This window comes from Pseudomonas sp. B21-056, assembly GCF_026016325.1.
Taxonomy (GTDB): Bacteria; Pseudomonadota; Gammaproteobacteria; order Pseudomonadales; family Pseudomonadaceae; genus Aquipseudomonas.
Genome location: NZ_CP087203.1, coordinates 6285242 through 6342912, shown reverse-complemented (window position 1 = coordinate 6342912; position 57671 = coordinate 6285242). Strand labels below are relative to the sequence as shown.

52 protein-coding genes and 1 pseudogene (2 of these 53 running past the window's edge) are annotated in these 57671 nt (G+C 61.9%); 25 read left to right on the top strand and 28 right to left on the bottom strand.

What is annotated here, in order from left to right; translation table 11 throughout:
• Positions 1-17, top strand: partial view of a DUF3299 domain-containing protein gene (locus LOY67_RS27885; RefSeq protein WP_144929008.1) — the 3' portion only. 520 nt of this gene lie to the left of the window's left edge; the window shows 17 of its 537 coding nt (coding positions 521-537); the start codon falls outside the window, past its left edge; the stop codon is at positions 15-17.
• A gap of 135 nt (positions 18-152) precedes the next feature.
• On the opposite strand, the gene LOY67_RS27880 is transcribed toward LOY67_RS27885, so the two are convergent.
• Positions 153-1052, bottom strand: coding sequence for a D-hexose-6-phosphate mutarotase (locus tag LOY67_RS27880; RefSeq protein ID WP_265065317.1), 900 nt, complete (start codon positions 1050-1052; stop codon positions 153-155).
• A 57-nt stretch (positions 1053-1109) separates the two neighbouring features.
• Positions 1110-1514 carry an acyl-CoA thioesterase gene (locus LOY67_RS27875; RefSeq protein WP_024777863.1) on the bottom strand — a complete coding sequence of 135 codons (405 nt, stop codon included), beginning with the start codon at positions 1512-1514 and terminating at the stop codon, positions 1110-1112.
• A 383-nt stretch (positions 1515-1897) separates the two neighbouring features.
• On the opposite strand from LOY67_RS27875, the gene LOY67_RS27870 reads away from it, so the two are divergent.
• The 10 genes from LOY67_RS27870 to LOY67_RS27825 all read left to right on the top strand — a co-directional run bounded on the left by LOY67_RS27870 (position 1898) and on the right by LOY67_RS27825 (position 14031).
• The gene (locus tag LOY67_RS27870; RefSeq protein ID WP_265065316.1) at positions 1898-3196 is read left to right on the top strand and encodes an MFS transporter; all 1299 of its coding nucleotides are present in this window, start codon (positions 1898-1900) and stop codon (positions 3194-3196) included.
• A 263-nt stretch (positions 3197-3459) separates the two neighbouring features.
• Positions 3460-4458 (top strand): phosphate ABC transporter substrate-binding protein PstS, encoded by a 999-nt coding sequence (locus LOY67_RS27865; protein ID WP_265065315.1) that lies wholly within the window; start codon positions 3460-3462, stop codon positions 4456-4458.
• A 471-nt stretch (positions 4459-4929) separates the two neighbouring features.
• The gene (locus tag LOY67_RS27860; protein ID WP_265067839.1) at positions 4930-6963 is read left to right on the top strand and encodes an ABC transporter permease subunit; all 2034 of its coding nucleotides are present in this window, start codon (positions 4930-4932) and stop codon (positions 6961-6963) included.
• 15 nt (positions 6964-6978) lie between these two features.
• The gene (gene pstA / locus LOY67_RS27855; RefSeq protein ID WP_265065314.1) at positions 6979-8649 is read left to right on the top strand and encodes a phosphate ABC transporter permease PstA; all 1671 of its coding nucleotides are present in this window, start codon (positions 6979-6981) and stop codon (positions 8647-8649) included.
• Positions 8650-8777: 128 nt separating this feature from the next.
• The gene (pstB, locus tag LOY67_RS27850; RefSeq protein WP_265065313.1) at positions 8778-9611 is read left to right on the top strand and encodes a phosphate ABC transporter ATP-binding protein PstB; all 834 of its coding nucleotides are present in this window, start codon (positions 8778-8780) and stop codon (positions 9609-9611) included.
• Between the two features lie 108 nt (positions 9612-9719).
• Entirely contained in the window at positions 9720-10481 is a 762-nt protein-coding gene (gene phoU / locus LOY67_RS27845; protein ID WP_265065312.1) for a phosphate signaling complex protein PhoU, read from the top strand.
• A 168-nt stretch (positions 10482-10649) separates the two neighbouring features.
• A complete protein-coding gene (locus LOY67_RS27840) occupies positions 10650-11603 on the top strand; it encodes a response regulator (RefSeq protein ID WP_265065311.1) in 954 nt (317 codons plus the stop codon).
• A 72-nt stretch (positions 11604-11675) separates the two neighbouring features.
• Positions 11676-12395: an IS4 family transposase gene (locus LOY67_RS27835; RefSeq protein ID WP_265065085.1), complete on the top strand. Its 720-nt coding sequence runs from the start codon at positions 11676-11678 to the stop codon at positions 12393-12395.
• A gap of 59 nt (positions 12396-12454) precedes the next feature.
• Complete coding sequence (locus tag LOY67_RS27830; RefSeq protein WP_265065086.1) at positions 12455-12907, top strand: transposase; 453 nt, start codon at positions 12455-12457, stop codon at positions 12905-12907.
• Between the two features lie 227 nt (positions 12908-13134).
• On the top strand, positions 13135-14031 hold the full coding sequence (locus tag LOY67_RS27825) for a M23 family metallopeptidase (protein WP_265065310.1): 897 nt from the start codon (positions 13135-13137) through the stop codon (positions 14029-14031).
• A gap of 83 nt (positions 14032-14114) precedes the next feature.
• On the opposite strand, the gene LOY67_RS27820 is transcribed toward LOY67_RS27825, so the two are convergent.
• The 3 genes from LOY67_RS27820 to phoB all read right to left on the bottom strand — a co-directional run bounded on the left by LOY67_RS27820 (position 14115) and on the right by phoB (position 17637).
• The gene (locus LOY67_RS27820) at positions 14115-15455 is read right to left on the bottom strand and encodes a hemolysin family protein (RefSeq protein ID WP_265065309.1); all 1341 of its coding nucleotides are present in this window, start codon (positions 15453-15455) and stop codon (positions 14115-14117) included.
• 124 nt (positions 15456-15579) lie between these two features.
• Entirely contained in the window at positions 15580-16866 is a 1287-nt protein-coding gene (gene phoR, locus LOY67_RS27815; RefSeq protein ID WP_265067838.1) for a phosphate regulon sensor histidine kinase PhoR, read from the bottom strand.
• Positions 16867-16947: 81 nt separating this feature from the next.
• Positions 16948-17637, bottom strand: coding sequence for a phosphate regulon transcriptional regulator PhoB (gene phoB, locus LOY67_RS27810; RefSeq protein ID WP_003177195.1), 690 nt, complete (start codon positions 17635-17637; stop codon positions 16948-16950).
• Positions 17638-17789: 152 nt separating this feature from the next.
• On the opposite strand from phoB, the gene LOY67_RS27805 reads away from it, so the two are divergent.
• Positions 17790-18173, top strand: coding sequence for a hypothetical protein (locus LOY67_RS27805; RefSeq protein WP_265065308.1), 384 nt, complete (start codon positions 17790-17792; stop codon positions 18171-18173).
• A gap of 178 nt (positions 18174-18351) precedes the next feature.
• Here the strand turns inward: LOY67_RS27805 and ubiA are convergent, their stop codons facing one another.
• Together ubiA and LOY67_RS27795 are read right to left on the bottom strand one after the other, a co-directional pair.
• A complete protein-coding gene (gene ubiA / locus LOY67_RS27800) occupies positions 18352-19242 on the bottom strand; it encodes a 4-hydroxybenzoate octaprenyltransferase (RefSeq protein ID WP_265065307.1) in 891 nt (296 codons plus the stop codon).
• The gene (locus LOY67_RS27795; protein ID WP_265065306.1) at positions 19242-19805 is read right to left on the bottom strand and encodes a chorismate--pyruvate lyase family protein; all 564 of its coding nucleotides are present in this window, start codon (positions 19803-19805) and stop codon (positions 19242-19244) included. The genes ubiA and LOY67_RS27795 overlap by 1 nt, the downstream gene beginning before the upstream one ends.
• Before the next feature lie 197 nt (positions 19806-20002).
• Between LOY67_RS27795 and LOY67_RS27790 the strand changes: the two genes are divergently transcribed.
• The 3 genes from LOY67_RS27790 to LOY67_RS27780 all read left to right on the top strand — a co-directional run bounded on the left by LOY67_RS27790 (position 20003) and on the right by LOY67_RS27780 (position 21820).
• Positions 20003-20170, top strand: coding sequence for a rubredoxin (locus LOY67_RS27790; protein ID WP_265065305.1), 168 nt, complete (start codon positions 20003-20005; stop codon positions 20168-20170).
• A 33-nt stretch (positions 20171-20203) separates the two neighbouring features.
• Entirely contained in the window at positions 20204-21352 is a 1149-nt protein-coding gene (locus LOY67_RS27785; RefSeq protein WP_265065304.1) for an NAD(P)/FAD-dependent oxidoreductase, read from the top strand.
• 192 nt (positions 21353-21544) lie between these two features.
• Positions 21545-21820, top strand: a complete 276-nt coding sequence (locus LOY67_RS27780) for an HU family DNA-binding protein (protein WP_024777879.1) — start codon at positions 21545-21547, stop codon at positions 21818-21820.
• Between the two features lie 260 nt (positions 21821-22080).
• Here LOY67_RS27780 and LOY67_RS27775 read toward each other — a convergent pair whose 3' ends face one another.
• Entirely contained in the window at positions 22081-22458 is a 378-nt protein-coding gene (locus LOY67_RS27775) for a hypothetical protein (protein WP_265065303.1), read from the bottom strand.
• Positions 22459-22583: 125 nt separating this feature from the next.
• On the opposite strand from LOY67_RS27775, the pseudogene LOY67_RS27770 reads away from it, so the two are divergent.
• Positions 22584-22853, top strand: a pseudogene (locus tag LOY67_RS27770) (SAM-dependent methyltransferase); the annotation flags it as partial.
• Here LOY67_RS27770 and LOY67_RS27765 read toward each other — a convergent pair.
• From LOY67_RS27765 to LOY67_RS27755, 3 genes are all read right to left on the bottom strand, one after another.
• Entirely contained in the window at positions 22850-23119 is a 270-nt protein-coding gene (locus LOY67_RS27765) for a hypothetical protein (protein ID WP_265065302.1), read from the bottom strand. The pseudogene LOY67_RS27770 and the gene LOY67_RS27765 sit on opposite strands and share 4 nt — an antisense overlap.
• A gap of 173 nt (positions 23120-23292) precedes the next feature.
• Positions 23293-23625, bottom strand: coding sequence for a barstar family protein (locus LOY67_RS27760; RefSeq protein ID WP_265065301.1), 333 nt, complete (start codon positions 23623-23625; stop codon positions 23293-23295).
• Positions 23625-27980, bottom strand: coding sequence for an RHS repeat-associated core domain-containing protein (locus LOY67_RS27755; protein ID WP_265065300.1), 4356 nt, complete (start codon positions 27978-27980; stop codon positions 23625-23627). Before LOY67_RS27755 ends, LOY67_RS27760 begins: the two co-directional genes overlap by 1 nt.
• A gap of 228 nt (positions 27981-28208) precedes the next feature.
• On the opposite strand from LOY67_RS27755, the gene LOY67_RS27750 reads away from it, so the two are divergent.
• The 4 genes from LOY67_RS27750 to LOY67_RS27735 are packed head-to-tail and all read left to right on the top strand — an operon-like array spanning position 28209 to position 32047.
• Entirely contained in the window at positions 28209-28643 is a 435-nt protein-coding gene (locus LOY67_RS27750) for a DcrB-related protein (RefSeq protein WP_265065299.1), read from the top strand.
• Positions 28644-28670: 27 nt separating this feature from the next.
• The gene (locus tag LOY67_RS27745; RefSeq protein WP_265065298.1) at positions 28671-29966 is read left to right on the top strand and encodes a PAAR domain-containing protein; all 1296 of its coding nucleotides are present in this window, start codon (positions 28671-28673) and stop codon (positions 29964-29966) included.
• Complete coding sequence (locus tag LOY67_RS27740) at positions 29963-30496, top strand: hypothetical protein (protein ID WP_265065297.1); 534 nt, start codon at positions 29963-29965, stop codon at positions 30494-30496. The genes LOY67_RS27745 and LOY67_RS27740 overlap by 4 nt, the downstream gene beginning before the upstream one ends.
• Before the next feature lie 36 nt (positions 30497-30532).
• A complete protein-coding gene (locus LOY67_RS27735; protein ID WP_265065296.1) occupies positions 30533-32047 on the top strand; it encodes a hypothetical protein in 1515 nt (504 codons plus the stop codon).
• A gap of 221 nt (positions 32048-32268) precedes the next feature.
• Here the strand turns inward: LOY67_RS27735 and LOY67_RS27730 are convergent, their stop codons facing one another.
• The 17 genes from LOY67_RS27730 to tssA form a co-directional block, all read right to left on the bottom strand.
• Positions 32269-32742: an SMI1/KNR4 family protein gene (locus LOY67_RS27730; protein ID WP_265065295.1), complete on the bottom strand. Its 474-nt coding sequence runs from the start codon at positions 32740-32742 to the stop codon at positions 32269-32271.
• A gap of 68 nt (positions 32743-32810) precedes the next feature.
• Positions 32811-33131 carry a competence protein ComJ gene (gene comJ, locus LOY67_RS27725; RefSeq protein WP_265065294.1) on the bottom strand — a complete coding sequence of 107 codons (321 nt, stop codon included), beginning with the start codon at positions 33129-33131 and terminating at the stop codon, positions 32811-32813.
• Positions 33128-33316, bottom strand: coding sequence for a competence protein ComJ (gene comJ / locus LOY67_RS27720; RefSeq protein ID WP_265065293.1), 189 nt, complete (start codon positions 33314-33316; stop codon positions 33128-33130). The genes comJ (LOY67_RS27725) and comJ (LOY67_RS27720) overlap by 4 nt, the downstream gene beginning before the upstream one ends.
• Positions 33317-33334: 18 nt before the next feature.
• Positions 33335-33961 (bottom strand): hypothetical protein, encoded by a 627-nt coding sequence (locus tag LOY67_RS27715; RefSeq protein WP_265065292.1) that lies wholly within the window; start codon positions 33959-33961, stop codon positions 33335-33337.
• 5 nt (positions 33962-33966) lie between these two features.
• Positions 33967-38361 (bottom strand): RHS repeat-associated core domain-containing protein, encoded by a 4395-nt coding sequence (locus tag LOY67_RS27710; RefSeq protein ID WP_265065291.1) that lies wholly within the window; start codon positions 38359-38361, stop codon positions 33967-33969.
• 12 nt (positions 38362-38373) lie between these two features.
• Positions 38374-38808 carry a DUF1795 domain-containing protein gene (locus LOY67_RS27705; RefSeq protein WP_265065290.1) on the bottom strand — a complete coding sequence of 145 codons (435 nt, stop codon included), beginning with the start codon at positions 38806-38808 and terminating at the stop codon, positions 38374-38376.
• 18 nt (positions 38809-38826) lie between these two features.
• Positions 38827-40758 carry a type VI secretion system tip protein VgrG gene (locus tag LOY67_RS27700; RefSeq protein WP_265065289.1) on the bottom strand — a complete coding sequence of 644 codons (1932 nt, stop codon included), beginning with the start codon at positions 40756-40758 and terminating at the stop codon, positions 38827-38829.
• Between the two features lie 158 nt (positions 40759-40916).
• Positions 40917-43607 (bottom strand): type VI secretion system ATPase TssH, encoded by a 2691-nt coding sequence (gene tssH, locus LOY67_RS27695; protein ID WP_265065288.1) that lies wholly within the window; start codon positions 43605-43607, stop codon positions 40917-40919.
• The gene (gene tssG, locus LOY67_RS27690; protein WP_265065287.1) at positions 43600-44652 is read right to left on the bottom strand and encodes a type VI secretion system baseplate subunit TssG; all 1053 of its coding nucleotides are present in this window, start codon (positions 44650-44652) and stop codon (positions 43600-43602) included. Before tssG ends, tssH begins: the two co-directional genes overlap by 8 nt.
• The gene (gene tssF / locus LOY67_RS27685; RefSeq protein WP_265065286.1) at positions 44616-46475 is read right to left on the bottom strand and encodes a type VI secretion system baseplate subunit TssF; all 1860 of its coding nucleotides are present in this window, start codon (positions 46473-46475) and stop codon (positions 44616-44618) included. The genes tssG and tssF overlap by 37 nt, the downstream gene beginning before the upstream one ends.
• Entirely contained in the window at positions 46472-46984 is a 513-nt protein-coding gene (gene tssE, locus LOY67_RS27680; protein WP_265065285.1) for a type VI secretion system baseplate subunit TssE, read from the bottom strand. Before tssE ends, tssF begins: the two co-directional genes overlap by 4 nt.
• Positions 46978-47424, bottom strand: coding sequence for a hypothetical protein (locus LOY67_RS27675; RefSeq protein ID WP_265065284.1), 447 nt, complete (start codon positions 47422-47424; stop codon positions 46978-46980). Before LOY67_RS27675 ends, tssE begins: the two co-directional genes overlap by 7 nt.
• On the bottom strand, positions 47421-47861 hold the full coding sequence (locus LOY67_RS27670; RefSeq protein ID WP_265065283.1) for a type VI secretion system amidase effector protein Tae4: 441 nt from the start codon (positions 47859-47861) through the stop codon (positions 47421-47423). Before LOY67_RS27670 ends, LOY67_RS27675 begins: the two co-directional genes overlap by 4 nt.
• A gap of 81 nt (positions 47862-47942) precedes the next feature.
• Complete coding sequence (locus LOY67_RS27665; protein ID WP_053150341.1) at positions 47943-48431, bottom strand: Hcp family type VI secretion system effector; 489 nt, start codon at positions 48429-48431, stop codon at positions 47943-47945.
• A gap of 160 nt (positions 48432-48591) precedes the next feature.
• On the bottom strand, positions 48592-50088 hold the full coding sequence (gene tssC, locus LOY67_RS27660; protein WP_265065282.1) for a type VI secretion system contractile sheath large subunit: 1497 nt from the start codon (positions 50086-50088) through the stop codon (positions 48592-48594).
• A gap of 2 nt (positions 50089-50090) precedes the next feature.
• A complete protein-coding gene (tssB, locus tag LOY67_RS27655) occupies positions 50091-50597 on the bottom strand; it encodes a type VI secretion system contractile sheath small subunit (protein ID WP_003177230.1) in 507 nt (168 codons plus the stop codon).
• Between the two features lie 81 nt (positions 50598-50678).
• Entirely contained in the window at positions 50679-51716 is a 1038-nt protein-coding gene (gene tssA, locus LOY67_RS27650; protein WP_265065281.1) for a type VI secretion system protein TssA, read from the bottom strand.
• A 418-nt stretch (positions 51717-52134) separates the two neighbouring features.
• Between tssA and tagH the strand changes: the two genes are divergently transcribed.
• From tagH to tssM, 5 genes are all read left to right on the top strand, one after another.
• A complete protein-coding gene (gene tagH / locus LOY67_RS27645) occupies positions 52135-53670 on the top strand; it encodes a type VI secretion system-associated FHA domain protein TagH (RefSeq protein ID WP_265065280.1) in 1536 nt (511 codons plus the stop codon).
• A gap of 63 nt (positions 53671-53733) precedes the next feature.
• Positions 53734-54240, top strand: a complete 507-nt coding sequence (tssJ, locus tag LOY67_RS27640; RefSeq protein WP_144929075.1) for a type VI secretion system lipoprotein TssJ — start codon at positions 53734-53736, stop codon at positions 54238-54240.
• Positions 54241-54255: 15 nt separating this feature from the next.
• Positions 54256-55590, top strand: a complete 1335-nt coding sequence (gene tssK, locus LOY67_RS27635) for a type VI secretion system baseplate subunit TssK (protein WP_265065279.1) — start codon at positions 54256-54258, stop codon at positions 55588-55590.
• Positions 55591-55596: 6 nt separating this feature from the next.
• On the top strand, positions 55597-56901 hold the full coding sequence (locus LOY67_RS27630) for a DotU family type VI secretion system protein (RefSeq protein ID WP_265065278.1): 1305 nt from the start codon (positions 55597-55599) through the stop codon (positions 56899-56901).
• Positions 56898-57671, top strand: partial view of a type VI secretion system membrane subunit TssM gene (gene tssM, locus LOY67_RS27625; RefSeq protein ID WP_265065277.1) — the 5' portion only. Its footprint extends 2727 nt past the window's final position; 774 of the gene's 3501 nt are visible here — the first part of the coding sequence; the start codon lies at positions 56898-56900; the stop codon falls past the right edge of the window. The genes LOY67_RS27630 and tssM overlap by 4 nt, the downstream gene beginning before the upstream one ends.

Genomic DNA, 57671 nt, shown 5'->3' with positions numbered 1-57671 from the left:
AGGAGGCGGATCTGTAACCGCCGGGTCGACCCGACGCAAATCCCCTGTGGGGGCGAGCCTGCTCGCGATAGCGGACTTTCAGCCACCATTATCTTGGCTGATACACCGCTATCGCGAGCGGGCTCGCTCCCACAATGGTTTTGTAGTGTGGCTTAGAGCGGTTTGCTACCGATGCTCACGCCCAGGGTATGACTGGCTTGCGGCAGCAGCGTGACGACATCATCCATCACATTCGCCGTCTCGATGCACAGCATGCGCTGCCAGCCATCGTCGGCCATGTCGCTGAAGGCCTTGGCGCGTTCGGTCCAGGGGTTCCAGATCACCGCCGAGCGCGAGCCGCTGCTGGTCAACTCGATCCGCCGTTCCCAATGGGGGTCGACGATGCTCAGCGTCGCCGGGGTGTTGAGATAGATACGGTCGGTCTCGCCGGCAAAGTGCAGGTCGCCGGCCTGGGTGGCGGTTTTCCAGTCGTCCAGGGTTTCGATGTAGTTCAGGCCTGCCACCCCTTCGACATGCACGTTGCGCACATCGCTCACGGCGAAATAGCTGTGCAGCGCCTGGCTGAGGCTGACGGTTTCGCTGCCGCGGTTATGGCTGGTGAGGCTGATGTGCAGTTGCGCGTCCATCACGATGGTCAGTGTCAGATCGACCTGATGAGGCCAGCCCGCCAGACCGTTTTCGGGGTAGGGCAGCACGAACTCGATCTTCAGGCCTTCGCCCTCGGCTTCGATGCCTTTCAACTCCCAATCCATCGCCCGCACCAGGCCGTGGGCGGTGGCCGGCTCGTTGCTCACGCGCATGGCCTGGACGCTGTCGGGGTTGCGGGTCAGGTTGCCGAACCATGGCCAGCACACCGGCACACCGGCGCGGATGCTCTTGCCGGCCTTGAAGGTCGCCTGGTCGTTGAGCCAGATCAGCGGCGGCTGGCCGTCCACCTGATAGCTGAGGATATGCGCGCCTTGCTGGGCCACCAGCAACTCGGCTTGGCCGTGGCGGATACGCCAGCCATTGAGTTCATCCAGTTTGACGGCTTCGACATTGGGCGTGGGCATACTGCAAACCTCGTTCAGGAACAGGAACCGCAATGGACCGCAAAACGGCCGTCGCGTTTAACGAGCGCGCGGCGGAACCGAACGGGTGCGGCCACTGCCGTCGATGGCGACGAACACGAACACCGCCTCGGTCACCTTGCGCCATTCACTGGACAGCGGGTCGTCGCTCCAGACCTCGACCATCATCTGGATCGAGCTGCGGCCGATTTCCAGGGTCTGGGTGTAGAACGACAACTGTGCACCCACGGCCACCGGCACCAGGAACGCCATGCGATCGATCGCCACGGTCGCCACGCGCCCGCCGGCTACCCGGCTGGCCATTGCCGTGCCGGCCAGGTCCATCTGGGACACCAGCCAGCCGCCGAAGATATCGCCGAAACCGTTGGTGTCGCGGGGAAGCGCTGTGATTTGCAGGGCCAGGTCGCCTTGCGGGATTGGATCTTCTTGTTCGAGCTCTATCATGCCGGGGGTGCCTCTGACCCGTAACTCTGTCTTGTACTTCAGGTGAATAGCCGTCTTTGTAAAAAACGATTCAGCCCGAACACGTAGCGTTCGTCACGTTTTTCGTAAAGGCGCACTAATAGGGAGACTCTGCGAAACCGGCTGGTCTTGGTATTTTTCCTACGACCCGGCACCACCAACGGCGTTTTCGCACAGCAACCCCTTACAGAGTGTCGCAAGCTAGCGAGTATATCGGGCGATAGCCGTCGAGACGACCACCCGGTTCTGATTTCGACCGAGAATGACGCGCCTTCCTGTGCTTTTTCGAACAATTTGCTATCGTGCCGAACCGCTCCAGCCCCGATCCCGGGTTGCAGAACCGACTAATAAGAGAAGCCTTCGCCATGACCACTGCGCCTTCGAGCACGGCAGCCCCTGCGCAACCCGCCCGTCCGCTGACCCGCAACGATTACAAGACCCTGTCGCTGTCTGCCTTGGGCGGCGCCCTGGAGTTCTACGATTTCATCATTTTCGTGTTCTTCGCCACCGTGGTCGGCAAATTGTTCTTCCCCGCCGACATGCCCGAGTGGCTGCGCCTGATGCAGACGTTCGGCATCTTTGCCGCCGGCTACCTCGCCCGGCCGCTGGGCGGGATCGTCATGGCCCACTTCGGCGACCTGCTGGGGCGCAAGAAAATGTTCACCCTGAGCATTTTCATGATGGCCGTGCCGACCCTGATCATGGGCCTGTTGCCCACCTACGCGCAGATCGGCATGTGGGCGCCGATCCTGCTGTTGCTGATGCGGGTGATCCAGGGCGCGGCCATTGGCGGTGAAGTGCCGGGGGCCTGGGTATTCGTCTCCGAACACGTGCCGGGCCGCCACATCGGTTACGCCTGTGGCACCCTCACCTCCGGCCTGACGGCGGGGATCCTGCTGGGTTCGCTGGTGGCCACCGCCATCAATAGCATTTACACACCCGTGGAGGTGGCAGATTACGCCTGGCGTATTCCGTTCCTGTTGGGCGGCGTGTTCGGCCTTTTTTCGGTGTACCTGCGCCAGTGGCTCCACGAAACCCCGGTGTTCGCCGAACTGCAATTGCGCAAGGCCCTGGCCGAGGAAGTGCCGTTGCGGGCGGTGCTGCGTGATCATCGCGGCGCCATCGCCATTTCGATGCTGCTGACCTGGTTGTTGTCCGCGGCCATCGTGGTGCTGATCCTGATGACCCCGACCGTGTTGCAGACGGTCCACCACTTCGCGCCGACCACTGCGTTGCAGGCCAACAGCGTGGCAATCGTGATGCTGAGCATCGGCTGCATCCTGGCCGGCGCCCTGGCGGATCGCTTCGGCGCGGGACGGGTCTTTGTGTTCGGCTGCGCCGCACTGCTGGCCAGCTCCTGGACCTTCTACCACAGCCTGGCCGAGCACCCGGACTGGCTGTTCCCGATGTACGCCCTGACCGGCCTGCTGGTAGGCACCATCGGCGCGGTCCCGTATGTCATGGTCAAGGCCTTCCCGCCGGTGGTGCGTTTCAGCGGCCTGTCGTTTTCCTACAACGTTGCCTACGCCATTTTCGGTGGCCTGACGCCGATGATCGTAAGCCTGCTGCTCAAGGAGAGTCCGATGGGGCCGGCTTATTATGTGGCGGTGTTGTGTGGGGTCGGGATGGTGGTGGGTGGTTATCTGTGGAGGAAAGGGCGCTGATCAAAAGGATGAGTGGAGACTTTTGTGGCGAGGGGATTTATCCCCGCTGGGCTGCGAAGCAGCCCTTAAACCTGGCACCTCATTGTGTCTGACTGATCGAGTTGTCTGCTTCGCAGCCCAACGGGGATAAATCCCCTCGCCACAACATCTTGTAAAACTCAATGCTGGCCTTTCATCCAATTGTCATATTTCAGCCATAGAGTGTTCACACGGCTTACCGATACTTGGCCGACTTAACACACCCTATCTGCTAGGAGTAAGGCATGAAACTGAAGCGTTTGATGGCGGCAATGACTTTTGTCGCTGCTGGCGTTGCGACTGCCAACGCGGTTGCCGCTGTTGACCCTGCGATCCCGAGCTACACCAAGACCACTGGTGTGTCGGGCAACCTGTCCAGCGTCGGCTCCGATACCCTGGCAAACCTGATGACCTTGTGGGCCGAGAACTACAAGAAGGAATACCCGAACGTAAACATCCAGATTCAGGCCGCCGGTTCCTCCACCGCGCCGCCCGCACTCACCGAAGGCACCTCCAACCTGGGCCCGATGAGCCGCAAGATGAAGGACAACGAACTGCAGGCCTTCGAGCAGAAGTACGGCTACAAGCCAACCGCTATCCCGGTTGCCGTGGACGCCCTGGCTGTATTCGTGCACAAGGACAACCCGATCCAGCACCTGACCATGGAACAGGTCGACGCGATCTTCTCGTCTACCCGCCTGTGCGGCGCCAAGGCTGACGTCAAGACCTGGGGCGACCTGGGCGTGACCGGCGACCTGGCCAACAAGCCGGTTCAACTGTTCGGTCGCAACTCGGTATCCGGCACCTACGGCTACTTCAAGGAAGAAGCCCTGTGCAAAGGTGACTACAAGCCGAACGTCAACGAACAACCCGGCTCGGCGTCGGTCGTGCAGTCGATCAGCTCCTCGCTGAACGGCGTGGGATACTCGGGCATCGGCTACAAGACCGCCAGCGTGAAAACCGTGGCCCTGGCCAAGAAAGGCAGCACCGAGTTCATCGAAGACACCGAAGAAAACGCACTGAACGGCAAATACCCGCTGTCGCGTTTCCTCTACGTGTACGTCAACAAGGCACCGAACAAGCCTCTGGCCCCGCTGGAAGCCGAGTTCGTGAAGCTGGTCCTGTCCAAGCAAGGCCAGGAAGTCGTGGTCAAGGATGGCTACATCCCACTGCCAGCCAAAGTCGCCGCCAAGGCACTGGCTGACCTGGGTCTGTCGGAAGGCGGCAACGTCGCCAAGCAGTAACACCTGAGCCCGGGCCAGCGCCCGGCCTCTCTGTGGGAGCGAGCTTGCTCGCGAATGCGGTGGGTCTGTCGACACAGATGTTGAATGTGACGCCCTCATCGCGAGCAAGCTCGCTCCCACACACTAATTTCCTCTCCGCTGCCAGCTTCCACGGGCGGCGGATTTGTTGCGTCACTGCATTGTCATCTTTCTGTCATACAGGATCGCTAGGGTGTGCGCATGAATGATCTGGCCAATTCCACAATGACTACGACTTCCCCTCCCAAGCGCATTGATTTCAATACGCCTGAGCTGCAACGCAAGCGCCGTATCCGTGCGCTCAAGGACCGCCTGACCCGCTGGTACGTCCTGGTTGGTGGCCTTGCCGTTCTGGCTGCCATTACCCTGATCTTCTTTTTCCTGGCCTATGTGGTGCTGCCGCTGTTCCAGGGCGCGGACCTGACGGCCAAGGATTCGATCACCCCGGCCTGGATGCAGGACGCCGGCAAGCCGCTGATGATCGCCATCGAAGAACAGAACCAGGTCGCCATGCGGGTTTCCGACAAGGGCCAGGCGCTGTTCTATGACATCGACAGCGGTGCCGAGCTGCGCCGTGTCGACCTGCCGGTTCCGGCCGGTGCCAGCGTAACCTCCATTGGCGAAGACCAGCCCGGCAGCCCGCTGGTAGCCATCGGTCTGTCCAACGGCCAGGCCCTGGTGTTCCGCCACACCTATAAGGTCAGCTATCCGGACGGCAAGAAAACCATCACCCCGGCCGTCGAATACCCTTACGGCGAAACGCCTATCGTCTTGAACGAGCAAGGTGCGCCCCTGGAGCATGTCAGCCTCAACGCCACCGATTCGACCCTGCTGATCGCCGGCTCCAGCGGCGCCCAGTTGCACGTGCTGTCGCTCACCAGCGAAGAAAACATGATGACCGGTGAAGTCACCAGCGAGCAGACCCGTATCGATCTGCCGCAGATGACTGAGCCGGTGAAGAACATCTTCGTCGACCCGCGTCAGCAGTGGCTGTACGTGGTCAACGGTCGAGCCCAGGCCGACGTGTTCAGCCTGCGCGACAAGAGCCTCAACGGTCGTTACAAACTGCTGGAAAACGCCGACGCCCAGGTCACTACCGCGACCCAACTGGTGGGCGGGATTTCGTTGATCGTCGGCGATTCCAAGGGTGGTCTGTCCCAGTGGTTCATGGCCCGGGATCCGGACGGCGAGCAACGCCTGAAAGAGATCCGCACCTTCCAGATGGGCACTGCGCCAATCGTCGAGATCACTGCCGAAGAGCGTCGCAAAGGCTTCGTCGCCCTCGACGCCGCCGGCAAGCTCGGCGTATTCCACAGCACCGCCCACCGCACGTTGCTGGTGGATCAGGTGGTCGACGGCCAGGGCGTGTTCGGCATGTCGCCTCGGGCCAACCGGTTGATCGTGGAGCAGGGCGGCAAGCTGAAGCCGCTGTTGCTGGACAACCCGCACCCGGAAGTGTCCTGGAGCGCGTTGTGGGGCAAGGTCTGGTACGAAAACTACGACGAGCCTAAATACGTCTGGCAATCGACCGCCGCCAACACCGACTTCGAACCCAAGCTGAGCCTGTCGCCCCTGACCTTCGGCACGCTGAAAGCCGCGTTCTACGCCATGTTGCTGGCCGCACCGCTGGCGGTGGCCGCCGCCATCTACACCGCGTACTTCATGGCCCCCGGCATGCGCCGCAAGGTCAAGCCGGTGATCGAGCTGATGGAAGCCATGCCGACGGTGATCCTCGGCTTCTTCGCCGGCCTGTTCCTGGCTCCGTACGTAGAAGGGCACCTGCCGGGCATCTTCAGCCTGTTGATGCTGTTGCCGATTGGCATCCTGGTGGCCGGTTTCGTCTTCAGCCGCCTGCCGGAATCCATTCGCCTGAAAGTGCCGGACGGTTGGGAAAGTGCACTGCTGATCCCGGTGATCCTGTTCGTGGGCTGGCTCTCGCTGTACATGAGCCCGTACATGGAAGCCTGGTTCTTCGGCGGCGACATGCGCATGTGGATCTCCCATGACCTGGGCATCACCTACGACCAGCGCAACGCCCTGGTGGTTGGCCTGGCGATGGGCTTCGCGGTGATCCCGAACATCTACTCCATTGCCGAAGACGCCGTGTTCAGTGTGCCTCGCGGCCTGACCCTGGGCTCCCTGGCCCTGGGCGCCACGCCGTGGCAGACCATGACCCGCGTGGTGATCCTCACCGCCAGCCCCGGCATCTTCTCGGCGCTGATGATCGGCATGGGCCGTGCGGTGGGCGAGACCATGATCGTGCTGATGGCCACCGGCAACACGCCGGTCATGGAAATGAACCTGTTCGAAGGCCTGCGGACCCTGGCGGCCAACGTGGCGGTGGAAATGCCCGAATCGGAAGTCGGCGGCAGCCATTACCGCGTGCTGTTCCTGTCGGCGCTGGTGTTGCTGTTGTTCACGTTCGTCATGAACACCCTCGCCGAGCTGATCCGTCAGCGTCTGCGCAAGAAATATTCGTCGCTTTAAGAAAGGTAGAAGTCTGTGAAACAGAACTCCCTGAAAGGATGGTTCAAGAGCGGCGCCCCCGGCGTCTGGATCAGCGGCGGCGCGGTGTCCATCGCGGTCATCATGACCATTGGCCTGCTGGCGGTGATTGCCGTGCGTGGCCTGGGTCATTTCTGGCCGGCGGACCTGATCCACGCCAACTACAACGTGCCGGGCATGCCCGCGCACCTGGTGGTTGGCGAAGTGGTGCAGAAGGAAGAAGTGCCCCGTGAGCGCCTGAAGAGCGCCGGCCTGCCGGTGCCGGACGAAGGCCCCGAGTTCATGACCCGCGAGCTGATCAAGGTCGGCAACCGGGACCTGAATGGCACCGATTTCACCTGGATCGTCGGTGACTGGCTGAGCGAGCAGACCACGCCGCCGGAGCTCATGGCCATCGAGCGTCGTGAGTGGGGCAACTTCTACGGTTACCTGGTCAACGTCAAGGAAGAAGGCAAGGTCGTCGCCGAAGGCGAGGCCGCCTGGCCGCAGTTGCAGGCGCGCATTGCGCGGGTCAACCAACTCGCCGCCGAGCTCAAGACCCTGGAAAAAACCGACATCGGTGCGATCAACGCCGGCCTGGAGCGGATCCGCCTGCACGGTCGCAAGCTGGAACTGGAAGGCAAGCTCGACGCCGCCGCGCAAGCCGACATGGCCAGCGAACGTGCCGAGCTCGACGCCCGCTACAAGGAAATTGAAGCACGCCTGACTGACCTGCACGCCCAGTTCAACCGCGACAGCTTGACCGCCCGCGATGCTAACGGTAAGGAAGTGGAAATCGGCATCGGCAAAGTGGTGCACGCTTACCAGCCGAACGGCATGGGCACCTTCACCAAGCTCGGTTTCTACTTCAGCAAGGTCTGGGAATTCCTCAGCGACGATCCCCGTGAGGCCAACACTGAAGGCGGGATCTTCCCGGCGATTTTCGGCACGGTGATGATGACCCTGATCATGGCGATGATCGTCACGCCGTTCGGCGTGCTGGCGGCGGTTTACCTGCGTGAATACGCTCGCCAGGGCCCGATGACCCGCCTGATCCGCATCGCGGTGAACAACCTGGCGGGCGTACCGGCCATCGTGTACGGCGTGTTCGGCCTGGGCTTCTTCGTCTATGTGTTGGGCGGCTCGGTTGACCGTCTGTTCTTCCCCGAAGCCCTGCCGGCGCCGACCTTTGGCACCCCGGGCCTGCTCTGGGCCTCTCTGACCCTGGCGCTGCTGGCGGTGCCGGTGGTGATCGTGGCGACCGAAGAAGGCCTGGCGCGGATCCCGCGGACCGTGCGCGAAGGCTCCCTGGCCCTCGGCGCAACCAAGGCCGAGACCCTGTGGAAAATCGTCCTGCCGATGGCGAGCCCGGCGATGATGACCGGCATGATCCTCGCGGTGGCCCGCGCCGCCGGTGAAGTGGCGCCGCTGATGCTGGTAGGCGTGGTGAAACTGGCGCCGTCGCTGCCCCTGGACGGCAACTACCCCTACGTGCACCTGGACCAGAAGATCATGCACCTGGGCTTCCACATCTATGACGTGGGCTTCCAGAGCCCGAACGTCGAGGCGGCGCGGCCGCTGGTCTACGCCACGGCGCTGCTGCTGGTGCTGGTGATCGCCACATTGAACCTGTCGGCCGTGTGGATCCGTAACCACCTGCGCGAGAAGTACAAGGCACTGGATAGTTGATTTCCTGTGGGAGCGAGCCTGCTCGCGATGGCATCACCTCGGTTTTGAAACCTGACCGAGTCGCCCGAATCGCGAGCAGGCTCGCTCCCACACAACCGAACCGAATTTGTTAGCACAGGGAGCCTCCCATGCAACACGAAGCACATACACACGGCATCAACATGTCGGCCCTGGGCCGCGACAAGCAGAGCCTGAACCTGGCCGAGGAAACCGTCGCCATCGAAGTGCCCGGCCTGAACCTGTTCTACGGCCAGAAGCAAGCGCTGTACGACGTCAGCCTGAACATCCCGAAACAACGCGTGACCGCGTTCATCGGCCCGTCGGGCTGCGGCAAGTCGACCTTGCTGCGCACCTTCAACCGCATGAACGACCTGGTGGACGGTTGCCGCGTCGAGGGTGAAATCAACCTCTACGGCAACGACATCTACCGCAAGGGTGAAGACGTCGCCGAGCTGCGCCGTCGCGTGGGCATGGTGTTCCAGAAGCCCAACCCGTTCCCGAAGACCATCTACGAGAACGTGGTCTATGGCCTGCGCATCCAGGGCATCAACAAGAAGCGCATTCTCGACGAAGCCGTGGAATGGGCGCTCAAGGGCGCGGCACTGTGGGATGAGGTCAAGGACCGCCTGCACGACTCGGCCCTGGGCCTGTCCGGTGGTCAGCAGCAGCGCCTGGTGATCGCCCGCACCATCGCCGTGGAACCGGAAGTGTTGCTGCTCGACGAACCCTGCTCGGCCCTCGATCCGATCTCGACATTGAAGGTCGAAGAGCTGATCTACGAGCTCAAGTCCAAGTTCACCATCGTCATCGTGACCCACAACATGCAGCAGGCGGCGCGGGTTTCCGACTACACCGCCTTCATGTACATGGGCAAGCTGGTGGAGTTCGGCGACACCGACACCTTGTTCACCAATCCGGCGAAGAAGCAGACCGAAGACTACATTACCGGTCGCTACGGCTAGTCGATGCCGCTACGAGCCGCACGTTTCAGGCGGCTGCGTTATCAGGATCAACATTTAACTGCTTGAAGCTTGCAACCTGAAGCTTGCAACTTTCGCGGAGCTAACAAGATGATTTCGAAGGAAGGCCTTACTCACCACATTTCCGCCCAGTTCAACGCCGAGCTGGAGGAGGTGCGCAGCCATCTGCTGGCCATGGGCGGCCTGGTGGAAAAGCAGGTCAACGACGCGGTGACCGCGCTGATCGAGGCCGACTCCGGCCTGGCCCAGCAAGTGCGCGAGATCGACGACCAGATCAACCAGATGGAACGCAACATCGACGAAGAGTGCCTGCGCATCCTGGCTCGTCGCCAACCGGCTGCTTCCGACCTGCGGCTGATCATCAGCATCTCCAAGTCGGTGATCGATCTCGAGCGGATCGGTGACGAAGCCACCAAGATCGCCCGTCGTGCCATCCAGTTGTGCGAAGAAGGCGAAGCCCCGCGCGGTTACGTAGAAGTTCGTCATATTGGCGACCAGGTGCGCAACATGGTCCGCGATGCCCTGGATGCCTTCGCCCGCTTCGACGCCGACCTGGCGTTGTCGGTGGCCCAGTACGACAAGATCATCGACCGCGAATACAAGACCGCCCTGCGCGAGCTGGCGACCTACATGATGGAAGACCCGCGCTCAATCTCCCGGGTGTTGAGCATCATCTGGGTGCTGCGTTCCCTGGAGCGTATCGGCGATCATGCGCGCAACATCTCCGAACTTGTGATCTACCTGGTGCGCGGTACCGACGTACGGCACATGGGGCTCAAGCGCATGAAGGAAGAAGTTGAGGGCACCCCGTCCGAATCCTCTAATGTTCCGGGCGAAACTGACGATAAGTAAGATTGCCAAGAAAAGCGCCCGGCCTTCTGGTCGGGCTTTTTTTTTGCGGTTTTTTTTATCGACAGCAGCACCCCGCGAACGAAAAGTCCCGGCGTGACTGACGGTTTTTGGCGATATGCCATCAGTAAAAGCGGTATGCTTGCCGGGATTTTTTAGAGGTGTATCTGGATGAGTAAGGTCAGTGTGTTGGTCGTGGATGATGCTTCGTTCATTCGTGACCTGGTGAAGAAGTGCCTGCGCAATTACTTCCCGGGCATCCGTATCGAAGACGCCGTGAACGGCAGAAAAGCCCAGGCTCTGCTGGCCCGCGAGGCATTCGACCTGGTGCTGTGCGACTGGGAAATGCCGGAAATGTCCGGCCTGGAGTTGTTGACCTGGTGCCGCCAGCAGGACAACCTCAAGGGTATGCCGTTCGTTATGGTTACCAGCCGTGGCGACAAGGAAAACGTGGTCCAGGCGATCCAGGCCGGCGTTTCCGGCTATGTCAGCAAGCCGTTCACCAACGAGCAGTTGCTGACCAAGGTCAAGCAGGCCCTGCACAAGGTCGGCAAGCTCGACACCCTGATGAACAGCGCCCCGACCAAGATGAACTCGGCGTTCGGCAACGACTCCCTCAGCGCCCTGACGGGCGGCAAGGCGGCTCCGGTTGTCGCGGCTATGGCTCCTGCTCCCGCCAGGCAGGCCGCTGTTGCGCCTGCTGCTCCCGCGCCTGCCGCCGCACCGGCCCGGGGTTTGATCAACAGCCCGCCGGTCAAGGCTCCCGTGGCGTCCGCGCCCGCCGGTGCCAACCGTGGCCAGGGCCAACTGCGCCTGTCCAGCGGCACCCAGCCATGCGTGATCAAGGCCCTGAGCCTCAAGGAGGCGCTGCTGCTGGTCAAACGCTCCGAGACCCTGCCGCAAGTGCTGGAAAGTTCGGTGCTGGACATGGAGCAGGGCGACAACGCCGAAACCGCGCGTCTGAACGGCTACCTGCACGCCATCGTCGCCCACGAGCAGACGCCGGACAGCGAATGGCTGCAACTGACCTTCCGCTTCGTCGACAAAGACCCGCAGAAACTCGACTACATCTCCCGCCTGATCGCCCGCGGCACCGCGCAGAAGCACTTCGTTCCGGGCGCCTGATTCGGCGGTGCCCTTCAGAGATCGTTCCCACGCTCCGCGTCACTAGTGTCCGGTAAAAACTGAAGGGGGAGCTTGCTCCCCCTTGCTGTACCTGCCTTTGAGCGATACTCGGCTTTTTCAGACTCGATTCCGGCTATGTTCAGCAGCACTCGCTTTTCACAAATGCTCCAAGCACTCCCTCATCAGTTGTTCAAAAATGCAGTCAAACGCTGTGGCGCTGATCGTTATGCCAAGCAATTCAGCTCTTGGGATCTGCTCGTCACGCTGATCTTTGGTCAGATAACACAAGCCAGCAGCCTGCGCGCCTTGGCGACAGCATCGCAATCGCTGGAACCTCACCATTATCATCTCAACGCTCGCAGCATGGTTCGCTCAACGCTTTGTGATGCCTTGAGCAAACGCAGTTCAGAGCCTTTTCGGCTGGCCTGCGAGCACTTGCTGCAGGGCGTTGGCCGCAAGCAGCGCAAGTCCCTGGAAGCGATGGTCACGCTGATCGACTCGACCTCAATCACCTTGCGCGGTCCCGGCTTCGACGACTGGACCGCTGCGACGAAAACCCGCATAACACAAGGCCTGAAGGTGCATGTGGCAATTGATCCACGACAAACAGCACCCACTTACGTGAACATCACTGCCGCCAACGTCAATGACCTGAGTGACGCCCTGACCATGCCGCTTGAAGCAGGCATCACGTACGTTTTCGACAAGGGATACTGCGATTACAACTGGTGGCACCAGATTGATCAGGTGGGGGCGTTCTTCGTCACACGACTCAAAAAAATGCCAATGTGAATCACGTAGAGGATCTGAACAGAGGGGAAAATGCCGACTTCATAGAGTCGGACGAAGCCGTGCGATTTGGCAAAAAACACCTGAATACACGACGGTTAAATCACTATCACGACCAAACCGTACGTCGGGTCCAGGTTCGTCGAGATGATCACGAAACGCCGCTGATCCTGGTGACTAATGATTTTTCACGCTCAGCTGAAGAAATTGCCGACCTGTACAAGCAGCGCTGGCAGATCGAGTTGTTCTTCAAGTGGATCAAGCAAAAACTCAAGCTCAAACGGTACTTCGGATTCTCTGAAAACGCGGTGCGTCTACAAATCTACAGCGCGCTGATCACATACCTTTTGCTGCTCCTGTATCAACAACGCTCGGCCTGCTCAGACTCACTTTCAAACTTCACTATCCGGCTGGCTCATAGCTTGTTTGAGCGCCCGCTCAGCGACACACACCGCGGATATCGAAGGCAAGAACGAACAGAGCTGAAGGCTGCCCAGGGTAGCCTTCAGCTATGAAAAGGTTTTACCGGACACTAGTGACGCTCCGCGTGGGAATGCCTCCACGGACGCTCTGCGTTCGGTTTTGAGGGACGCGGAGCCTCCCAGGCTGCATTCCCGCGCGGAGCGTGGGAACGATCAACATCACTCTCTGATCCCATTTTGAAACATCCGTCGATTACGTGGGTCCATCCCAACTGCTAGGCTGCTGTGCAGGCCTTTATTTTTCGACAGAACCTTTGCCCATGCTCGCGCCCCTGCTGTTCGCCTGCGGTCTTGTCCTGGCCTCCACCTCAGCCATGGCCATGACGATCTACAAATCCACCGACGCCAACGGCGTAGTGTCCTATAGCGACCGCCCCAGCCGGGGCGCTCAGGTGTTCGTGTTCCGGGATCGCATGGTCGAACACCTGGAGCGCCAGGTGTTTCTCGATATCAAGAAGCAGAAGGGTGTGGATGCGGTGTTCGTGCGCAACGACTTGTATGCGCCGGTGGAGATCGAGTTGAGTTTCGCCGGGCTGGGTAATGTGAGCGGGGCGCCGAGCCGGCCGATTCGTCGGGTCCTGCCGGCGCGCAGCAACCTGCGCCTGGCGCTGCTCACGGCCACCCAGCCCGGCAAGCCGTTGGTGTACACCCCCAGGTTCGAATATTCCCTGGGCGACCCGGCAGACGCGGCACAGGCCTATCGCTACCCGTTGCCATGGCGCGGCGGGCCGTTCCGGCTGAGCCAGGGGGCCAACGGTCAGTACAGTCACTATGGACCGAAGAACCGCTACGCCATGGACATTGCCATGCCCGTAGGCACGCCGATCATTGCGGCGCGGGGCGGCGTGGTGATCAAGACCGAGAATCAACAGACCGGCCGTGGCGATGACCCCTCGGGCAATTTCGTGCGGGTGCTGCACGATGACGGCACCATGGGCGTCTACCTGCACCTGCAGAAAGGTTCGGTGAGCGTCCGGGAAGGGCAGCGGGTGATGGTGGGTACGCCATTGGCGCTATCGGGCAACACCGGCAACAGCTCCGGGCCGCACCTGCACTTCGTGGTGCAGCGCAATACCGGGTTGGGGCTGGTGTCGATTCCCTATCAGTTCGATCAGCCGGTGGGGGAGTTGCCCAACTTTGCGTTGGGCAAGCAATAGCCTGTCGGTGCGGTAAGGGAGCTTTTGTGGCGAGGGGATTTATCCCCTCGCCACAGATAAATCCTCTCACCACAGGGGGTTGCTCAATCGAGCATCAACACCTTCGCCAGGATGATCTTCGGGCCTTTCATCTTCTTGATGATGATCCGCAAACCTTCGACTTCCAGCACTTCTTCCTCTTCCGGCACCCGCTTGAGGGTTTCGTAGACCAGTCCGGCCAGGGTCTCGGCCTCGATGTGGTCCAGGTCGATCCCCAGCAGGCGCTCGACCTTGAACAGCGGCGTGTCGCCGCGTACCAGCAGCTTGCCCGGCTGGTAGGCGAGGATGCCGCGCTCGGCCTTGCGGTGTTCGTCCTGGATGTCGCCCACCAGCACTTCCAGCACGTCTTCCATGGTCAGGTAGCCGATGATGTTGCCGTCGGCCTCCTCGACCACGGCGAAGTGCGAGCCGCCCTTGCGGAACTGCTCCAGCAGTTGCGACAACGGCATGTGCCGGGACACGCGTTCCAGGGGGCGGGTCAGTTCGGCCAGGTTGAACGACTCGGGAATGTGATCCAGGGCCGCCAGTTCCAGCAGCAGGTCCTTGATGTGCAGCAGGCCGACGAATTCCTGGCGTTCGCTGTCGTACACCGGGTAGCGGCTGAACTTGTGACGACGGAACATCGCCAGGATTTCCTTGAGCGGCGCGTTGAACTCCAGCGTCACCAGGTCTTCCCGGGAGTTGGCCCAGTCCACCACTTCCAGCTCGCCCATCTCCACGGCCGATGCCAGGACGCGCATGCCCTGGTCGCTCGGGTCCTGGCCACGGCTGGAGTGCAGGATCAGCTTCAGTTCTTCACGGCTGTAATGGTGCTCGTGATGGGGGCCGGGTTCGCCTTGGCCGGCGATGCGCAGAATGGCGTTGGCGCTGGCGTTGAGCAGGTAGATCGCCGGGTACATGGCCCAGTAGAACAGGTACAACGGCACGGCGGTCCACAGCGACAGCAGCTCGGGCTTGCGGATCGCCCAGGACTTGGGCGCCAGCTCACCGACCACGATGTGCAGGTACGAAATGATGAAGAACGCGGTGAAGAACGAAATGCCCTTGATCAACTCCGGCGACTGAACGCCCACCAGGTCCAGCAACGGTTCGAGGATGTGGGCGAACGCCGGCTCGCCGACCCAGCCCAGGCCCAGGGAGGCGAGGGTGATACCCAGCTGGCAGGCAGACAGGTAGGCATCGAGCTGACTGTGGACGGTGCGCAGGATGTGCCCGCGCCAGCCGTTCTGGTCGGCGATGGCCTCGACCCGGGTCGAGCGCAGCTTGACCATGGCAAATTCGGCCGCAACGAAAAAACCGTTGAGCAGAACCAGGATCAGAGCAAAAAGAATCATGCCGAATTCGGCGAAGAGTGTAACGAGGGACAAGCCAGGGGAAGGGTCCATGATGGAGTTTTGCAGGTTCCGTAATAGCTGTAGAAGTTGGAAATGAGGGCCTGAAAAAGCAGGCACAAGTCAGCCAATGTAGCGGCTGACTCGGCGATTGCCTAGGGGGGAGTGCCGTCCGGTATCAATCGGCGGAGCTGGCGAGGCGCGCGCGGACCACCTGGGCCGGGGCAAAATGGCAGGTAAACGTGCTGCCATGGCCCGGTACGCTGCTGATCTCCATGCGTGCGCGATGGCGCAGCAACACGTGTTTGACGATCGCCAGGCCCAACCCGGTGCCTCCCGTGTTGGAGTTGCGGCTGGAGTCGACGCGGTAGAAACGCTCGGTCAGGCGTGGCAGGTGTTTGCTGTCGATGCCGATGCCCGAATCCTGCACGCTCAGGTGCGCGCCTTGCACATCGCCCCACCAGCGGATGTGGATCCGGCCGTGCTCCGGTGTGTACTTGACCGCGTTGAACACCAGGTTGGAGAACGCGCTGCGCAGTTCCGCCTCGCTGCCCTTGAGCTGTACCGCAGGGTCGACTTCCAGGGTGATGGTCTGCTGCTTGGGACCGGACAGCTCCTGGGCGTCCTCGCTGATGATCTGCAGCAGGTCGTCGACGGGCACGGGCTGGTTGTCCGACGGATAATCGGTGGCCTCCAGCTTCGCCAGCAACAGCAGATCGTTGAGCAGGGTCTGCATGCGCCCGCCCTGCTGCTGCATCTGCTGCAAGGCCCGGCTCCAGCGCGGGTTCACCTCGTCGACGTTGTCGAGCAGGGTTTCCAGGTAACCGCAGATTACCGTCAATGGCGTGCGCAGTTCGTGGGACACGTTGGCGATGAAGTCCTTACGCATCTGTTCCAGCTGATGGATGCGGGTGACGTCGCGCACCAGCATCAAGTGCTCGTTGTTGCCGTAACGGGTGATGTACAACTGGATGCGCAGCCGGTCGTTGGTGGGCGAGGGGATCTCCAGCGGCTCGGCGTAGTTGTCCTGCTCGAAATATTCCTTGAAGCGCGGATGACGCACCAGGTTGGTCACCGGCTGGCCGCTGTCCTGGGGCGTCTTGAGGCCCAGCAGGGTTTCGGCGGCGCGGTTCCACCACTCCAGGTTGCCGTCGCTGTCGAGCATGATCACCGCGTCTTTCAGCGCGGCGGTGGACTCCTGGACCCGGTCGATCACCGCCTGCAGGCGGCCACGCACGCGCTGGTCGCGCCGTTGCAGGTGGTAGATGCTGTCGAACACCTCGCCCCACAGGCCGTAGCCGTCGGGTGGCGCTTCGTCGGGTTTGTGCAGGCGCAGCCATTCATGCAGGCGCAGCAATTGCTTGAGAGTCCAGGCCAGGTAAAGTCCCAGGCCCGCGGCCAGGCTCCAGCCGTAATAGCCGCTGATCAGGCCGATCAGCAAACAGCCGGTCACCAGCAACAACATGTGGCGGATCAGGGTGCCATGCCAGTTTTGATTCAATTGAACGCGCGTCCTTGTCAGCTTGTCGGGCGGTAAGGGCTCGGGTCAGGCCTTGGTAGAGAAACGATAACCGGTGCCACGTACGGTTTGTACCAGATTCTCGTAGGCATCACCGAGGGCTTTGCGCAGGCGGCGGATGTGCACGTCCACGGTGCGTTCCTCGACATACACGTTGCCGCCCCAGACCTGGTCCAGCAGTTGCCCGCGGGTGTAGGCGCGCTCCTGATGGGTCATGAAGAATTGCAGCAGGCGGTACTCGGTCGGGCCCATCTCGGCAGGTTTGCCGTCAATGGTCACGCGATGGCTGATGGGGTCCAGCAGCAGGCCGCCGACTTCAATCGGCGCTTCGCCGTCTGTCGGCCCGGCGCGGCGCAACACGGCTTTGAGGCGTGCCACCAGCTCCCGTGGGGAAAACGGCTTGGTGATGTAGTCGTCGGCACCCACTTCCAGGCCCTGGATCTTGTTGTCCTCTTCGCCTTTGGCGGTGAGCATGATGATCGGGATGTCCCCGGTCAGCTCATCGCGCTTGAGGCGTCGCGCCAGCTCGATGCCGGACGTGCCAGGCAGCATCCAGTCCAGCAGGATCAGGTCGGGCTTGCGGTCGACGATGATGGCGTGGGCCTGTTGGGAGTTCTCTGCTTCCATGCAGTCATAGCCGGCCATCTCCAACGCAACGGCAATCATCTCGCGGATGGGCGCCTCGTCGTCGACGATCAGAATGCTCCTGCCAACCATGGGGTAATCCTCTTGTCATTTAACTGTCTTGCGCCGCATTAGATAACGGAATTATTGCAGTCGTGTGACAGTTATTTCGGCGCCCGGCGGTGAGGAGGTTTCTGGGCTACGCTTTTCAGTCCGAATCCTGACAACCACCAAAGAAGGTTTCCATGACTTATTTCACGCAATCCCTCAAGGCATTGGCGGTAACGGCTGCCCTGGCGTTGCCGGCGTTGGCCTTCGCGGCTGAGCCGGCGATGGAAAAGGACGGCATGCTGACGGACCACAAAGGCATGACGCTGTACACGTTTGCCAAGGATGCGGGCGGCAAGTCGATGTGCAATGACAAATGCGCGACCAACTGGCCCCCGCTGATGGCTAAAGAAGGCGCTAAATCCATGGGCGAGTGGACGGTGATCAAGCGAGACGACGGCTCGATGCAGTGGGCTTACGATGGCAAGCCGCTGTACACCTTCATCAAGGACACGGCGCCGGGGGACAAGACCGGTGATGGCCTGATGGACGGCGCCTGGAAGGTCGCCAAGGCTGACTGACCCAGGTCTGACGGGAGACTACTGTGGCGAGGGGATTTATCCCCGCTGGGTTGCGCAGCAGCCCTAAAACCAGGCACCTCGGAGTGTCAGGCGGACTGAGTCCGCTGTTTTGGGGTTGCTGCGCAACCCAGCGGGGATAAATCCCCTCGCCACAAGGGTCCAGTCCGATCAGGTGGCCTCAGCGCAACGCATAATCCAGCACGATCCCCACGAAAATCGCCAACCCGGCCCAGTGGTTGTGCAGGAACGCCTGGAAGCAGCGCATCCGGTCACGGCCACGGGTGTACCAGAACTCCCAGGCAAAACAGCCGGCGGCGACCAGCAGCCCCAGGTGGAACCAGCCGCCCAGCTTGAACTGCGCACCGGCCAGCAGCAGGCAGCCCAGGGCCAGGCCTTGCAGGGTCAGATTGATCACCCGGTCGGCATCGCCAAACAGGATCGCCGTGGACTTCACGCCGATACGCAAGTCGTCGTCGCGGTCGGTCATCGCGTAGTAGGTGTCATAGGCCACCGTCCACAGCAGGTTGGCGATGTACAGCAGCCATGCAGCCGCCGGCAAATGGCCGGTTTCGGCGGTGAACGCCATTGGCATGCCCCAGGAGAACGCCGCGCCCAGCACCACTTGCGGGTAGTAGGTGTAGCGCTTCATGAACGGGTAGGTGAGGGCCAGTGCCAGCCCGCCAAAGGACAGCAGGATCGTCGGCATGTTGGTGCACAGCACCAGCAGGAAACTCACGGTCATCAGCACGGCGAAGAACACCAGGGCTTCCTTCGAACTGATCTTGCCGCTGGCCAGCGGGCGCTGTGCGGTGCGCTTGACGTGGCCGTCGACCTTGCGGTCGGCCCAATCGTTGATCACGCAACCACCGGCGCGGGTCAGCGTCACGCCGAGGACGAAGATCACGATGTTGACCAGCGACGGCGAGCCGTCACCGGCAATCCACAGTGCCCACAGGGTCGGCCACAGCAGCAGATAAATGCCGATGGGCTTGTCCATGCGGGTCAATTGCACGAAGTCCCAGGCTCGTGGGTTGAGGCGGTTCAAGGATTTGAGCAGTTGCAGGTACATCAGCAAGTCTCCGAATAGGCGCGAGCGACGCTCCACAGGCGCGGCAGGAAGATTTCCGCGACCAGCACGCTCAACGCCCCGCGATCGAAGCGCGAGCGCCTGCCCCACAATTCAGCTGTGCGCACCTCGCTTGGCAACCACGGCGCGGGGTAATGGCACACCTCGATTGCCTGGCGCTGGAAAGCCTGGTCGCAAAACAGCAGCTCCCCCAGGGAGCGGCTGCCCAGATCGTCCATTTGCAGCCCGTCGCCCTGCAATGCACTGCGGGCCGCCACACTGCGGGCGAATACCCAGGGCTCGCCATGGCCGCGCAGATACACCTCGCGCACCCAGCCCTCGCTGCCTGGGGCCAGGTCCAGTGCGGCACACTCGTCGTCGCGCAACGGCTGCCAACCCTCGAACAGCGGTGTCACATTGAAATGCTCGTCCGACAGGCGCGTGAGGCGCCGGGTCAGGGAGCCTTCGTCGAACAGCCAGTCGAGTACACAGGCATCGGGGCGAGGTGACAGCAGGTGCTGGGGCCGCCATTGAAGTGTAGGAAATATCGAATTTGTATGCGGCACAGGCGTCTTGATTGGCAGCAAAGGAGGCCGCGAGCTTACCATGTCGGTCGGCGATTTTGCCGGCCCTGGCCTGCCGCCGCATCGATCACGCTTGCATCCGGGACGATCGATCAGTACAAAACGCCCTGAGCCGCAAGGGCAATCTCCCATCGACCCGACTATGCCGGCCAACGCCTGACACCTGAGGAAGTATTTGAATGAAGACATGGCAATGTATCGTCTGCGGTTTTATCTATGACGAAGCCAAAGGTTTGCCGGAAGAAGGCATCCCCGCCGGTACTCGCTGGGAAGACGTCCCGGACGACTGGCTATGCCCGGACTGCGGTGTTGGCAAAATGGATTTCGAAATGACCAGCATCAACTGATCGTTTCCCAGCGTTTTTTACATGGAGAGCAACATGAGTGCACCTGTCGTCATCGTCGGTACCGGCCTGGCCGGTTACAACCTGGCCCGGGAGTTTCGCAAACTCGATAGCGAAACCCCGCTGCTGCTGATTACCGCGGACGACGGTCGCTCCTACTCCAAGCCGATGCTTTCCACCGGCTTTGGCAAGAACAAGGACGCCGACGGCCTGAGCATGGCCGAGCCGGGCGCCATGGCCGAGCAATTGAAGGCCGAAGTGCGCACCCACACCCGCATCAGCGGCATCGATCCGGGCCACAAGCGCTTGTGGATCGGTGAAGAAGCGCTGAACTACCGCGACCTGGTCCTGGCCTGGGGTGCCGAAACCGTGCGTGTGCCGGTGCAGGGCGACGCGGCGGACCTGATTTTCCCCATCAACGACCTGGAAGACTACGCACGTTTTCGTGCCGCAGCCGCCGGCAAGCGTCGGGTGCTGTTGCTCGGCGCCGGTCTGATCGGTTGTGAGTTCGCCAACGACCTGATCCTCGGCGGCTACGAAGTGCAACTGGTGGCGCCCTGCGAGCAAGTCATGCCGACGCTGCTGCACCCGGCGGCGGCCGCTGCGGTGCAGGCCGGGCTGGAGAGCCTCGGCGCACGCTTCCACCTGGGGCCGGTGCTCAACCGTTTGCAGCGAGTGGCCGACGGGTTGGAGGCGCATCTGTCCGACGGCCAGGTGATCGCCTGCGACCTGGTGGTCTCGGCCATCGGCCTGCGTCCGCGCATCGACCTGGCGGCCGCCGCCGGCCTGGTGGTCAATCGGGGTGTCGTGGTCGACCGTCACCTGAAAACCTCCCACGCCAACATCTATGCCCTGGGCGACTGTGCCGAGGTCGATGGCCTGAACCTGCTGTACGTGATGCCGTTGATGAGCTGCGCCCGCGCCCTGGCCCAGACCCTGGCCGGCAATCCGACCGCCGTCACCTATGGCGCCATGCCGATTACCGTGAAGACGCCGGTCTGCCCGTTGGTGGTATCACCGCCGCCACGGGGCCGCGAAGGCGCTTGGAGCGTCGAAGGGCAGGGTGCCGACATCAAGGCGTTGTGCCGCGACGCCGAAGGCAATTTGCTGGGCTATGCCCTGACAGGCGCGGCGGTGATGGAAAAACTGGCCCTGAACAAGGAACTTCCGGCCCTGCTGGCGTAAATGCTGGGGGTTCTGTCGCAAAAGCCATGCTTTTGATGCCACAAAGGTCGCCCTGACACTGGCGTCGTGTCCGGCCCCGTGCCATCCTCACTCCCGTCTGCCGCAGAGTAGAGCCTGCGGTGCCTTAGAGGCTGTTCCCCAAGAGAGCAGCCCAGACATAACAACAAAAAAACCGTCAAAGGGGCTTCATTCATGCGTAAACCAGAACTCGCTGCCGCCATCGCGGAAAAAGCAGACCTCACCAAAGAACAAGCCAACCGCGTCCTCAACGCCGTCCTCGAAGAAATCACCGGCGCCCTGCACCGCAAGGACAGCGTCACCCTGGTTGGCTTCGGCACCTTCCTGCAACGCCACCGCGGCGCCCGCACCGGCAAGAACCCGCAAACCGGTGAGCCGGTGAAAATCAAGGCCAGCAACACGGTTGCTTTCAAGCCAGGCAAGATGCTGAAGGACAGTGTTAACCCATAATTGCTGCGGGCTCCTCGGGCAGAGGGGATAAGCGGCAACGAAAAAGGGCATGACGAGGGAGTTGGGTGCCCTTTTTTTATGGCTTTTTTCAGTGGGTTCGATGCAGATCATTCAAGCATGCAGCGCCTTTGAGGCGCTATCGCGAGCAGGCTCGCTCCCACAGGGGATTTGCGGCGGGCGCGGGATCTGCGGGCGACCCGGTCCAGTGTGGGAGCGAGCCTGCTCGCGATAGCGGTCTGTTTGAATCGGTGCTGCTGGATCTATCGACCCACCACCGGGTAGTGTCTGATCCGGCACGCATAATCATTGCCATCGCCCTTGCAGATACCATCCAGGTACCGGTAGTCGACGCGCACCGGTTGTCCCTTCCTGGGCCATTGTTTGCGAGGAAGCGTGGCTTGGTAGTCGGGCGTTTCCGGTATGAACGTAACGCTTGTTCCTTCCTCCGGGCATTCCACCGTAGGCGATTTCGGACTGACCTTCAGGACCTGGGCCTGTAGCTGCGGATACGGTTGCTTCAGTACCTCGACGATGCGCAGCTCCATGCGGCAGATTTGCCATGTTGCCGCGTGTACGGGCGCGCACATGATCGGGAGTGTCAAAGCCAATAGCGCACGGCACATTGCCTGGTTGTTCATGATTGTGCAGCTCGGATGGGAGGCCGGGCGCAAGCTTACTCGCTATTACAGATCGAGGTCTCCTGGCTGAAGCCGCCATTCCTGATGGGAATGCAGCGCATGAAATTAATGAATTTTTCTTATCTGAACCGGGGGCGCCGCTGGTCGTCGCGGGAAACCAATACGCCTATGCCAGCCAACCGCTGTTGCTGGCGGCCTGGGGACAACGCTGGCGGCAGCATGGCGCAAGCCCGGATGAAGTAAGGGTCAAGCTCGCCAAGATCCTGGAAGGCGCCGACCCTCCCCATTCCGAGGCGGCGGTGAAAGCGTTGTTGCATGAGTCCGGATTCGGCGATGCCACCCGTTTTTTCAGCAGTCTGTTCTGGAGTGCCTGGCTGACCTGCAGAGCGGCCTAGAAGCTGTACAGAATATTGTAGAACGAGGCGTTGTGGTCTTTTACCAACGCCAGGCTATCGCCCAGGGGGAGCTTTTCGAACAGCGCTTTGTTGACGCCCATCCGACGCAGGATGACAGCTTCCAGCAACTTGCCGAACAGCGCCTCATCATCGACATGTTTTTTCAGCTTGAGAATGTCCCGAGGCTGGTTCCTCAAGATATAAAAGGAATAATTCCCAGCGGGTTGCGAAGAGGGGTGCGCCGTTGCTTTTTTTTCGGGCGGCAACAGAGAGCAGGCAAGGCTCGTCTTCCTCGTAGAACACCGTGCCCGGTTCTTTAGGGTAGGGGCGGATATTCAGGAAGTTTTCAAGCTTGTATGAGAGGAGATTGAATATGTCCATGGGTATCCATCGTTCATCAACTCATTGTACGACCCATCTCTAAAGTCCATGTCAATGACTAGCGCTCAAGAAGCAAAAGGATGGAAGGTGGTGTTTCTTTGAATTTGCATTTGAAATTCACAAACTCAACAATGAAGATAAGAGTGTCTCGTAGATTCTGTTGTGTGGAAGTTATATTTTTTGCCTGGATAATGATTGCTTCGGTAAGGTCTATGCTTATTTTGGTCATTCCTTCTTTCGGGTATCTCAAGCCAAACAGGCAGTCAATCATGGCATCGACATTCTTGCCATAACCTTCAGGAAAACCAAATTTTTCGGCAAGGGTCTCGTAGAGATGCTCAACGTCCTTTATCTCGGAGAAGTTCAGCTCGATCGTTGTTTTTATCTTCATTATTTCCATCCCCCCAAGTTTAACTCTATGAAAGAGTCGTAGTGGTCGTGCGTGTAATAAGCTTGGCCCGTTTTCTTGTCGACGACAATGCGTCGTGCACCGTTATTTCCAACACCAGGCGTCTTGACCGTCCATTCCTGATAGGGGCCGCTTCCGGTATTCAATCGTTGACTGCTGGGATTGCCAATGGTGTGACTGTTACTAAACGGTGTTCCATCATTGGAGTAATGGGGTTGTCTTAGTTTTATTCTATTGATAGTGCTCTGAAGTTCTTTCATTTCCTGCTTCGACATGGTGTGTCCCCACTTGCTTTTGATTGCAGCATGAGCTTGCTTGGGATTTTTAGCGAAGTGAGAACATCTCAAGCCCAGTGGATCTATCCAGTTGAACGGGTTGGGGCTGTATTGATAAAAATTGATTCCTCCCGACAATCCAATCGGGTCCGGCGTTATGAAGCGCCCCACATCAGGATCATAGAACCTGAACGTATTGAAATGCAGCCCCGTCTCCCGATCCAGGTACTGCCCCTGGAACCGCAGGTTCTGCTCTTCGATGTAGTACGGCTCCCGCACCTCATCGAGGGTGTTGCCCCACACCTGGTAATGGGCCTGCCAGACCGGATGGCCGTCGCTTTCGGTCAGTGCCTGCGGCAGCCCATTGGGGTCGTTGTGGTAATAACGGATTTTCTGGTTTTCATCGCTGCCGTCGACCCTGGCCAAGGGCTCATGACCGTTGTCGGCATAGAGATACAGGCTGGTCTGATTATTCTTATGTTCCTTGAGCAGTTGCAGGCCATCCCAATCAAAACGGGTGCGGGTGACGAGACGCCCCAAGCTGTCGTGTTCGGCTTTATCAATTCGCCGACCTAGCGGGTCATAGCGCATCCGGACCACGTTTTCCCCGGTACCTCGCTGTGTCCGCACTTCAACCAGACGATGGTCGGTGTCGTAGCTGAAACGCTGCAGCCCATGGCGCCTGCTGCGTTTTTCAATCATTCGGCCGAAGCCGTCGTAGCGGTAACGTTTGTCCTGATACGTCAGCAGTTGGTTATGCACAACCCGTCCGGCGGAGCCTGCGGGGCCGTCGAGGAGGTTGGCCGCGGCATCGAAGGCAAACGTTTCATTCTGCCCTTGGCGATTGCCCTGGCTCGCAACGATGCGGCCTGTCGCATCGTAGTGCAGCAACTGGTGTTGCTGGCCTTGCGGCAGACGTTCGAGACGCCCTATCAGTTGATCACCCGGGTCGAACTCAAAATGCATCTGCCCGACGGCCGGCATCAACGCGGGCTGGCTGTTGAGCCGACGCTGGCGACTGCGCAGGCGACCGCTGCGGTCGTATTCGCTGCGGGTGCTGATCTGGCCCTGGGTGCGCAGTACTTCGCGGTGCAGGCGATCACGTTCGAAGTCGCTGATGACCTGGCCGTCGAGGTTGATCTGGTGCAGGTGACCACTGCCGTAGTACAGCCGGTTGAGCCAGCGACCATCGGGCAATTGGCTCTGGATCAGGTTGCCCAACTCGTCATAGTGGTGCTTCAGGGAACCTGCCGAACTCTGCTCTTCAATCAGGTAACCCAGGGCGTCGTAGGCAAAAGCCAGTCGTTGTTCGGTGCCGTCGTTATCGACAGTGACGGCCTCCACCAATTGATTCAGCGGGCTATAGCGGTAGTGGGACTGTCCATCAGCGGTGGTCCTGGTGGTCAGCCGGCCAATCGCATCGCGCTCCAGGGTGTGGACGATGGTGTTCTCGCTGGGCTGGCGATCCTGTCGCGGTGCGGCAATGGTCTCGACCTGTCTTACGTGGTCGAGGGCGTCGTACGTGTAGCGTCTGGCGCTGCCATCGAGGTTGCGTTGCTCAGCCAACCGATCCCCGGCATCCCAGGCAAACCGATAGCTCTCGTCGTTCTCATTGGTCAGCGCTTGCAGGCGGCCATAGCTGTCGTACGCAAACTGCACCTGCCGGCCATGCGCGTCGGTGCGCTGGCGAACCTGGCCGCGACGGTTGTGCTGATAGAGCGTGGTGTGCCCGGCGGGGTTGATGTAGCCGGTCAACTGGCCGCTGGCATCACGCTGGTACTGCTCGGTGCGACCGTCCGGCAACTGGCTGCCGAGCAACCGACCCTGGGCGTCGTAGCTGAACTGGGTGCGTTCGCCGAGGGCATCGGTGATGGCTTGCAGATAGCCGCGCTGGTCGTAGGTGAACCGCGTTGGATACCCCGAGCAATCGATATGCTCGACCAACTGGCCGAACGGGTTCCAGCGCAGCTGTTTGCTTTTGCCGGTGGCGTCGATGATTTCCACGACCTGGCCATGATTGTCGTAGCGGTAGCGGGTGACATGGCCCAGCGGATTGGTCTCGGCGGTGCAGTTGCCGCGTTGATCGTAGCGGTAGCGCCAGGTGTGGCCGGCCGTATCCGTTTCTATCTGCGGCAGTGCCCAATGCTCCAGCCAGAGGGTAGAGTCACTGCGGCCCAACGGGTCGGTTTCGCCGATCAGGTTGCCGGCCTCGTCGTAGCTGTAGGCGTACTGGCCGCCCTGGGGATCGGTGGCGCCGAGCATCTGGCGCTCGTCGTTCCACTCGAACGTCCAGGTATGGCCGAGATTGTCGGTGCATTGGGTGATCTGGTGCTGAGTGTTCCAGTGGCGGGTGTTGATGCGCTGCAAGCTGTCGGTGATGCGAGTTACACCGATCTTGAGGTCATAGTCGAACTGGTAGGTGTCGCCCTCGTCGGTCCAGTGACGGACCACACGCCATTCCTGGCCTTCAATCAACGCCCAGTCGTAGAAGCAGCGCAGGCCGGTCGACAACTGGTGTTCCACCATGCGCCGCCCGGCATCGTAGGCGAAACGTCGTTGAACCTGGCCGCTGGCGTCGAGCACCTCGGCGAGATTACCCGCCGCGTCGTAGCCGTAGCTGACCAGCACTTCGCGTTGCTGGTCGGGATACAGGCGCTCTATCCGGATCACGCGTTCCTGTTCGTGGATCAGTTCGACTCGCATCAGGTCGAAGCTGTCGCGCAACCCCGCGAGGCGCCCGACGGCGTCGTAGTCGAGGTGGATGCGGTTGTCGTTGCGATCACCGAGCTGGTCCAGGCGCAGCAGCGAGGTGTGACCCGGCGTCGGTTCGAACAAACGGTACAACCCGTCCGCGCTTTCGATCAGTAGCTGGCCGTTGGGGTGCCGACGCACGGCGAGGCCTTCGCCGGCGCTGAACACCGCGCCGCCCAAGGGGATCGGTCCCATGTCGATGGGGCGGCCCTGTTCGTCGGTGTAGACCAGGGTCTCACCGCCTTCAGGATGAGGTCGGATCTCGACGCACACTTCGTAGGCCACGCTCCAGCCGAGGCCAAACAACCCATCGCCGCGCTCGTCGCGGCTGTTGTAGAACCGCTGCCAGTCGATGGGCAGGATCCCCGGCAAGACGAAGTCCATGTCCTCATCGCCACCCAGCACCTTGGCCCCGGTGGCCGCATGCACCGGGTTCGACGAACCCATGGTCGCATTGGCCGCCGCGTTCATGGCACTGCTGACTGCCATCGACGCCGCTGCCCCGGCCAGCATGCAGGGCAGTTTGCTGAAGAACTTGCCCTTGCTGCCCTTGAGCATCAATAACGCGGTCACCGCCAGGCCCACGCCCGGCGTCTTGCCGCTGCGGATCTCGCGCACCACCACCGAACCGCCGCCAATGGTCACGTCAGGGGAAATCAACCCGGACGACACCACTTTCCCCTCGCAGGTACTGCGGTCGGTGCTGCGCACGGCGGGCTGGCCGTTGATGGTGACCTTGTCCGAACCTTCGGCCAGAAACTGCGGCGGCATCGGCGGATGCTTCATGCAGATGATCAGGTCCAACGGTTTGGGCACCGCACCGGGCGCGGGCGTGGCAACGGTGGGCCGCCACATCTGCGGGAAGAAGCTCTCGGCCATGTCCAGGTAGCTGGGCTCGGGCGCTTCCAGCTCGGTGCCGGCCGGTGCGACATGGGACTCGATGGCCCCGGCGGCGCGGGCGGCGGGAATGTTGTTGGTCAGGGTGTCGGTGGAGCCGGTGAGGATGTTGGCCTGCACCGTGGGCGGAAAGAGCGCGTTGCCGATGCCCTCGCAGATATTGCTCAGGCCCTTGTCGGCCCCGGTCTTGCTCATGGCGATGCCGACAACCGCACCGACCACGGCGCCCAGCAGGAAACAGCCGAGGCCGCCGGTGGCGACGGTAATGCCGGTGGCCGCCACCACGGCTGCCGTCGCCAAGGCAGTGATCGCAATGTTGGCCGCCACCTCGAGCACGCCGCCGAGAATGTCGGCCATCATCGAGGTGTGCTCCAGCGCATCGCCCAGGCGCGCGGCCCAGAGTGGGTCAGACATGCGACGCTTCCATTCACCTTCTCCCTGGTGGCTACGGCTTGCTCATCGTGAGGCAATCAAGCGGAGAAGGTTACCATTCCCATTGCGGGATGTCCTTGGAGGCGGCGAAAGTGAGACGGCGGTCATGACCTCGAAAACGGCCTGTCTGGGTGCCTTGATTGTTCCCGTTTATTGCTTGAAGATCTGCCGCCTACTCAGCCGCTCTCCTTGCCTGGAAACGCCCGAATCATGCCGCTCTATCGCCTCCAAGAAGCCGATCTCGACATTCCCGACAGTTGGCAGGACCAGAGCATCAACATCTTCAAGTTACCCGCGGTGGGAACGGCCCGGGAAGCCAGTTTCGTCATCAGTCGCGACCCGGGTCGGGGCGATACGCCGTTCAGCGACTACGTTGCCGCGCAACTGGCGAGCGCCGAGCAGCAGTTGCCCGGATTCAACCTGATCAAGCGCTGGGATTTCGCGCTCCATGGTCACGCCGCGGTGTTGCTCGACTACAGCTGGCAGCGCGAAGGGCGGGAGCTGATGCTGCGCCAGGTGTTCATCGACCGCCAGCCCGTGGGGTTGATCACGACGCTGACGACCACTCCGAACGATCTCGTGCACCACGAGCCGGCGTGGAAGATGGCCATGCACTCCCTCAAGCTGCGCCCACAGACCGCCTGATTACCCTGCGCGAAGACGATAAACCCCATGGATATGCTGGCCGCTGCGCGCCTTGGCGATGAAATTGCCCACGGTTTTGGTGTCGCCGCGATGGTGGCGGGGGCCGTTGCCGGTGCGTTGATCGGTGCGGCGGTGGTCGCGGCCACCGTGGCGACCGGCGGCGTGGCGCTGGCGATCATGGCCGGCTCGATTGCGGCGGGCGGCCTGTCGATGTTCCAGATCATCAAGGGTCTGAACACCCTCTTCAACCTGCCCGAGCCGACCACGGGGGTGTTGATCATGGGCAGCCTCAACGTCCAGATCAATAACCGTAATGCGATGCGCGCGGGCGCGGATGTGTCGTCCACCTGCTCGGGCCTGCCGATGAATCACCCGATCTGGCCCTTCCCGGTGCTGATCGCCGAAGGCAGCGCCACGGTCTACATCAACGGCAGGCCGGCGGCGCGGTTGCAGAGCAAGATGGTCTGCGGCGCGCACATCAAGAGCGGCAGCCCCAATACGTTCATCGGCGGGCCAACGGTGGCCGTCGCGTTTGTCCTCGATCTCGAAGGCTGGCTGCACACCGGGCTGGAAGCCCTGGGCATGGTCGCCATGGGCGCCGCTGCGGTACTGGCGGCGATGGCCGGTGCGGCGGCCTTCGCAGGGTTCGTGGTAATCGGCGGCGCGATGATGGGCGGCATGGCGCTGTTGGGTCAGTTGGGGGACCGCCTCGGCCCGGGTTATCGCGACTTGCTGCAGGGCATCGCCGGCATGGCGCTGCTGGGCCTGGGGCCGAAAATGGCCCGTCTCGGCGCGGCCCCGACACCCCGCGCGGCGGCCTACAAGGCGGGCATGACCGAAGCCGATATCATGGCGATTCCCAAGGGCAGCCGGCCGCCGCCAAGGGATTATCTGGAAGGCCCGTATGTCGATAAGCACCTCAAGACATTCGAGGAGGAGGGCGGCAGTTTCCTGTTCACCTCGGACGATATCGCCAACCCCAAATATGGATCGTTCAACCCGAACAAGTTTGTCATGGCAAAATCCGACCTGAACGCCGTGGTCGCCGAGTACAAGAAAACCGGCGACGTTTCGGTACTGGAGTCGGCCCTGGGTTACGATCCGGGATCGCTGGTCGGCAAGGACATCTACATGATGAACCTGGACAACCCCAAGGTGCTGATGCCCACCGGCAACGAGGGCGGGGTGAATTCGCTGTGGCGCCCGGGCGGCCTGACCCATCCGGGCGGCATGCGCGAAGCGGTGCTGGACAACGTGCCGATCGCCCACGGCAACGACATCAACGCGTTGATGACCACCCGAGACGTAGTGAGAATCCAATGAGCAATCCAAGCGACAACGTGCTGCTGCTGGCGTTGGCCAACAACGATCTGGACAAGTTCCTGGTGGGCGAGCCGTTCTACTTTCTCGAAGCCAAGAGCGATAACGACGAGCCGCAGAACGTGGTGGCCGCGTTCGACCAGTTGATCATGCCGTACTGGCGCCAGACCCACGACGCCAGTTTCCCCATGCGTTTCGTCTCGGCCCTGCTGACCATGCTGGCGACATACCCGGACCGCACACGGGCGATCTACATCGCCCATGACTGGGTCTGGTACTACCGCTTCTGCCAGGACAAACAGCGCAAGCAGCCGCAAGGCCCCTACGGCGACCTGTTTGCCGTGGACATGGGCAGCGTCGCCGTCGCCCTCAAGCGCCTGCTGGAGCGGCACAAGGCCGAGCTGGTGGCCGACACCCGCTGGGCGGGCGCGGCGTGGAACAGCCCGGACGGCATGTGGACGCCGTTGATGCGCTCGGCGGTGATGGTGCGCGACAAGCTGGGCGGCCCGGATTTCGTGCCGGCCAACATCTGACGGGGCTGATTCTTACACTCAAGGAAGGCAGGCGCGATGCAATCTCGTTTTGATCCGCTGGTGCATATCGACTGGAAAACCCCCGGCGGCGATCTCCTTGGGTTGCTCCAGCATTACTACCCCGATATCGACGTGTTTGTCGGCCAGCCATTCGAGGCGTTGCTGGATGAGCTCTCCAACGAAATGCCCGAGATCTGCTTCCAGGCGCTGGCGAACGCCTTGGCCGAACGCGGTTACGACCTGTGGAACCTGGACGCTGGCGGTGATGATTATCGGCCGGTCATTGTCGAGACCGATCAGCGCGAGGCATTTGCCAGGCACTGGCAAGACCAGGAGGACTTTACACCGAGCCTGATCGAGCCCGAGAAGCCCGTTGCCGCTGAGGGAAAAACCGCGCGCAAGCCGGCCAAGTCCAAGCGCAGCAAGCTGAACTGGTTGCAGGACGTGCACGACTATCCCGGCCCCACTTACGTCCATGACTACAACTACCACAACGGCTGGGCCGGTATTACCGAGCAGGACGATGAGCAGTGGCTGTGCTTTCTGATTGACTACAACCAGTGGCCACCTGCAGAGCAGGACATGCTCGAACATCGCACCGATGGGCTCGACGGTGCCGATCTGCAACTCATCGACGCCGATGCCCGGCGCAGCCTGTGGCGGCGTCGGGTCAAAAGCGGCGATTACAGCTCGGACGACCGCTACAGATACGAAACTCGCCAAGGCGCCGACATCAAGGATTTCGGCCCTGCCCAGGTGGAGTGGCCGGGATTTGAACAGCCCTGTGTGGTGGTGGATGGCGAGGTATTCGAGCGTCAACGCCTCTACGAGCCGGCGCCATTGACGCGTATCTGGCGGATCACGGCGCACACCAGCGAAGTCATCTTCGAACACCCGGACGAACTGACGATATTGCCCATCGGCCCCCGCCGCCTGCTGTTCATGCAACACAACGGCCCGTTGTGCTGGATCTGGCATCAGGACCCACCGCACCAAGCCATCGCCGCCAAACCGATGCCGGCGGTGGATGGTTACCACCTCAGGGCCTCAACCGCCTACCTGGGGGGCGATGAGATCCTGCTGTTCAGCGAAGACAAGCGAAAGAACCTCGAAGACCCGCGCTACCACGAGACCGTGCTGCTGGCGTGGCGCTTCAACCTGGTCACGGGCACCGCGACGAAGGCGCTGCTGGACGGCTTTGGCAGCGAAGTGCGCCAGGACACCCGCCTGCTTGTCACAGAGCCCAAGAACCTCATCACGTTGCGCACGTTTCACGGGCATATTCATGTCGCCCGAGGGCATGGCGACTGGTGGGTCTGGAACTACGACACCAATACGTTCGGCTCGTACACCCTGGCCTGGTTCTGGAATCAGCTCAGCAATCAGGTGCTCAAGCTGTCCAGCCAGGATATCCGGCGCATCAAGCCGCACGTGCGCTACCTGCCGGCACAGGATCGCTACCTGGCGTTCGAGGCGGATTTCGTTGCCAGGTTGCCGGTGTTCAGCGCGATGCTCGAGGCCAAGGGCGCTGAGGTGCTGAGTTTCGACTGATGGGGGCGACAGGTTGGGCGTGCACCATGTGCCCTGCCTCCACCTATCCGTGGCGAGGGGATTCATCCCCGCTCGGCTGCGCAGCAGCCGTAGTCAGGCTCATGCGGTCTTCCAGAAGGACCCCAGTGCATGGTTTTTGGGGCTGCTGCGCAGCCCAGCGGGGATAAATCCCCTCGCCACAGGATTGTGTTCTTGAATCCGCATTTTGTGCTGCGATGGATTCACGCTTCGTCCAAATCCTCCTCGTCGATCAACCCTTGGACGAACCGAAGGAAATTCGAGCATACAAGTTTTTCGGATTCGGCCTGATTCTCTTCAGGGCTGAGGTCGCTGTCGAAAGTATCGGTGGTGAAATAACTGATGGCTCCCGAATCAAGGTTCAGACAAAAGAAGTTTCCACCCCAATCGTTCGCGAAAGGCAGCAGGTGGGGAGCAAGCACCTGTTTCTTCAGCATCAGATGGTAGGTGGATAGCACTGTGGAGTCGCTTCCGGCAATGGGTTTGAAGGCAGCCACTTCCAACGGCTCATCGAACTCGCCACTGACCCAATAGGTCCGCTCCGGTACGCCGCCGTTGTACTTGAGGTAATGATCCCTGAAGGGCGCCGGTAGCTTTTTGCCAATGACGGATTCCAGGTGGTCAAGATCCGCAGGAGTAACAGCCGTAATGTCATTCGAGAATGTGTTTTCAATCATTGTTGAGCTTCTATCACGAACAAGCGCCGACTTCCGGCATCGAGAAGCGTTACAGGCCGCTGCACCGGTTACCCGTTTCTCTGGGGGAGACGAGTTCTAACAAGTCCCTCTGCCAGTACCTTGTCTTTCTCACCGCCCCAGGGGTCGTCCAGTAGATACTTGGCTGGTGCCTTGCTGTCTGAGGGCACTAGAGTGATTTTGTAGAAAATCTCGTCTCCTTCGCACACTTCAAAGTACAACGCATAGGCGCGTGCTTCCAGATCAAGCTCGACCTTGAATTTTTCAGCAGCGGATGCAATTTCCACATGGCTGGTATCGGTGACTTGAAACGGCACGACGATGCAGCGTTGGGCGGTGGGTGCGAGCTTGAAACTGTCGTCGAGTTTCAAGTGCACATTTGCGCCGAAGCATCTTCGGGTAGAGGATCAAACACCACATAGTCGCTATGAATGATCGCACCCTGCTCCAGATTGACGTTGCCCCATTGGCTGGAGCTTTCGTCGAAGGCCCGTGATCGGAATTGAATCTGGCTGTGGGAGATCAGTAGATCCACAGTTTGAGTGTTGTTTTTCATACTGTCTTGGTCATATTTTTATTTTTCCCCAGCAAGTAACTTGTTCGCTAACGCCAGATCAAACTGCTTGTTTCCGAAAATTGATTTGGTCGCGAATGCTTTTTTCAGCACCTGAGAATCCAGGCTCAGTTCGTGTTTCTGCGCTGCGAAGAGAATCGTCAGGAACGGGAACGCGTAGTTTTCGGGTTCGGCCAGTACGTCATCGATCAGTGAAGGTGTGCCGAGAATGCAGTTCTCTGCCTTGGTCAGGTAATTCTTTGTAAGCCGTTCGACTATTTTGTTAACCGTGATACTGACTTCATTTGGTGCTGGGGTTCTGATGATGCCGCCCAGCTCATCGCCAAATTCTTTTTTCTCTTCAGATAGCGAACTCCTCGATAGAAAGGACGCGTTCAGCAGACGGCTTTCGTAGGGTGGGGTCTGGTCTTTGCAGAAGGTGAATGCTTCACAGGTGTAAATTTCCATTCCTGCGTAATAGCCATCGGCTTTGTTCAAATGTTGAACGTAGATTTCTCCAAGCTTTTCCTTGGAAGCAAGCAAACCAAGCTTGTTTTTTCCTGCCTTCAGATCCAAGTGAGGTGAGGCAATTTGTTTGAGTGCCGCCAGTAATTGCGCTTCCACAATTTTACGAATTTCGAGGCTCATGGGGTTCACTTGTAGATTAAAAGATTGAAGGTTGCGTTGTGTTGAGCGCCTTTGCCACCCAGCGGTACACCCGGCATGCCTTTGGTATCGACTTTGAACGATCCCTTTGTTCCGGCGGATGGTTTAATTGTCCCCCCTCCCAGGTGCTGTGTGGTGTTGGCCGGCTTAGTCATATCGAAGACATTGGAACCGGTTTGGTTGGGGGTCAATTTCCCGGTGCCGTGTTTCACCTCAAAAACATGCAGCTTTCCGTTTTGGTCTTTGGCTACGAAGTCGGCCCGAATGCGCTTGCCGTTGACCTTCATGGTCACTTCTTCAGAAACGACCTTGAAGCCATTGCGCTTGAGGTCATGAATCGCCTTGGTTCGGCCTTTGTTACCACTGACCGCGCTTTTGCAAGCCCATCCCCACGGGTCTATCCACGTCAGGGGATTTGGCGCGTACTGATAGAGGTTTAATCCCCCCGCCAACCCAATCGGATCCAGTGTAATAAACCGCCCCACATCCGGATCATAAAACCTGAACGTATTGAAATGCAGCCCCGTCTCCCGATCCAGGTACTGTCCTTGGAACCGCAGGTTCTGCTCTTCGATGTAATAGGGTTCGCGTACCTCTTGCAGCATGTTGCCCCAGACCCGATAGGTCGCCTGCCAGACGCTGTGGCCGTCGGCCTCGGTGAGTTGTTCCGGCAGGCCGTTGAGGTCGTTGTGGTAGTAGCGGATCTTTTGCAGTGGGCCAGTGCCGTCGACTCGGGCCAGGGGTTCGTAGCTGTTGTCGTCGTAGAGGTACAGGCTGGTCTGCTGGTGGCGATGTTCCTGCAACAGGCGCAGACCGTCCCAGGTAAAGCGGGTTTCGCCGAGCGGATAACCGTGGGTGTCGTGCTCACTTTTGATGATGCGTCGGCCGAGCGGGTCGTAGGTCATGCGCACGACGTTGCCGTTCTCGTTGCGCACTTCGATCAAGCGACTTTCGGCATCGTAGGCGAAGCGTTGCAGGCCTCGTTTTGCGCTGCGCTTTTCAATCATTCGGCCAAACGCGTCGTAGCGGTAACGCTTGTCCTGATAGGTCAGCAGCTTGTTGTGCACCACCAGCCCGGCGCCCGCTTGCGGGCCATCCAGCAGGTTGGCGGCGGCGTCGTAGGTGAAGGTTTCGCGTTGGCCGTGGAGGCTGTCCTGGCTGGCGATGATGCGGCCGGTAGTGTCGTAGTGCAGCAGTTGGCGGTGTTGCGAGGCCGGTTGCTGGTCGAGTTTGCCGATCAGGTTGTCGGCGGGGTCGTACTCGAAGTGTTTTTGCACCGCCGCCGGCAGGAGCGACGGTTGGCTGGTGTGGCGGCGCTGGCGCGAGCGTAGGCGGCCGCTGCGGTCGTATTCGCTGCGGGTGCTGATCTGCCCTTGGGTGCGCAGCACTTCGCGGTGCAGGCGGTCGCGTTCGAAATCGCTGATGACCTGGCCGTCGAGGTTGATCTGGTGCAGATGCCCGCTGCCGTAGTACAGCCGGTTGAGCCAGCGGCCATCGGGCAGTTGGGTCTGGATCAGGTTGCCGAGTTCGTCGTAGTGGTGTTGCAAACTGCCGGCGGCGCTGTTTTCGGCCAGCAACTGGCCGAGGGCGTCGTAGGCGAAGCTCAGGGACTGGGCGTTGTCCTGGTGGTCGGTGAAGGTGACAGCGGTGAGCTGGTCCAGCGGGTCGTAGGCGTATTCGGTGCGGCCATCGTCGGTGATTTTGGCGATCAGCCGACCCATGGCATCGCGTTCCAGTCGATGGACAATGGAGGGCGTTGGCGTTTCGGGGATAACCGCCAGGCCTGTGTCGTAAGGGGCCGGAACGGCCGTCACCGCCGCGACGTTGTCCAGCCGGTCGTAGGCGTAGCGCTTGGCGCTGCCATCCAGATCCTGTTGTTCGGTCAACCGGTCGCCCGCATCCCAGGCAAACCGATAGCTCTCGCCATTTTCATTGACCAGCGCTTGCAGGCGCCCGTAGCTGTCATACGCAAACTGCACCTGCCGGCCCTGGGCGTCGGTGCGCTGGCGGACCTGGCCGCGACGGTTGTGCTGGTAGAGCGTGGTGTGCCCGGCCGGGTCTGTATAGCCGGTCAACTGGCCGGCGACGTCGCGTTGGTAAAGCTCAGTGCGACCGTCCGGCAACTGGCTGCTGAGCAGTCGACCTTGGGCGTCATAGCTGAACTGGGTGCGCTCGCCGAGGGCATCGGTAATGGTGTGCAGGTAGCCGCGTGGGTCGTAGCTGAACCGTGTCGGATAACCCGAGCAATCGACATGCTCCACCAGTTGCCCGAACGGGTTCCAGCGCAGCTTCTTGCTTTTGCCGGTGGCGTCGATGATCTCGACGACCTGGCCGTGGGTGTCGTAGTGGTAGCGGGTGATGTGGCCCAGCGGGTCGGTTTCGGCGATGCAGTTGCCGCGCTGATCGTAGCGGTATTTCCAGCTATTGCCTGCCGCGTCGGTTTCCATCAGCGGCAAGGCCCAGTGTTCCAGCCAGAGGGTTGAGCCACTGCGACCCAGCGGGTCGGTTTCGCTGATCAGGTTGCCGGCTTCGTCGTAGCTATAGGCGTAGCGCCCGCCCTGTGGGTCGGTGGCGCTGAGCATCTGGCGCTCGTCGTTCCACTCGAACGACCAGGTCTGGCCGAGATTGTCGGTGAACTGGGTGATCTGGTGCTGAGTGTTCCAATGGCGGGTGCTGACTCGCTGCAGGCCATCGCTGATGCGCGTGATGCCGGCAGCGAGGTCATAATCGAACTGGTAGCTGTCGCCCTCGTCGGTCCAATGGCGAACCACCCGCCATTCCCGATCCTCGACCAGGGCCCAGTCATAGAAACAGCGCAGGCCGGTCGGTAACAGGTGCTCCACCATGCGCCGGCCGGCGTCATAGGCGAAGCGTCGTTGCACCTGGCCGCCGGCGTCGCGCACTTCGGCCAAATTGCCCGCCGTGTCGTAGGCGTAGCTGACCAGCACTTCCCGTTGCTGATCGGGGTACAGGCGTTCGATCTGGACGACACGTTCACGCTCGTAAGCCAGCTCGACCTGTGCCAGGTCGAAAGCGTCGCGCAGCCGTACCAGGCGCCCGGCCTCGTCGTAGTCGAGGTGGATGCGGTTGTCGTTGCGGTCGCCCAACTGATTCAGGCGCAGCAAAGCCGCGTTCCCCGGCGCCGGTTCGAACAGACGATACAGACCGTCCTCGCTTTCGATCAGCAATTGCCCGTTGGCATGGCGCCGCACGGCGAGGCCTTCGCCGGGGCTGAACATCGCGCCACCCAGGGGGATCGAGCCCATGTCGATGGGACGGCCCTGTTCGTCGGTGTAGACCAGGGTTTCACCACCCTCGGGATGGGGCCGGATCTCGACGCACACTTCGTAGGCCACGCTCCAGCCGACGCCGAGCAGCCCTTCGCCGCGTTCGTCACGGCTGTTGTAGAAGCGCTGCCAGTCGATGGGCAGGATCCCCGGCAAGACGAAGTCCATGTCCTCATCGCCACCCAGCACCTTGGCGCCGGTGGCGGCGTGCACCGGATTGGATGAGCCCATGGCCGCATTGGCTGCAGCGCCCATCGCACTGCTGACCGCCATCGAAGCGGCGCCGCCAATCAACATGCACGGCAGCTTGCTGAAGAACTTGCCCTTGCTTCCCTTAAGCATCAGCAACGCAGTCACCGCCAGCCCCACGCCCGGCGTCTTGCCGCTGCGAATCTCGCGCACCACCACGGTGCCGCCGCCAATGGTCACATCGGGTGAAATCAACCCGGACGACACTACCTTCGCTTCGCAGGTACTGCGGTCACCGCTGCGCACGGCGGGCTGGCCGTTGATGGTGACCTTGTCCGAGCCTTCGGCCAGGAACTGCGGCGGCATCGGCGGATGTTTCAGGCAGGTGATCATGTCCAGCGGCTTGGGTACGGCGCCGGGGGCCGGTGTGGCGACGGTGGGGCGCCACATCTGCGAGAAGAAGCTCTCGGCCATGTCCAGGTAGCTGGGCTCGGGCGCTTCCAGTTCGGTGCCAGCGGGTGCGACGTGGGACTCGATGGCTCCGGCAGCACGGGCGGCCGGGATGTTATTGGTCAGGGTGTCGGTGGAACCGGTAAGAATGTTCGCCTGCACCGTGGGCGGAAAGAGGGCGTTGCCGATGCCCTCGCACATATTGCTCAGGCCCTTGTCGGCCCCGGTCTTGCTCATGGCGATGCCGACAACCGCACCGACCACCGCCCCCAGGAGGAAACAGCCCAGGCCGCCGGTGGCGACGGTGATGCCCGTGGCCGCCACCACGGCAGCGGTGGCGACGGCCGTGATCGCAATGTTGGCCGCCACCTCCAGCACGCCGCCGAGGATGTCGGCCATCATCGAGGTGTGATCCAGTGCGTCGCCCAGGCGCGCGGCCCAGAGCGCGTCAGACATGCCGGTCGCTCATCAGGCCGGAACGTCGAACAGCAAGGAGTTCTTGATCGTTGCCCAATGCGCGGCTTCGGCATCGCCGAGTTTTTCCGCCTTGACGTAACTCAAGGCAAACATCTTGCGCGTGCCGGGCAACACCAGCGCCAACTGGTACTGGAAGACCTTTTCATTGCCCTTGCTGAACTGGCTGCGCAGCTCGATGCCTTCGACTTCCTGGTTGGCGCCCAGGCGCACCGTGGCGCCCGGTTGGCAGCGCAGGTCCTGTACCTGTTTTTCCAGGCGCTTGAGCTGGTCGTCGAGGTTGCTTTGCAGGGTTTCGCCCTCGGCCAGCAAGCTGCGGCTGACGATCAAGGATGTGCCCAGTTCGGGGAACTTGAGGATGTTGATCGTCGCATCCAGCAACTCGCCGGGCGGCAATTGGAACTGGAATTCATTGATACGGTAAGTCATGGCGCCTGAATCTCTGGATTAACCCTTGGGGAACGCGGCTTTGACGTTGGCGTCGATGCTGGCCTTGACGCCCTGGCCATCCGGGGTAGCGCCGGGACCGCCGCCATTGTTCAGGTGCAAAACGCCGCCGGTGTTGAACTCGGCATCGCCCTTGGCATAGAAGCTGATCTGCACGCCGGTCAGGTTGATCTGGCCGCTGGCGTTGAGCTCCAGGATGCTTTCACCGCACACCAGCCGCAGGTTTTCGCCCACTTCGATGACGTAGCTCTGGCTGATACTGTCGGTCTTGCGCAGGCCCACCGAGAGGATGTCTTCCTGTTTGACGATGCGCAGGCGGTTGTTGCCGATGGTCACCGTCTCGTCATGGCCGATGCTCTTGTTGCGGTCGTGGCCCACCGAATGGCTTTCGTCCACCTCGACCACGATGTCCTGGTTGCGCTCGGCATGGATGTACAACTGTTCGGCGCCTTTCTTGTCTTCCATGCGGATTTCGTTGAAATTCGCCGGCGTGCCGCCCTTGCTCGAACGGCTCTTCATGCCGCTCTGGGTGGCGTTGTCGGGCAGGTCGTAAGGCACGGTCTGCTCGGCGTTATAGACGCGTCCGGTGATGATCGGTCGGTCCGGGTCGCCTTCGAGGAAGCTGACGATCACTTCCTGGCCGATGCGCGGGATCTGCATCGAGCCCCAGTTCTTTCCGGCCCAGGATTGCGACACGCGGATCCAGCACGAGCTGTTTTCGTTGGACTGGTCGTGACGGTCCCAATAGAAGTGCACCTTCACCCGGCCGAACTGGTCGGTCCAGATTTCCTCGCCCTTGGGGCCGACCACCAGGGCGGTCTGCGGACCTTTGACAATGGGCCGGTGGGTGTGGGGCAGCGGACGATAGCTTTGCTGGGCGACGATGCAGGTCAGGCTGCTTTCGAACTGTGCCGACGGTGCGCCGCCGCTGGTTTCGCCACTTTCCTGGGACAGGTAGTAGCGGGCGCCGACGATCAGGTATTCGCGGTTCTGGTCCTGGCGGGTGAAGCCGGTGAGGCTGAACAGATGGCCCGAGCCCAGGCCCCGTGCGTTACCGGCCAGCTCGACCTGTTCGTGCAGGGTCTGCAAGGCTTCGATGCGGGTGCGGGCGTAGTGTTCGCCGTCTGCGCTCTGCACATAGGTGCCGGGATAGTCGTACAGCGGATAGTCGCCGGCGGTGTGCGGACGGGGCATGGCCGAGCGCACGTCGATGCGCGCGCTGGGGCGCTGGAAGTCATAGTCGTTGAGCTCCAGGGAGCCGGGCTGGACTTCCTGGGCCAGGTGCCAGTCGTGAATGTGGTCACGCTCGCGTTGCTGCTCGTTCTTCGGGTAGTAGGGCACCGACGCGTAGCCGGGCGCGCTGGTGTGCGCACCGTAGGCATCGGCCAGCACCAGCACGTGACGGCCCTGTTCGTGGCGGAAGAAGTAGTAGATCCCTTCCTGTTCCATCAGGCGGCTGACGAAGTCGAAGCTGGTCTCGCGATACTGCACGCAGTATTCCCACTCGCGGTAGGGTCGGCTCAGGGCGTCTTCGAAGTCGGAAAACCCCAGGTCGCGGAACACCTGCTTGATGATCTGCGGGATGGTCAGGTTCTGGAAAATCCGGCAATCGGAAGTACGCGTCAGCAGCCACAGCCAGGGCCGCAGCGTGGCCTGGTAACTGGCGAACTGGCCCTGGTCGACGTTCTGGCTGAAGCGGGCCACGATGCCGTGGAAATGCCGCTCGCCACCGCCGTCCAGCTGCATGCTCACGCACATGGGCTTGCCGAGCACCTGGTTGAGGTCGATGGCGTTGTCCAGCGAGTGCAGCTGCAACTCATAGTTGAACAGCCTTCCCAGCTCTTCGCCGCCGCCCATGTCCTTGAGCAACAGCACCTCGGGCCCCAGGGGGCTGGTGATTTTGGCCAGGCGTGTGGCTTGGTTGAGTAACATCGAGTATCCCGTGCAAGTTGTAGGAGCTGAAGGAACCGGACCCACTGTGGGAGCGAGCCTGCTCGCGATTGCGGTGTGTCATTCAACCTCGATGTTGAATGTAATTCCGCTATCGCGAGCAGGCTCGCTCCCACAGGGTTCTTTGTGTTCCTGTCAGGTCAGGCCGCGTCGCTGAAATCGTATTGCAATTCGTTATCCACCGCGCTGATCCGCACCCCGGCCAGGGCCTTGCCTTCGAGCATGCGGGTCAGGAACTCGCGACTCATGTCCGGCAACAGGCTGTTGGTCAGGATGGTGTCGATCATGCGGCCGCCGCTTTCGGTCTCGGTGCAGCGCGAGACGATCAGGTCGATCACCGCGTCGTCATAGTCGAACGCCACTTTGTGGGTGTTCTCCACGCGCTTCTTGATGCGGTTGAGTTGCAGACGGGTGATGGCCTTGAGCATCACGTCGCTGAGCGGGTAGTACGGAATCGTCACCAGGCGCCCGAGCAGGGCCGGCGGGAAGATCTCCAGCAGCGGCTGGCGCAGGGCCTTGGCGATTTCTTCCGGCTCGGGCACATCCTGCGGGTTTTTGCACACCTCGGCGATCAGCTCGGTACCGGCGTTGGTGGTCAGCAGGATCAGGGTGTTCTTGAAGTCGATCACCCGGCCTTCGCCATCTTCCATCACGCCTTTGTCGAACACCTGGAAGAAGATTTCATGCACGTCCGGGTGGGCTTTTTCCACCTCGTCCAGCAACACCACGCTGTACGGTTTGCGCCGCACGGCTTCGGTCAGCACGCCGCCTTCGCCGTAGCCGATGTAGCCCGGTGGCGCGCCCTTGAGGGTGGACACGGTGTGGGCTTCCTGGAACTCGCTCATGTTGATGGTGATGACGTTCTGTTCACCGCCATACATGGCTTCGGCCAGGGCCAGGGCGGTTTCGGTCTTGCCCACGCCGGAGGTGCCGGCGAGCATGAACACGCCGATGGGCTTGCTCGGGTTGTCGAGGCCGGCGCGGGAGGTCTGGATGCGCTTGGCGATCATCTGCAAGGCATGGTCCTGGCCGATGATGCGTTTCTTCAGGTGCTGGTCGAGGTTGAGCACGGTTTCCAGTTCGTTGCGAGCCATGCGGCCCACCGGGATACCGGTCCAGTCGGCGACCACCGAGGCCACGGCCTGGTAATCCACGGTCGGCAGGATCAACGGGGTTTCGCCTTGCAGGGCGCTGAGGCGCTGTTGCAGGTCCACCAGTTGCTCGCGCAGGGCGTGGCTTTCGTTGTCGCAAGCGTCGCTGGCGTCGTCGCTGTCCACTACGCCGACGCGTTCGCGCAGGGTGGCGCGGGTGGCGAGCAGTTCGTCCACCAGGGTTTTCTCTTCGGCCCAGCGGCTTTCCAGCTCGGCGAGGCGTTCGCGCTCGGTGCTCAGCAGGGTTTCGCTCTGGGTCTGGCGCGTGCCGATGCTCACGCCGATAGCGTGTTCACGGGCGATGATCTGCAGCTCGGTTTCCAGGGCTTCGATGCGCCGGCGGCTGTCGTCCACTTCGGCCGGCACTGCGTGTAGGCTGATGGCGACGCGGGCGCAGGCGGTGTCCAGCAGGCTCACGGATTTGTCCGGCAACTGACGCGCCGGGATGTAGCGGTGGGACAGCTTGACCGAGGCCTCCAGGGCTTCGTCGAGGATCTGCACCTGATGGTGCTGTTCCATGGTCGAGGCCACGCCGCGCATCATCAGCAGGGCCTTGTCTTCCGACGGCTCGGCCACTTGCACCACCTGGAAACGCCGGGTCAGGGCCGGGTCTTTCTCGATGTGCTTCTTGTACTCGGCCCAGGTCGTGGCGGCCACGGTGCGCAGGGTGCCGCGGGCCAGGGCCGGCTTGAGCAGGTTGGCTGCGTCACCGGTCCCGGCGGCGCCACCGGCACCCACCAGTGTGTGGGCTTCGTCGATGAACAGGATGATCGGCTTCGGCGAGGCCTGGACGTCTTCGATGACCTGGCGCAGGCGCTGTTCGAACTCGCCTTTCATGCTCGCGCCGGCCTGCAACAGGCCGACGTCGAGGCTGCGCAGTTCCACGTCCTTGAGGGACGGCGGCACGTCACCGGCGACGATGCGCAGGGCAAAGCCCTCGACCACGGCGGTCTTGCCCACGCCGGCTTCACCGGTGAGGATCGGGTTGTTCTGTCGGCGGCGCATGAGGATGTCCACCAGTTGGCGGATCTCTTCGTCACGGCCGACGATCGGGTCGAGTTTGCCGCTGCGGGCCTGCTCGGTGAGGTCGACGGTAAAGCGCTTGAGGGCTTCCTGCTTGCCCATGGCGCTGGGGGCCATGGCGCCGCTGGCTTCGCCCGGCACGCTGCCGGCGTTGAAGCCGTCGCTGGCGGTCAGGGCGTTTTCCGGGGAGTCGCCGACGTATTCGTCAAAGCGTTCGCTCAAGGCTTCGGCCTTGACCTTGTCGAACTCCGACGACAGCCCCAGCAACGCGTGGCGCAGGCTTGGGGTCTTGAGGATGCCCAGTACCAGGTAACCGGTGCGCACCTGGCTTTCGCCGAACATCAGGCTGCCGTAGACCCAGCCGCGTTCCACGGCTTCTTCGACGTGGGAGGACAGGTCGGTGATCGAGGTCGAACCCCGCGGCAGGCGGTCCAACGCGTCGGTCAGGTCTCGGGCCAGGCGTGCCGGCTCGACGTTGAACTGGCGGATGATGCGGTGCAGGTCCGAGTCCTGCAGTTGCAGCAACTGGTGAAACCAGTGGGCCAGCTCCACATAAGGGTTGCCGCGCAATTTGCAGAACACAGTGGCGGCTTCGATGGCTTTGTAGGCCACGCTGTTGAGTTTGCCGAACAACGCGGCGCGACTGATTTCACCCATGCTCATGGCTCCTTGAGGTCTGTGAGGTGTTGGCCTGTTCGGCGTAATGCCGGGCCAGTATTAGATCGTTGGCATCTTTTTCGGGCTGTCCCAGCCAGGTGTTGAACCCCAGGCGGAAACGGCCGTTGAGTTGGAGCGCCGGGACTTCGGGCTGCTCCAGGACCAGGTTCAGGTCCCAGTCCAGTTCATGGCCCAGGTACTCGGCGACCCAGGCCACCAATTCGTTGAACGGCTCACCACCGGGCAGCATGCCCATGTAGTCGACGAGCTTGAGCGGCCCGAGGCGAATGCGGAATTTGTGCTGGCGGTCCCACACGTAGCGGCCCAGGCAGAAGTCCACGCCCAGTTGATAGGCGCTGACGCCGACGCGGCTGCGTTCGGGCAACTCCAGCCATTGGCCGACGTATTCTTCGATCTCCACCGGCAGGCCGAAGTACTCGCCGAGGATGGCTTTCAAACCGTCCGGGTAGCGGGTTTGCGCTGCCAGGTGACCGCTGTAATGCAGCTTCGCCGTGTCGGGGATCAGCCCCTGTTCGAGCAGGCTTGGCATGCCCCGGCCGCTGAACGCCGCCAGGCGCGCCGACCAGTAGTCGTCGTCCGGACGGTCATGGCTGACCGTTGGCCGCGCTTCGGCCCAGGCCCGGTAGAACAGGCTGAGCAGGCGATGGTGGAACACATCGAGAAAGCGCTTGCTGGTGCTGTCGGCGTTGTTGCGCTGGCGCTCGCGCACGTATTCGGTCATGTGCAACGGCATCGGACCGTTGGGGCCGCCGAGGCCGAAGAAGAACTGCTCCAGCCGCGCCGGTGCGCCGTCGACGCCCGGTTGCACCGAGGCGAGGGTGGCCGGGGCGAAAGTGCAGTCGGCCTGTTGCCCGAGGCGCAGCGGGTCATCGGCCAGGCGCAACGAATGGCCCAGGCGCGGCAGTCCGGGGCTTTCGCACTCGATACGCCGCAACGCCTGGAAGAAGTCGTATTCCCAGGGTTCCTGGTGCATCGCGTCCAGGGTACTCACAGGGTCGGACGACGTCCGGGCTTGGCTTTCCATCGCATGATCTCGCCGCGTTCGGTGGTACGAATCACCGTCTCGGTAAAACTGTTGATCGACACGTAGCGTGCCAGGAAGCGCTCGAACACCGCGCCGAGCAGAAACACCCCGGTGCCGCGAAACGCGTTTTCATCGAATTCCAGGGTGATCTCCAGGCCGCGACCGAACACGATCGGGCCGGGCATCGGCAGGCGCCGGGTGCAGGCCTTGCTGCTGACGTCCCGCAGGCCTTCGATCTGCAATTGCAACGCCGCGTCGTTGCTGTCGCCATACAGGCGCAGCAGTTCGCGCAGGGCGGCGGCGCCCTGGCCTTGTTCGCTGAGGGACAAGTAGTTCAGCGAGAGTTGGCTGATCAGCCGCCAGGCCTTGGCGTCGTGGGCATGGCTGGCCCGTGGGCGACTCGGCCCGGCGACGCAGCGCACGGCGCCCACCGGCGCACTGTCGGCCAGGGTGAAGTCGGTCTTGCCGTTGCCCACGCTCATGAACAGCGGCAGGTCGCGGTTGGTGCACAGCGCGGTCACGCCTAATTGACGCAGATCGTGGCGGTAGGGCGCCTGGTGACTGTCCACCAGGCTGACAAAGGTTTCGCTGCCGATGTAGGTCGAGCGCGGGCCGTTGCGCCGCTGATCGCTGGACAACACCCGCGGTTCACGGCGCACCGTGTAATAGGCCTGGTCACGGCCATAGCGGGACGGGTCGCGCACGGCATAGAACGGCAGGAACGGCTGCTCCGGCCCGGTGCCGTGGCCGGTGAGACCGGTCAGCGAATGCACTTCGAAATCCATCGGTCGGGTGCGGTCAGCGATCAGGTGGTGCTCGTTGACCCGGTCCGACAGGTGGATGCGGTCCAGGCGCTTGGGAAACAGGTTAATGGCCGGGGTGCAGAACGGCAGGAACTGCGCAGCGCCGACGCTGCCTTCCAGGCTCGGGTCGTGGCGGTCGAACAGCACGATCAACTCCAGCTCCTGGCCGTCGCAGCGCTTGACTGCCCGGCTCAGTTGGGTGAAGTCGACGAACAGAAAGCGCTGGGGCAGGGCGAAGTATTCCTGCAACAGGCGATAGCCCTGGAACGCCCGCGGCACCACTGGCAGCGCAGCGTCGACATCATCGAAGCCGCGGGAGCGCAATGCATCCTGGGGCAGCCGCTCCACCCAATTGCCGCCGGGCTGGCGGGCGAACACCGCGCAGGCGCTGCCCAGCAGTTGTTCGTAGAGGCGGAACGGTTGCTCGTCCGCGCCGCTGAGGTACAGCGGCAGGTTGTCCAGGGCCAGGCTGTTGAACGGCAATTCGGCGCCGGTGCGCAGGGTCAGGCGCAGGCCGGCCTTGGCTTTCGGCTCACTGGCCGCCAAGCGCCCGAGCACCGTGGACGGGTTGCCGAAGTACTCGGCCTGGCTGACCTGCAATGGCCACAACGTCACCGAGTGGGCGGTGCGGTACTCGCAGCAGGTCTGGGTTTCACGACCGAGGGCGGCGCGCAGGACACTGTCACGGGGCAGCTCGAAGCCGCTGCTCAATGAACCTTCGTCGGGATCAGCCTGCATCTGCACCACGGTCATCGACGGCGTCGGCGCCAGGTAATGGGGGTAGGCGATTTCCAGCAGGTTGTGGGTGAAGGTCGGGTACTCGGCGTCGAGCTTGAGTTGAACCCGCGCCGTCAGGTAGGCGAAACCTTCCAGCAGCCGTTCGACATAAGGGTCGGCGCAGTCCATGCCGGACAACGTCAGCCGACTGGCGATCTTGGGGTATTCCTTGGCGAACTCCGCCGCGCTTTCGCGCACGTGGTGCAGTTCCTGGTTGTACAGCTCCAGCAGGCGCGGGTTCATGAGCGTCTCCGCTGATCGGCGTTGACCACCCGCACATGGCCGGTTTCCAGGTCCAGGTCGGTTTGCAGCATCAGGCGCAGCGGCACCGGCTGGGCCCAGAGGTCGCCTTCGATCTCGAAACTCAAGGCGTTGTGGTTCATCTCGGCTGTCGCCCGGGCGCGCACGCGCAGGGTATGGCGCAGGATGCGCGGCTCGAAGGTGGCGATGGCTTGCTGGATCAGGGCTTCCAGCGCCGAAAGATCGACGTTCGACGCGCTGTTGCCGGCCAGCGCCGGCAGCCCGAAGTTCACCACCGAGGTGCCCGCCGGGGTATGCAGCGTGGCATCGGCGTCGAGCAACGAAGTGGTATTGAGCAACCACGCCAGGTCACGCAGCACCGAGGCTTTCAGCTGGGTGAGCGACAGCACGCGCTTGTCGGCGCTTTCCTTGGGATTGGTCGGATCGTCGTCGGTCAACCGGTCCAATAGGGAGGGTTGGAGGCGATCGCGGGTGGCGATTTCGGTTACCACGTAAAAAGGGCCACGAAGTTTTTCTGGTCGACGGCACCTTGAGTGCAACGGCCGCCTTCGGCGAGCATCGAGGCTTCCAGGCGACCGGCTATCAGCCTGACGGCCTGGTACTGGGAGCGGCACTCCTGACTGGGTGCAGGTTCGGCCTCAAAGTGCTGGACGATGATGATTTTTGCGTTATTGAAACTCTCGACCCGTGGCTTGTCCTGGCGATCGACGCTCAGGTGGCAGGGCCATGTCATGTCCAGGGTCAGGACGCTTTGATCCGGTTTGCGTAGGGCGCAACGTTGGTTGTGGTTTTCCAGGGTCAGGATCTGGCCGCCAAGGTCGACCTGGTTGTTGCTCGCCCGGTTCGCATCGGCAGGCACCGTTTCGGCACAGGCGTGCAGGCTTACGATCATGCAACTGGCCAGAAGCGACTGTAGCGTTGGCTTGATCATGACAGTTCCCAGAACCAGACTTGTTTTGAGCGATGGGCCTGGTCGGCGAAGTCGCCCGTGACCCTGCCGCGATTCCACAGATCGATGTGGTCGCCGGTGCGTGCTTCCAGGGATTGCCCATGCCGTGCAAAGCAGTCCTTGAAGAAGATGATCCCGGTCTTCTGAATGAGCTTGCGCCGATCTTCGGCACTTCCCGAGAGAATCAGCGGACGCCCTAGATGATGTCGCCAGAGCCAGTTGGCCAACGACTCCGCCCCCCGTGCGTGTTCGTGCGCGCATTTGGGTTCGGTATAGGTCGACTTGTTGACCTTGATGGTTTTTTCCGCGTTGAGCGTGACACTCATGCGGATAGCGCATTGATTGTCCCAAGGGCCGTCGCAGGGCGTTGGCGTATTGGGATAGCTGTTCCACAAATTGATAAACGAAGGCTTGGCCATGACTCAGACACCGCGCGGTAAAGGATTGGATGAGAGCAAGCACCAAACACCCCCGGCGCGTGGCACCGGGGGCGTGTTCGATTACACCTTGACGTTCTGACGCACGTTCCAGCCGAACTTGACCGGACCGCCTTCCTTGGTGCCGTCGGCTTTCTGCGGCTGGTAGTCCACCAGCACCTTGGCGAAGTTCAGGGTGACGTTTTCGGTCAGGCGATCATCGCTGCCCGAGCCGCCAGTGCTCAGGGAGGTGATCAGCACTTCTTCCAGGTTGATGATCATGTACTCGACCTGGCTTTCACCGCCGGCCTTGCGCACGGTCAACTTGACCTTGTCGATGTGCTTGCCGCTGGCGCAGTGCATCATCAGGTTCGGCGAAGCCTTGTCGACGTACTTGGTCAGCGACAGGTCCTGGATGTTCACCTTGCCGGCGCCACCACCGCTGCCGGTGTGCATGTTGCCGGACTGGGACATGCCCCAGCTCCAGTTCAGGACGTCGATCTCGTCCTTGTGGGCCTTGTCCATGGACTCGCCCTTGATGTCGCCGATCTTGATGAAAATATCAACAGCCATGTTTTCTCCCTGTGTGGTTTCTAACCACGTTGTGTTGTGTCGATCGTTCCCACGCTCTGCGTGGCAACGCATCTTGGGACGCTCTGCGTTCCAGGGACGCGGAGCGTCCCGGGCGGCATTCCCACGCCGAGCGTGGGAACGATCACATCAAGGGGTCGGATTACGCGCCCTTTGCCGAAGGCAGTTTCGAAACCAGGCGCAGCGACACGGTCAGTCCTTCGAGCTGGTAGTGCGGGCGCAGGAAGAACTTGGAGTTGTAGTACCCCGGGTTGCCTTCGACTTCTTCGACGATCACTTCGGCCGCTGCCAGTGGGTGCTGGGCCTTGGTGGTTTCGGTGGAGTGCGCCGGGTCGCCGTCGACGTAGTTGAGGATCCAGTCCTGCAACCAGCGCTGCATCTCGTCCTTCTCTTTGAAGGAACCGATCTTGTCGCGCACGATGCACTTCAGGTAATGGGCGAACCGGCAGGTGGCGAACAGGTACGGCAGGCGTGCGGCCAGGTTGGCGTTGGCGGTGGCGTCCGGGTCGTCGTATTCGGCCGGTTTCTGCAACGACTGGGCGCCGATGAACGCGGCGAAGTCGGTGTTTTTCTTGTGCAGCAGCGGCATGAAACCGTTTTTCGCCAGTTCCGCTTCACGGCGGTCCGAAATGGCGATCTCGGTCGGGCACTTCATGTCCACGCCACCGTCATCGGTCGGGAACGTGTGGGCCGGCAGGTTTTCCACTTCACCGCCGGACTCCACGCCGCGGATGCGCGAGCACCAGCCGAAGTGTTTGAACGAACGGTTGATGTTTACTGCCATCGCGTAGGCGGCGTTGGCCCAGGTGTATTTCGAGCTGTCGGCGCCGTCGGTGTTTTCTTCGAAGGCGAAGGCTTCCACCGGGTCGGTCTTGGCGCCGTATGGCAGGCGCGCCAGGAAGCGTGGCATGGTCAGGCCGATGTAGCGCGAGTCTTCCGATTCACGCAGCGAGCGCCAGCCGGCGTATTCCGGCGTGGTGAAGATCTTGGTCAGGTCGCGCGGGTTCGACAGTTCCTGCCACGAGCCCATGCCCATCACGGTCGGCGAGGCGGCGGAAATGAACGGGGCGTGCATCGCCGCGCAGACTTTCGACAGTTCGCCCAGCAGCTCCACGTCCGGTGGCGACTGGTCGAAGTAGTAGTCGCCTACCAGGCAGCCATAAGGCTCGCCGCCGAACTGGCCGTATTCTTCTTCGTACATCTTCTTGAAGAGCGGGCTCTGGTCCCACGCGGTGCCCTTGAATTTCTTCAGGGTCTTGTGCAGGTCGGGCTTGGAGATATTGAGCACGCGGATCTTGAGCTGCTCATCGGTCTCGGTGTTGTTGACCAGGTAGTGCAGGCCACGCCAGGCGCTTTCCAGCTGCTGGAAGTCCGGGTGGTGGATGACCTGGTTGACCTGGGCGGTGAGTTTGGCGTCGATGGCGGCGATGATCGACTCGATCGACTTGATGGCGTCGTTGGACACCAGGTCGGTCTGCGCCAGGGCCTGTTCGGCCAGCGTGCGCACGGCGGTCTCGACCGCTTCGCGGGCGCGCTCGGTCTTGGGCTTGAATTCTTGCAGCAGCAGGGACGCGAATTCGCTGGTTTCTTCGGTCGCGCCGAGGTTCTGTGCGCCTTCGCGGGCGGTATTGTCGGTCATGATCATTGATCCTGTGCTGGCTTCGGCGCGCTCGCCAGGGCCTGCAACAGCGCTGGGTCCTTGATCGCCTTCATGATGATTTCTTCGGCGCCGGTCTTGCCGTCCATGTAGGTCAGCAGGTTGGCCAGTTGGGTGCGTGCTTCGAGCAACTTGTTCAGCGAGTCGACCTTGCGGGCCACGGCGGCCGGGCTGAAGTCGTCCATGCTTTCGAATGTCAGGTCCAGGCTCAGGTTGCCTTCGCCGGTCAGTTCGTTGGGCACATGGAACGCTACGCGTGGTTGCATGGCCTTGAGGCGCGAGTCGAAATTGTCGACGTCGATCTCAAGGAACTTGCGGTCGGCCACGGGTGCCAGAGGCTCGGCAGGCTTGCCGGCGAGGTCGGCCATTACGCCCATGACGAAGGGCAACTGGACCTTCTTCTCGGCGCCGTAGAGCTCGACGTCGTACTCGATCTGCACTCGAGGCGCGCGGTTGCGCGCGATGAATTTCTGAGAACTTTGCTTCGCCACGTTGCTGCTCCTGGTCGCTTGAGCGACGGTGTTGGCGTCATCCGGTGGGGCCGGTGACGTGACTGCGTGATCCGCTTGCTGTTATTCGCTGTCCGGGCCGCGCAGGTTTTCAAATTGACTCATGCCGTCGGGAATCAGGTTGCGCACGATGGCCGCGAAGTCGGCGTGCACCAGATTCTTCGCCCGATTCAGCAGCACCGGCAGGGGGCTGGAGGGCTCGTGACGGGTGTAGTAGGCAAGAATCCGGTCCAGGCTGCGCAGCACATCGTCGCGGTTGTTGATTTCACCGCTGACGGTGCTCGTGCCGGTGTTGCGCGGTGCGCTCGGCGCGCTGGTGTATTCAGCCGGCGCGGCGCTGTCGTCGGCGGCAGTCTCGGTCAGGCTGCTGTCGCCGCTCTGCGGGGCGAATTGACCGAGGATCTGCAAGGCCATCTTCAGGGGCTGCTTCAGCGGACCGAGGTCCACGCCCTGGGCGGAACCGACCTGATCGCTGACCTGCTGTTCGATGGCTTCGGCGGCGGCGCGGGCTTCCAGCAGCGCCGCACGGGTGATTTCCAACTGCTCGGGATCGCTGTCGAGCAACGCGCCGGCAAGCTGTTCGGCACCGAGGCTTTCGTCGGCGAAGCTTTGCAGGCCGCTGGCGTTGGCGGCGGCGCGCAGGCTGACGGCGCCGAAAGTGCGCGACCGGGCCAGGATGCTTTCGCGCAGCAGACGGATGGTGACATCGGACGTCAGGCCGGCGAGGGCATTGATGCGCACGGTGGGATCGTTGTCGTCATCGGCATCCAGGCGCGGGTGCAGGTCGGCCCAGTATTGCTTGAGCAATTCGCTGATCAGCGTCAGGACGCGGGCCAGGCCTGGAAGGCCTTCGAGGGCCAGGGAGCTTTGCAACAGGAAATGGGTGATGCGCAGGTCTTTGCTGCGTTGCAGCAGGTCCAGGCTCTGTTGCTGGATGCTGCGCCACTCGGGAGGCTCGGCGGGCAATATCGAGTCGCCCATGCTGCGCTCGGGTTGGCCTCGGGAATCACGCTCCAGGCGCAGGAAATCCGCGTCATATTCCAGGTCTTCGCCACAAGGCGAGTTCGCGGAAACGGCGGCGAGCAACAAAGGCACATCCACTTGGATCGATCTCCCTATCGCCCGCTGAACAATGAGTCGGGCAGTTCACACGCAAGTTCCGGGTGGAACTTCGCATGTCCCTTGACGGTAATGGCCCATTAGATGCTTGATGATCTTAAAGTGCCATCATTGATATTCAAGAAGTTGTGCATTTTTGGTGTAGTACTTATCGCTTGTCAAGGTAAGCTATTTCCACTCTGTTACAGTTGTGAGGCGCTTAACAACCCGCGCGACTGGCAGGTCTGGGAAGGTACTGAGAGCGGTTTTTTGTCATGCAGGCCGGTTAATATCAGCCATCATGCTGGCAAAAAGCCGTTTCGCGGTTGTTTGCAGGGTTTTCCGGTGAGTCCCAAGGCGAATTTCCCCCTCGGCTCACCCGCACGCGCAGACGTGCGAAAGTATTCAGCAAGGAGGCGAAATGCCACTGTGTTTGACTATCACTAGTTATCACAAGATTACTCCCGGTCAGTGTTCTGAAAAGTCCATGGACCAGGGAGTGATGGCAATTGGCCGTAATTCCGATAATGACTGGGTATTACCGGATCCTGAACGCTTGGTGTCCGGTAAACATTGCGTTATTCAATACAAAGACGGCCGGTATTATTTAACCGATAACAGCACCAATGGCGTGGAATTGGTCAAGACCGGTATTCGTCTGCGCAAAGGCAACAGTGAACCCCTGCAGGATGGCGAAATCATCCGCATCGGCGATTATGAAATCCAGGCCCGCGTCGACTTCAACCTGCCGGTCACCGACAGCAACCCCTTTGCCGAATCCTCCAGCAGCTTCGAGGCCCTGATGGGGCGCCAGGGCGCTGCGGTGAATACCCCCGCGCCGATCGCCATGGTTCCGCCGGCGCAGTTCCAGGGCGTGTCCGCCATGGACACCATGCCCGACCTGTTCGATTTCCTCGCGCCGTCCAGCGTGCCGCCGGCCACCCAACCGGATCATGTGCCGGCCCAACAGCATGATTTCCGTCCGCCGACGCCGATTCCCCGTCCCAGCCCGCCGCCCGTGGTCGAACCTGTAGCGATGAGTTCGGCCTCGGTGATTCCTGAGGATTGGGACCTGTTCAGCGACAAGCCGGCGCCCGTGACCGTGGCCCCGGTAGCCGTCGCCGCGCCGCCGGTTGCACAACTGCCGGTGGTCGAACCGGTTTCGATCGCCGTGCCGCAAGTACCCGAGCCGCCGATCCCGCTGCCTGACATTTTCGCCCCTGAGACGAGTGTCGCCGAGTTCAACCTGGCGGATATCCGCATACCGAGCGAACCTGCGCCGCTGCCCGAGCCGCCGCTGGCCCGTGTCGAGCCGCCAGTTGCGCCAGTCATGCCAGCCACGCCGGCCGTTCCGGTCGACGCCGCCCAACCCGACCTGCTGCAAGCCTTCCTGCGCGGCGCCGGCCTGGAGCAGTTGCGCTTGGACAAGGCCCAGGCCGAGGCGCAGATGGAAAGCATCGGGCGCAGCTATCGGTTGATGGTCGAAGGCCTGATCGACGTCTTGCGCGCCCGCAGCAGCCTCAAGGGTGAATTCCGGATCCAGCAAACGATGATCCAACCGGTGGAAAACAACCCGCTGAAGTTTGCCCCCAACGTCGATGAAGCCCTGCTATTGCTATTGCGTCATGGCAACCAGGCGTTCATGGCCCCGGACGCGGCCGTGCGTGACAGCTTCGATGACCTGCGCGCTCACCAACTGGCGGTGATGGCCGGCGTGGAAGCGGCGATCAAACATTTGCTGGCGCGCTTCGAGCCGGCGCAACTGGAAGAACGCATGGGCAAGCCCGGCGGGCTGTCGGGGATTTTCAGCGGCTCGCGACAGGCTCAGTATTGGCAGCAGTTTACCGAGCTCTACAGCAATATTTCCCGGGAAGCCCAGGAGGATTTCCAGGACCTGTTCGGTCGTGAATTCAGTCGTGCCTACGAAGAACACAGTACCCGACAGCGACGCCGTTGAGCGTCGCTGTCCATAACCCTTCAGACAAACAACGGATAGCTCAAACGTCATTGAGGACGCAGGATGATTCCCAGGTTTTTACTCGCAGTTGCCACCGCGCTTCTGTTGACGGCGTGTGCCAAGGATGCGGCCAAACCCCAGCCCGAAGAGGCTGAGGCCGATACCGCCGCCGTCGAGCTGCACTTCCACGCCATCAACGGTCTCAACCCCGGTGCCACCGGCCAGCCGGCCCCGGTACGGGTGCGGATTTTCGAATTGAAGAATGCGGCGACCTTCGGCCGCTCCGATTATTTCGCCCTGGCCGAGCGGGCCCAGGCGACCCTGGGCGCCGATCTGATCGATCAGGACGAAGTGCTGATCCAGCCCGGCCAGCAGTTGAGCCTGCAACGCGACCTCGACCCATCGACCCGCCACATTGGCATTCTGGTGGGCTACCGCGAGCTGGATCAGTCGTTGTGGCGCACGGTGTTGAATGTGCCGCCGCGCGCCTACACCGAATACCAGATCAGCCTCGATGTGCGCGCCGTGCGCAGCGACGTCGTCGTTCCCCCATCCAGCCCTGCCCAATAAGCAATCGGAGCCCCCATGTCCTGGAACAATCGCGTGGTCTGGTCGGAAGGCATGTTCATCGGAACGCAGCACTTCCAACAGCACGACCGTTACCTGGAAAACCTCATCGACGCCCGCAGCCGCCCGCTGTCGGCCGGTGCCTGGGGTTTTTCCGAATTGCTGATCGACCAGGGCCTGCTGGCCCAGGGCAAGCTGGCGATCATTTCGGCCCGCGGCCTGTTGCCGGACGGCACGCCCTTCAACATCCCCCAGGACGACGTGGCGCCCACCCCGTTGAACATCGACGACAACCTGCGCGATGGCCTGGTGTACCTGGCCCTGCCGCTCAAGCGCGCCGGCGCCCGTGACACCGTCGATGAAGGCGAGCCCCTGGGCGCTGCGCGCTACGTCAGCCAGGTCAGTGAAGTGCGCGACGACAACGCACCGTTCGAGAACCGCGCCCCGGTGGCCCTCGGTTCGCGGGCGCTGCGTTTGTTGACCGCCCAGGACGGCATCGGCGATTACGCCGCCGTCGGCGTGGTGCGCATCAAGGAGAAGCGCGCCGACCGCGCCCTGGTGCTCGACGACACCTACATCCCGCCGCTGCTGGACGTGGTCGCTTCCAAGCCGCTGGCGGCGTTTCGCAGCGAACTGCTGGGCCTGCTCCATCAACGTGGCGAAGCCCTCGCCGGGCGGGTGGTGGCGTCCGGTGCCGGTGGCGCTTCGGAGATCGCCGACTTCATGCTGCTGCAACTGGTCAACCGCGCCCAGCCGCTGATCCAGCACCTGAGCCAGTTGAGCCCGCTGCACCCCGAGCGGTTCTACAGCGAGCTGGTGGCCCTGGCTGGAGAGTTTTCGACCTTCACCGCGTCCGGGCGACGACCGCAGGAATACCCGGCATATCAACACGACGACCTGGTGCTGAGTTTTACGCCGGTGATGCAGGCGTTGCGTGAGGCCTTGTCGATGCTGATCGACAGCAAGGCCACGCCGATTCCGATTGTCGAGAAAGCCTACGGCATCCACGTGGCGATGCTGGCCGACAAGACCTTGCTCGACAACGCCAGTTTCATCCTGGTGGTGCGCGCCGACGTCCCCGCCGAAACCCTGCGCGGCCGTTTCGGCCAGCAGAGCAAGGTCGGTTCGGTGGAGCACATCCGTGATCTGGTCAACCTGCAATTGCCGGGCATCGGCTTGCTGCCGTTGCCGGTGGCGCCACGTCAGCTGCCGTACCACGCCGGATCGACCTATTACGAACTCGACCGGGGCAGCGACCACTGGCAGCAACTGAGCAACTCCGGCGGCTTTGCGTTCCACATTGCCGGCCAGTTCCCAGGGCTGAACCTGGCGTTCTGGGCGATCCGAGGATAAACCGCGATGAGCAATGACGATCGTACCCAGTTCATGCCAACGCCCGGTGGCCGTGGCGCGGATCCGTTCCGCCCGGATGCCGGTCGCCCTCAGCCCGCACCCGCGCCGCTGTCGATGCCGGCCGCGCCGGTGTTGACCGGCAAGGCCCAGGGCCTCAATCCGCTGGAAAGCGCCGCCGGCCCGCTGCTGGCCCTGCTGACGCGCCTGCGCAGCACCATCGCGCACCCGGCACCGGCCAGCCTGCGCGCACAACTGCTGGCCTACCTGCGCCAGTTCGAAGAGCGTGCCGAGGCGGCGGGCGTGGTGCGCAACGACGTGCTGTTGGCGCGCTACGCCTTGTGCACCGCGCTGGATGAAGCGGTGTTGAGCACGCCGTGGGGTGGCACCAGTGACTGGGGCAAGCAGAGCCTGTTGATCACTGTGCACAACGAAGCCTGGGGCGGCGAGAAAGTCTTCCAGTTATTGGAACATTGCCTGCAAAGCCCGCGGGAGCGCCTGTACCTGCTGGAGCTGTTGTACCTGTGCATGTGCCTCGGTTTCGAGGGCCGCTACCGGGTGATGAACGACGGTCGCAGCCAGCTCGAAGCCCTGCGCGAACGCACCAGTGCGGTGATCCGCAGTGCCCGTGGCGACTACGAGCGCGAGCTGTCGCCCCATTGGCGCGGCGTCACCGTGGCGCGTGATCGACTGGCGCAATTCATGCCGCCATGGATCGCCGTGGCCATCGGCGCGGCCTTGCTGCTGGCGCTGTTGTTCGGTCTGCGCATGAAACTCGCCGCGGATGCAGAACCGGTGTTCAAGAACATCCACTTCCTGGGCGAAATCCCGGTGCAGACCATCGACCGCCCCGTGGTGCAGCCGAAAGTGGTCGAGCGACCACGCCTGGCCGGTTTCCTCGCTGATGAAATCCGGGCCAACCGGATCGCGGTGGAAGACGCCGTCGACCGTTCGGTGGTGACCATCCGTGGCGACGAACTGTTCGCCTCGGGCAGCGCCAGCATCAAGGACGATTTCGAGCCGTTGATGCTGCGCATTGCCGATGCGGTGCGCAAGGTCAAGGGCCAGGTCCTGGTGACCGGCCACAGCGACAATCGGCCGATTGCCACGCTGCGCTTCCCGTCCAACTGGGCCTTGTCCGAAGCGCGGGCGCAGTCGGTGCTGCAGATTCTGTCGGCCAAGACCGGCCAGCCCGAGCGCTTCAGCGCCGAAGGCCGCAGCGACACCGAACCACTGGCGTCCAACGCCACCACGGAAGGGCGTGCACGCAACCGTCGGGTTGAAATCACCGTATTGGCGGAGGGAGTCGAGTGAAGGCGTTTTTCAGTTTCATGATCCGCTGGGTCATCCCGTTGCTGGGGCTGATCGCCCTGAGCCTGATCATCTGGTTCGTCGGCCCGCTGCTGGACTGGCTGGTGCCCGAAGGCCGGCGCTGGACCTTGATCATCCTGGTGTTCGCGGTGTGGATCGCCTACCGCGTGTTCCGCATCATCCAGGCCCGCCGCCAGGCTGCCGAAGTCATGCGCAGCCTGGCCGCACAGACGCCACCCGACCCCACCAGCATCGCCACGGCCGAAGAACTCGAAACCCTGCGCCAGCGCATGGACGAAGCCCTGGCATTGCTCAAGAAAGCCAAGCTGGGCGGTGACGAGCGCCGTAACCTCTATGAGCTGCCGTGGTACGTGATCATCGGCCCGCCGGGCTCGGGCAAGACCACCGCGCTGGTCAACTCCGGGCTGCATTTCCCGCTCGCTGCGCAGTTGGGCGCCGGTGCGGTGCGCGGCGTCGGTGGTACCCGTAATTGCGATTGGTGGTTCACCGACCAGGCCGTCCTGCTCGACACCGCCGGCCGCTACACCACCCAGGACAGCGACGCGACCATCGACAAGGCCGCTTGGCTGGGCTTCCTGGGCCTGCTGAAAAAACAGCGCGCCCGTCGCCCGATTGACGGCGCGTTCATCGCCATCAGCCTGTCCGACCTGCTGCTGGGCAGCGACGCCGAGCGCGCCGCCCATGCCGCGGCGATTCGTCTGCGCATCCAGGAGTTGTACACCCAACTGGGTGTGCGCTTCCCGGTCTACCTG

Bases quoted from the DNA above. Each gene is read 5' to 3' on its own strand.
- LOY67_RS27880 (WP_265065317.1), bottom strand. From the start codon at position 1,052: ATGCCCACGCCCAATGTCGAAGCCGTCAAACTGGATGAACTCAATGGC.
- LOY67_RS27875 (WP_024777863.1), bottom strand. From the start codon at position 1,514: ATGATAGAGCTCGAACAAGAAGATCCAATCCCGCAAGGCGACCTGGCC.
- LOY67_RS27870 (WP_265065316.1), top strand. From the start codon at position 1,898: ATGACCACTGCGCCTTCGAGCACGGCAGCCCCTGCGCAACCCGCCCGT.
- LOY67_RS27865 (WP_265065315.1), top strand. From the start codon at position 3,460: ATGAAACTGAAGCGTTTGATGGCGGCAATGACTTTTGTCGCTGCTGGC.
- LOY67_RS27860 (WP_265067839.1), top strand. From the start codon at position 4,930: ATGCAGGACGCCGGCAAGCCGCTGATGATCGCCATCGAAGAACAGAAC.
- pstB (WP_265065313.1), top strand. From the start codon at position 8,778: ATGCAACACGAAGCACATACACACGGCATCAACATGTCGGCCCTGGGC.
- phoU (WP_265065312.1), top strand. From the start codon at position 9,720: ATGATTTCGAAGGAAGGCCTTACTCACCACATTTCCGCCCAGTTCAAC.
- LOY67_RS27840 (WP_265065311.1), top strand. From the start codon at position 10,650: ATGAGTAAGGTCAGTGTGTTGGTCGTGGATGATGCTTCGTTCATTCGT.
- LOY67_RS27825 (WP_265065310.1), top strand. From the start codon at position 13,135: ATGCTCGCGCCCCTGCTGTTCGCCTGCGGTCTTGTCCTGGCCTCCACC.
- LOY67_RS27820 (WP_265065309.1), bottom strand. From the start codon at position 15,455: ATGGACCCTTCCCCTGGCTTGTCCCTCGTTACACTCTTCGCCGAATTC.
- phoR (WP_265067838.1), bottom strand. From the start codon at position 16,866: ATGTTGTTGCTGGTGACCGGCTGTTTGCTGATCGGCCTGATCAGCGGC.
- phoB (WP_003177195.1), bottom strand. From the start codon at position 17,637: ATGGTTGGCAGGAGCATTCTGATCGTCGACGACGAGGCGCCCATCCGC.
- LOY67_RS27805 (WP_265065308.1), top strand. From the start codon at position 17,790: ATGACTTATTTCACGCAATCCCTCAAGGCATTGGCGGTAACGGCTGCC.
- ubiA (WP_265065307.1), bottom strand. From the start codon at position 19,242: ATGTACCTGCAACTGCTCAAATCCTTGAACCGCCTCAACCCACGAGCC.
- LOY67_RS27790 (WP_265065305.1), top strand. From the start codon at position 20,003: ATGAAGACATGGCAATGTATCGTCTGCGGTTTTATCTATGACGAAGCC.
- LOY67_RS27785 (WP_265065304.1), top strand. From the start codon at position 20,204: ATGAGTGCACCTGTCGTCATCGTCGGTACCGGCCTGGCCGGTTACAAC.
- LOY67_RS27780 (WP_024777879.1), top strand. From the start codon at position 21,545: ATGCGTAAACCAGAACTCGCTGCCGCCATCGCGGAAAAAGCAGACCTC.
- LOY67_RS27775 (WP_265065303.1), bottom strand. From the start codon at position 22,458: ATGAACAACCAGGCAATGTGCCGTGCGCTATTGGCTTTGACACTCCCG.
- LOY67_RS27760 (WP_265065301.1), bottom strand. From the start codon at position 23,625: ATGAAGATAAAAACAACGATCGAGCTGAACTTCTCCGAGATAAAGGAC.
- LOY67_RS27755 (WP_265065300.1), bottom strand. From the start codon at position 27,980: ATGTCTGACCCACTCTGGGCCGCGCGCCTGGGCGATGCGCTGGAGCAC.
- LOY67_RS27750 (WP_265065299.1), top strand. From the start codon at position 28,209: ATGCCGCTCTATCGCCTCCAAGAAGCCGATCTCGACATTCCCGACAGT.
- LOY67_RS27745 (WP_265065298.1), top strand. From the start codon at position 28,671: ATGGATATGCTGGCCGCTGCGCGCCTTGGCGATGAAATTGCCCACGGT.
- LOY67_RS27740 (WP_265065297.1), top strand. From the start codon at position 29,963: ATGAGCAATCCAAGCGACAACGTGCTGCTGCTGGCGTTGGCCAACAAC.
- LOY67_RS27735 (WP_265065296.1), top strand. From the start codon at position 30,533: ATGCAATCTCGTTTTGATCCGCTGGTGCATATCGACTGGAAAACCCCC.
- LOY67_RS27730 (WP_265065295.1), bottom strand. From the start codon at position 32,742: ATGATTGAAAACACATTCTCGAATGACATTACGGCTGTTACTCCTGCG.
- comJ (WP_265065293.1), bottom strand. From the start codon at position 33,316: ATGAAAAACAACACTCAAACTGTGGATCTACTGATCTCCCACAGCCAG.
- LOY67_RS27715 (WP_265065292.1), bottom strand. From the start codon at position 33,961: ATGAGCCTCGAAATTCGTAAAATTGTGGAAGCGCAATTACTGGCGGCA.
- LOY67_RS27710 (WP_265065291.1), bottom strand. From the start codon at position 38,361: ATGTCTGACGCGCTCTGGGCCGCGCGCCTGGGCGACGCACTGGATCAC.
- LOY67_RS27705 (WP_265065290.1), bottom strand. From the start codon at position 38,808: ATGACTTACCGTATCAATGAATTCCAGTTCCAATTGCCGCCCGGCGAG.
- LOY67_RS27700 (WP_265065289.1), bottom strand. From the start codon at position 40,758: ATGTTACTCAACCAAGCCACACGCCTGGCCAAAATCACCAGCCCCCTG.
- tssH (WP_265065288.1), bottom strand. From the start codon at position 43,607: ATGGGTGAAATCAGTCGCGCCGCGTTGTTCGGCAAACTCAACAGCGTG.
- tssG (WP_265065287.1), bottom strand. From the start codon at position 44,652: ATGGAAAGCCAAGCCCGGACGTCGTCCGACCCTGTGAGTACCCTGGAC.
- tssF (WP_265065286.1), bottom strand. From the start codon at position 46,475: ATGAACCCGCGCCTGCTGGAGCTGTACAACCAGGAACTGCACCACGTG.
- LOY67_RS27675 (WP_265065284.1), bottom strand. From the start codon at position 47,424: ATGATCAAGCCAACGCTACAGTCGCTTCTGGCCAGTTGCATGATCGTA.
- LOY67_RS27670 (WP_265065283.1), bottom strand. From the start codon at position 47,861: ATGGCCAAGCCTTCGTTTATCAATTTGTGGAACAGCTATCCCAATACG.
- LOY67_RS27665 (WP_053150341.1), bottom strand. From the start codon at position 48,431: ATGGCTGTTGATATTTTCATCAAGATCGGCGACATCAAGGGCGAGTCC.
- tssC (WP_265065282.1), bottom strand. From the start codon at position 50,088: ATGACCGACAATACCGCCCGCGAAGGCGCACAGAACCTCGGCGCGACC.
- tagH (WP_265065280.1), top strand. From the start codon at position 52,135: ATGCCACTGTGTTTGACTATCACTAGTTATCACAAGATTACTCCCGGT.
- tssJ (WP_144929075.1), top strand. From the start codon at position 53,734: ATGATTCCCAGGTTTTTACTCGCAGTTGCCACCGCGCTTCTGTTGACG.
- tssK (WP_265065279.1), top strand. From the start codon at position 54,256: ATGTCCTGGAACAATCGCGTGGTCTGGTCGGAAGGCATGTTCATCGGA.
- LOY67_RS27630 (WP_265065278.1), top strand. From the start codon at position 55,597: ATGAGCAATGACGATCGTACCCAGTTCATGCCAACGCCCGGTGGCCGT.